The sequence below is a fragment of the Gallaecimonas zhanjiangensis genome, from assembly GCF_057624825.1.
The window spans coordinates 1,586,053-1,643,723 of record NZ_CM172603.1; the positions used below are offsets into that span (position 1 = coordinate 1,586,053).

Sequence of the window (57,671 nt, forward strand, 5' to 3'; positions counted from 1 at the left end):
CCGACGGCCACCGGGGTTGGGTCGTCACCGATAAAGGTGGTTGCCACGTTGGTGGTGTGGGACTGGCCCGGGGTCGGGGCGCGGAAGCCGGAGCTAACGGTGCCGCGCAGCACGAAGCTGTCGGTCAGGTTATAACGGGCGGAGAGTTTGCCGTTGGTGGTGTCACCAAAGTCGGAGAACTTCTCGTAGCGCCCGGCCAAGCCCAGCATCAAGTCCATGCTGACATCCCATTCCATGTCCACGTAGCCGGCGTAGTTGGAGCGGGTCCATTCGCCAGTCTGGGTGGGGTCATAGCCAGGGAAGCCGTTGGAGCCGATACCGAGGTAGGAGTAAGGCCCAATTTCCCAGGAGGCCTGGTCGCCACTCATGATGGCGTAGGTTTCATCCCGGTACTCGGCACCAAAGGCCACATTCAATGAGCCGATGGGGTAGTTGAAGTCGGCGTTTACGTTTTTCTCGGTCTGTTGCAGGGTCCCCGGGTGGAAGCTGGTGGGGGAGTCCGGCCCCAAAGAGGGGTTGATGGTGTTGTGCAGGAAGTACTCGATACGGTTACGGCCAAAGCTGCCGGAGATATCGTAGGTCAGGTCATCAGAAATGGAGGCGAGGGTCCCTTTGACGCCGGCCACTTGGCTGAAGTCATAGATATCGGCGCCGAAACTCGGGGTAAAACCGCCAGGGAACCACTGCAGGAAGTTGAAGGTGGAGCCGTCATCCAAGGGGATGTCGGTGAAGAAATCACGGTCCAGGTTACGGTAGTAAAAACCGCCTTCGGAGTTGGCGTCGGAGTAGTTACCAAACAGATACAGGGTATCGCTCGGGGAGAATTCCAGGCCGAAGTTCCACACCAAGCGCTTGGATTTACTGCGCGGGGTACCCCAGGTCATGGCTGGGTCCGGTACCCCTTCGATACCGGCATCGATATAGCTTTGAGCATCGGGGCGCTGGTCGGCACGCACGGTGCGGTCACGCTGGGTTATTTCGGCGGTGACGTTCAAGAAACCTTTCTCGGTCATCTCCCGGCCGTAGTTGGCGGAGAACTTCCACTCGTCGCCGTCACCTTCTGAGGTAGAGCCATATTGCGCCTGAGTTTCCAGGCCGTTGGTGTCGGAGCGCAGCACGAAGTTCATCACCCCGGCGATGGCATCCGAGCCGTACTGGGCCGAGGCGCCGTCACGCAGCACATCGAGGCGGCCAAGGGCAAGGCTGGGAATATTGGCGGTGTCCGGCGCCTGGGCACCCTGGGACAGTGAACCGCCCCCCAGTTGCACCAGGGCCGAGCGGTGGAAGCGCTTGCCGTTGACCAGCACCAGGGTTTCATCCGGCGGCAGGCCACGCATGTTGGCCGGACGGACAAAAGAGCTGCCGTCGCTGATGGGCTGGGTAGGAATGTTGAAAGAGGGCACCAGTTTGCGCAGCACTTCGCCCAAGTCGGTGTCGCCAGGGCCACGCAAGTCTTTGGCGGAGAAGATATCCACCGGCGCTGCAGAGTCTGCCGCGGTGCGGCCTGCAACCCGTGAACCGGTGATGGCAATGACCTCAGTGTCGTCGCCTTTGGCGGCAGCGTCGTCCTCGTCTGCCATTGCCACTGAAACATTGCTCAAGGCCATTACCACAGCAAGGGAAATTAGATTCCTTTTCTGCTTAAAGGCATTTTTATCTTTAGTCATAATTGTCCGCCCTCATTTAAAAGATGCTCATCTTCAATAGAGCCGGAACTACAGGTATTAACCATCCGGTAACCTTTAAAATCGGTACCACAGGCTTATTTTTCCTATCAAAAGAAATTCACTTCAAAGGCCATCGAAAATTAAGTTTTTGTGAATTCGATCTCAGATAAAGGCTGAACTTTGCTTAATGTTTACCTTTGCGTAAACGTAATCAGTCCTTATAAAACATGATGTTACGCTAGAGTTAAAGCTCTAGTTTTTGTGAGCTATGCCTCAAAACGTTACAGGATGGTGACAAGTTGGTTTCTCTGTTTTTGTTTTTTTGGTTAGGTGGTTGTCGCTCTAAACAATTAAATACGGCCAAGAGAAGTTAGATGTAGAAACTAGTTGTTAACGTGTTGGTGGGCTTATGAAAAAAGAGCTTTCAAGGCGGCAGTTGCTCAATTTTATTGGGCGGGCCGGGGGCAGTGCCGCGTTATTTCACGCAGCCGGTATTTTGGGGTTAACCAGTATTCCGGTGCAGGCAAGTCCGTTAAAACTCAAACCCTTAAATGGAAAGAAACGTTCAGTTGTTATTCTCGGGGCCGGTATCAGCGGCCTGACCAGCGCCTATGAGTTGAGCCGTGCCGGTTATCAAGTCACGGTGCTGGAAGCCTCGCACCGGGCCGGGGGCCGTAACTTCACGGTGCGCCACGGCGACTTTATCGACGAGTTCGGTAACCCGCAGATCTGCAAATTCGACGACCAACCTCATCTCTACATGAACTGCGGCCCGGCCCGCATTCCCGCCCACCACACCGGGCTGATGCACTACTGCCGCGAACTGGGCGTAGAGCTGATGCTGTTTAGCAATGACAACGTCAACTGCTACACCCAGGACGACCAGGCCTTTGGCGGCAAGCCGGTGCGCATTCGCGAGTACCGCGCTGATATCCGCGGCTTTATGTCGGAGCTGCTGGGTAAAACCATGGCCTCAGCCAAACACCTGGACGCCCCCTTTGACGAGGTGGAGCTCGAGAAAATGATGGCCTTCGTCAAGGCCTATGGCGATCTGGGTTCGGACATGAAATACCACGGCTCCGAGCGCGCCGGGTTGGTGTCGGGCGGCTTTGTCTCCGAGCCGGTTATCAAAGATCCGCTGCGCTTTGCCGACCTGATGCAATCGAACTACTGGGCCGGCGCTCTTAACTTTGCCGAAGCGGTAGATCAGGCCCCGGCCATGCTCACCCCGGTTGGCGGCATGGACCATGTGGTTAAAGGCTTTCTCAAGAAGGTCAAAGACAAAATCACCCTCAAGGCCCAGGTGCAAAAGGTGTGGCTGGACGACAACGGCGTCGAGGTCAGCTACCTGCAAGACGGCGCCCACAAAGCCATTCGCGCCGATTACTGTATCAACTGCATACCGACTCACATCATGGCCGGTATCGAGAACAACTTCCCCAGCGATTACGCCGAGGTGCTGGGCAAAATTCAGCGTGGCAAGCTCTTTAAAATCGGTTTCCAGGCCAAGGAGCGGTTCTGGGAGAAGGAGCAAATTTACAACGGCATCAGCTGGACCAATCAGGACATCACCCAAATTTGGTATCCCGAGCACAGCCCGCTGACGCAAAAAGGCGTGTTTCTCGGCGCCTACACCTGGGACCCAGAAGTGGGAGACCGCTTTGCCCGCATGAGCAACGAAGAGCGCATGCAAGAGGCCATCCGCCAGGGCAGCAAGCTGCACAAGGACTACGGCAGCCATATCGAAACCGGCGTCACCATCTGCTGGCAGCGTATGAACCACATGATGGGCTGCAGCTCGGTGTGGCCGGAGGAAATACAGGAGAAATTTGCCCTGATGCAGGCCCCCGCTGGCGGCCGCCACTACATGGTGGGCGACCAGATAAGCCACCACTCCGGCTGGCAGGAAGGCGCCATTCGCTCGGCCTGGCATGCCCTGGCAGACATTGAGACCAAAGAAGCCCGGCGCAGTAAGGAGGCCTCATGAGAAGCTGGTTGCTGGTGATGACCCTGGCCCTGGCCGGTGCGGTCCACGCCAAGGAAGATAACGCCCAATACTGCCTGGTCTGCCATGGCAGCAATGCCCAGGGCAACGCCTCGGTAAAGGCCCCCAACCTGACGGTGCTGCCCGACTGGTACCTCAAAGAGCAGCTTGAAGGCTTTCAAAAAGGCTGGCGGGGCATGACGCCGTCAGACTGGCATGGCCGCGAGATGATGCAGGTGGCCAAGATCATGAAGCCAGCTGAAATCGAACACGCCATTGCCTTTGTGCGCCAGCAGCCGGTGGCCCCGGCCAAGGTGAAATTGCTGAACGCCGACGCCACTCACGGCAAGAGCCTTTATCAAAGCTGCGCCGGTTGCCATGGCGCCAGCGGTGAAGGCATGGCGGCAGTTAAAGCGCCGCCCCTGGCGGGCCAGAGCGACTGGTATATCCTCAAACAGCTTGAGGCCTATAAAAGCGGCGAGCGGGGCGAGGCCAAGGGCGACCAGTACGGCGCCATGATGCGCCAGGCCGCCATGATGCTCGGCTCTGAAAAGGACATGCAGGACGTTTCGGCCTATCTGGCCGGCCTGCCACTGACAACCAAACCATAAGGAAGAGACGATGAAAAAAAGCCTGATGCTGGGGGCACTGGCCATGGTGCTGGGCGCCGGTTCACTGAGCGCCGCCGAAATTAAACGCTACCCGCTACCGGGTGGCAGCACCTTTCCCATCTCTTCGGCTGTGGAGGTTGATGGCACCGTCTATCAAAGCGGTATGGTGCCGGCGCCCAAGGATCCCAAAGCCCCTAAAGGCAGCGCCGCCTATTGGGGCGACACCGAAGTGCAAACCCTGAGTGTGCTGTCCCGTATCGAAGCCTCCCTCAAGGAAAAGGGCCTCGGCATGGGGGATGTGGTGAAGATGACCGCCTTTTTGGTCGGCGACCCGGCCAAGGGGGGCCACATGGACTTCGAAGGCTTTATGAAGGGCTATACCCAGTATTTTGGTACCAAGGAGCAGCCCAACCTGCCGTCGCGTAGCGCCGTGCAGATAGCGGGCCTGGCCGGTGCCGGCATGCTGGTGGAAATTGAAGTTATCGCGGTACGCCCCAAGTAAGGGGCCGCCAATAAAAAAGGGGCCATCTGGCCCCTTTTTTGTCACCAATACCGCTTAGAAACGGTAGTTGGCCTGCAGAGCGAAGATCTGGGCGCTGCCTGACATCTCGCCGCTGAAGCTACCGGTCAGAGACGGACTGCCGTTCTCAACCACTTCGCCTTCGTTGATGGAGGCTTTTTTGGAGTCGAGGTAGCTGTAGGAAACGTCGACATCCAGATCCTTGCTGAAGCTGTAGGTCATACCGACGCTGTACCACATCCGCTTGGAGTCAGGAATACGCAGGGTGCGGTATTCGTCACGCACCGGAGTGTTGTCGTATTTCATACCAGCGCGCAGGGTGATGTCGCTGGAGGCAACGTAGGTCAGACCGGCGCTGTAGTACCAGGCATCTTTCCAGTTCTCGGGCTGATCCAGCAGCATGGCGCCACGGGCACTTTTACCCACCAGTTTGTCAAAGTCGGACCACTCGATGCGGTTAACCGAGGCCTGCAAGGACAGATCGCTGGTCAGTTGCTGGTTCAGGGCCAATTCCCAGATAGCCGGCAGGGTCAGGTCCAGTTTCTCGTCGAACTTGGCCGGCAGGCCAGCCAGGAAGGCGGCGCTTTGGCTGGTCGGGTCCAGGCCCAGCAACAGGTTACCGGCGGTAGGCAGAATGCCGGTGTCGATAGTGCCGTCAAAGGTCAGGTCAACCTTGGAGCGGTAGGCAAAGCCGATGCGGGTTGCCGGGCTGAAGTCGTAGGTAACGCCCAGGTTCCAGCCCCAGCCGTAATCGTCGCCTTTAAGCTCGGTAATGAGCTGGCCGTCAAAGCCAAAGGCATCAGCCAGGGTGCTGCCGTCGAGGCCAGCAGGGACCGAGGAGGTCAGGGTGGCTTCGGCGTAAACGATGTTGATACCAAAACCCACAGACAGGCTGTCGTCTACCTTGTAGGCGATGCTGGGGTTGAGGTTGTAGGTTTTCAGGTCGGTTTTGTCAGCCAGCGGGTTGGTCATGGCTGCGCTGTTGTAATCGGTCATCAGGCCGAAGTTGGAGAAGCCGCCGATACCCCAGGACCATTGGTCGTTAATGGGGGCAACATAGTAGGCTTCCGGCACGAAGGCGTTAGGGGCCACGTCATTGTTGTAAGTGGCCACCGGGGTGCCACCGGTAGTGAAGTAGTTGTTGGTGGTCCCTTCGATGTCGATGTCGGGCATGATGTAGGCGCCCACCACGCTCATCATGGGGCGCTTGAACTTGGTCATCAGGGCCGGGTTGGCGGCCACTACCGAAGCGTCCTCTGCCACAGCGGCTTCGCCGGCGTTGGAGCGGCCCAGGGATTTGGCGGAGTGTTCGGTGATCTGGAAGCCAGCTGCCATGGCACCAGAGCACACGCTGAAGATGGCGGTTGCAACAAGTGATTTTCTGATTAGCTGCATAATATTGTTCTCTCTTTAGGGCATCCTTGATTAAAGTCCGCTCAGCGGACCTGTTGCGATACTATCAAAACTTCTGCGAATACTCCTAAAAATGCACCCCATAAATCCACTTTTTTTCGATGAAAAATAACTGACCCACGGTCAGTTTTGACGTAGCTCGCAAAGTGCCCCTAAATTGCCTTTTTCTTAATCACCTAAGCCTTAGAACCATAAAAAAGCCCGGGCAAGGCCCGGGCGTTAAGCGGAGCATTTTCAGGCGCTTAGATGGTCCAATCCAGGTTTTTCCTGAGCTTTTGTTCCATTTTTTCCAGGGGTTCGCCTTTCTCGCCAATCAGGATTAACTGGTGGTTGCCGATTTGCTCGGTTACCCCGTCAAATTGGCCATCGGCAAAGTAGGCTTTTTCTTTTTCACCGGCCTTGGTTTTACCGTCGATGAAAAAGACGGTGACCCGGCCTTTTTCACCGCTCATTACCGCATGCAGGCTTTGCACACCGTCAAAGTCACAGAAATTAACGTAATAAATGTGGCCTATCTGGTGGGTCAGCTCGCCGCCGTAACTGGCGAGTTTGCTGTTAAAAGAGGCGAGGGTCGCCTTCTCGTCTACCGCATCGGTCATGGTGCTGTATTCATGGTAGACGTGGGCCAGGGCATATTGGCTAAAGCCCAGGTGGCTTCTATCGAGGGTTAAAAAGCTCATCAAGGCTCCGGCGGTAAAAGCAAGGGAGGCGGCTATCCCTAAGTGCCAGCGTGAGCGGCGTCGTTGGCGCTGCTCAAAGTCTTTAAGGCTTTGGCTAAGGATGATACGGCTGGCCAGGTTGCCCGGCGCCGGCACCTTGAGGGCGGCGAGCAGCGCGGCATCCTGCTGGCGTACTTCTTGGGTCAGGCGGGTACGGGCCTTGTCGCCTTTGGCCTCTTCGCAAAGGCTCGGGTCCTGCGGGTCGGCCAGCAGGCGGCGTCTAAATTCCAGGTCGTTCATTCCGAGGCCCTCCTGTTGCTTGTCGCAGTGTCGCCGAGCATTTCCCTGAGCTGGTTTCTGGCCCGAAACAGCCGGGTCATCACGGTGTTGGTGTTGAGCTCCAGCATCTGGCCTATTTCTTCCCCCGAATAACCAAACAGCACTTGCAGTACCAGGGGCTCGCGGTATTCCACCGCCAACTGCCCCATGGCCCGCTGCAACTCCAGTTGGCTGAGCTGGGTTTCGCTGTCCAGGCTGTGCTCGTCGGCGATGTGGGCTTCTTCGTAATCGGTCATGTCAAACTGTTTGCGTTCAAAGCGCCGGGCGTTTTCTCGGCGCAAGATGGTGATAAGCCAGGCCCTGGCGGATTTTTCGTCTTTCAGATCGTCAAGGTATTTCCATGCTCGCAGGAAGGTTTCCTGCACCAGATCGTCGGCAACCCCCGGATCGCTGGTGAGCCAGAGCCCATAGCGATAGAGGTCCGTTGAAAGTGCCCCAACCAGGGCTTCGAAACGTCGTTGTCTGCTGTTCATGGGTCTATTGACCGCCCTCGGCCCAATGCTCTTTCATGGCCATGGTATTTTTCCCATCATAGATGTGAGCATTATCACAATCATAGCCTTGGAGGTTTCATGCAGTGCCACTGGCAAGACAAGCACATCGTGGTCACCGGCGCCGGCGGCGTTATTGGCAGCGCCATCTGCCGTTATCTACTGGAGTGCGGCGCCAGGGTCACGGCCCTGGATAAAGCGCCAAGGGCAGGGGAGCTGAACCTTGCCATAGAGGGGCTGGATTTAACCGATGCCGCCGCCATTAAAGATTTTGGCGCCCGGCTCTCGGCGCCGGTGGATGGCCTGGTTAATAACGCCGCCATCGCCCATCCCCACAACCCGCCGCTGGCCGAGCTTCCTTTAAGCCTTTGGCAAGAGGTATTGGCGGTAAACCTGACCGCACCGATGTTGATGACCCAAGCGCTGTTGCCCCATTTTCGTGACGGCGCCTCGGTGGTCAATATCGCCTCGACCCGCGCCGTGATGTCTGAGCCCAACAGCGAATGTTATGGCGCCTCCAAAGGTGGCCTGGTGGCCCTGACCCACGCCCTTGCCATCAGCCTTGGGCCCAAGGTGCGGGTGAACTGCGTGAGCCCGGGGTGGGTGGCGCCAGACGGCGAGGTGCTTAGCGAGCTTGAGCATCACCAGCTCCCGGCAGGCAGGGTAGGAACGGGCCGGGACATCGCCTCGCTGGTAGCTTGGCTTCTTGGCCCCGAGGCGGGATTTGTCACCGGCCAGCATTGGCTGGCCGATGGCGGCATGAGCCGCAAGATGATTTACAGCTGAAAACGGGCGTACAGCCCCGAGCCCGGTGGCGGCGGCTCAGGCAGCTTGGCATCGCTTAAGGCTTGCCACAGGGCATGGCCGTCCCAGGCCGTGCCTTTGGTCGCAAAGCGCTGTTGCTGCAAGGCGGTGATGGCATCGGTGAGCGGCGGGTGGCGCAGTAGCCTGGCCAGCTCCTCAAGGGAATGGACCTGGTATTTCTCCCGCGCCCAGGCCAGTAGCGCCTGGCCTGCTAGGTTGGCGTCTTTGCCGTGAATGGCTTGGCGAAGGCGCAGCCAACCGGGGGCCTCACTGGCCTCGCTGGCGGCGCCTTTTTTGCCGGGCCGGCCTTGGCGCTGGCGATACCACAGCACCAGGGTCAGCAGCCAGGCCAGCAGGGCCAACACCGCCAAATAAGGCCAGAAGCCGGCGTGGGTTTCGCTGGGCGGCGCTTGCTGCTGCACCACTTCTGAGGGCTGCGGCGCCACGGCGCCAATGGTGAGGGTGCGGGCGGGCAGGGTGGCGACCCGGTATTTACCGGCCAGGGTGTCAAACCAGGTGATGTCCACCTCCGGCAGTTCCAGCTTGCCGGCCCGGGTAGGTACCAGGGCTTCGGCAACGGTCTGCTGGGCGGTAAGCCAGCCGTCTTTGATAAAATCCTTGCGATCTTTTTGGTCCGGGTATTCCTTGAGGCCGTCCGGCACCGGTAAGGTCAGCGGCGGCAGGTTGGAGGCCTGGGTGCCAGTGGCGGTCAGGACCAGGGTACGGGTCAGGGGCTGGCCTACTTTCCAGTTCTTGGGGTCGGCGCTCCAGCGCTCTTCCAGGCTCAAATCCCGTGCCGGCAGCCAAGGTTTGCTGTTGTCGGGAATCGCTTTGACGATAAGGCTCTGGGGCTGGCCTACCTTGCCCACTTCTTTGGTTTGGTAAAAGCCGCGCCTGTCTTGGGTGAAGGTTTCGCCGTTAAATACCGGCGGGCTGATCACGTAATTGCCCACGTCCTTGGGGAAGATGGCGTATTGGCGCGAGTAGGTGTGGTAGCGGCGGCCCTGGCGGGTCTCGTTGCCTTCTTTATCTTCACCCAGGCGCTTGATGTCGGCGTTATCGACGGTGGGGTCGCTCAGTTGCCCCGATTTCAAATCGCTTGCCACCAGCAGTTTGACGCTGTAGGTGACTTGCTCACCGGGGTAGGCCTGGTTGTCGGAAAGCTCGGTTTCCAGCAACACGTCTTGGGCGTCGATACTGCTGCCGGCTTTGACCACTTGCAGCTTGATAGGAGCGGTCATCAAGCCGTCCACCTTCAGCGGCGGAATAGTGTAGTTGCCGGGGTTGGTGGCGATGAGGTTGATTTGCCAGCGGGTTACCCGGCTGACATTGAGGTTGGTTATCTGGGTGGAGCGGCTGACACTGGTGTTGCCGACGATAAAATCCTTGCCAAGCGCCGAGCTGTCCAGCGCGTTGGCGGGCAGATCGTCATTAACCACCACCTCCAGGGTAACCGCCTCGCCGGCCGGTACCGGGTTGCGGCTCAAGGTGGCCTCGACCTGGGTGGCTCCCCAGGCCAGCAGCGGCAGCAGCCAGGCTGCCAGCAATAACGGCAGACGCCTTACCATTGTTGTTGTTCCTTCCCTTTTTTGGCTTGCGCTTCATAGGCGCGCAGCATTTTTTGTTGCAGCAGGTAGCCGGGGTCATTGTTGACCGCGTCCAGCAGTTTATCGGCGCTCATCATCGGGCCCTGGCTCTGGCCATCACCTTTACTGAGCTGGGCCGGCTGTTGGCGGGCCTTGTCGTCGCCTTTTTTATCGGCGCCCTGGGGCGTCATGCCCTGGTCGTCCTTCCCGTCTTTGGGGTGCTGGGGCTTTTGCTGTTGGCCGCTTTTACCCTGGTCTTTTTTCTTGTCCTGGCCGCTTTGGTTATCGGCCTTGGGTTGTTGCTGAGGGTCTTGCCCTTTGTTGCCGTCCTTTTGCTGGCCCGGCTTGTTGTTCTTGTTGCCCTTGTCATCCTGCTGGTTGGGCTTGGAAGACGATTTGCCGTCTTTGTTTTGGTCCTTGTCGTTGTCCTTACCGGACTTTTTGTCGTCCCCTTTGCCGTCTTTTTTCTGTTGATCGAGCAGCTTTTTCACCAGATCTCGATTAAAGCGGGCATCGGGAAAGTCTGGCTGGGTGTCCAGGGCTTCGTCATAGGCGCTGATGGCCTGGTCCAGCTTACCGGCCTTGGCGAGGGCATTGCCCTCGTTAAAGTGAGCGCTGGCGCCGCTTTGTTTGGCCCACAGATCGGCGGCTTGTTGGTATTTGCCGTCGCGGTAGAGGGCGGCGGCCTGCCAGTTAGGGTCGGTAAAGGTCTTGGCGGCCTGGGCGTAGTCTTTGTCCTGATACTGCTGGTAACCCTGCTGGTTATCGTTTTTAAACACCGCCGCCTCGGCCGGTTTAACCATGGGCAGCAGCGCCACCAACGCCAGCACCAACAGGCCCCGGCGAAAGGCCAGCAGCACCAGCGGCACCAACAGCCACAACAGATAACGGCCACCGTCTTTGGGCAGGGTTATCACCTCGTTGGACTTGGTCTGGCCGTCGTCTTTGGGGGTGAGCAGGGCTTTGAGGTCGCCATCGTCGAGGCCCGCCTTGATGCAAAGGCCGGCTATCACCGAACAGGTCTCGCTGAGGTTACTTTTGGCGATCACCACTTGGCCTTTGTCGTCTTTCAACAGCTCGCCGGAGAGGCTGCGGATGGGGGCGCCCTGGTCGGTGCCGAATACCAGCGCCGACACCTTAAAGGGGCCTAAATCGAGCTTGCTGATAAGGCTGCGTTCCTTGTCGTTCAGGCCGTCAGTAAATAAGAGGATATCGCCGCGCCGGTACCCGGCTTGCTTGAGAAGGTCCACCGCCTTTTCAATGCCAAGGTCAGCTCGCGAGCCTTGCACTGGCATGATCTCCGGCGACAGGGCCTGGATAAGGTACTCAAGGGTGGAACTGTCGCGGGTCATGGGGGCGACGGTAAACGCGGCGCCGGCATAGGCCACCAGGCCGGTTTCTCCCTCTTTTAACTGCCGCACCAGGTCGATGGCTTTGAATTTGGCCTGGGTGAGGCGGTCAGGGCTCAAGTCGGTGGCGCGCATGGAGTTGGACATGTCCATCACCAGCACCCGGCCGCCCTTGAGCTGATAAAGGGGGTATTTGTCCTGCTCCCAGCTGGGGCCGGCCATGGCCAGGGTGGCCAGCAGCCAGGCCAGCGCCAGCATCAACAGCGGCCAGCGGCTTTGGGCCCCTTCCTGGCCGGTAAGGAGATGCTTGGCCAGATGGGCGGGCAGCAGTTTTTGCCAACTGGAGCCTGCCGGGCGGCGCTGCCAGCACCACCACAGCAGCACGGCCAGCGGAATAAGGGCCAGCAGCCAATAAGGGCGTAACCAGATCATCGGCTCCTCCAAATGGCGACCGCCACACTCAATAGCAGCAGAAGGCCCAAAGGCCAATAGAAGATGTCCTGGCGGGGGCGAAGCACCTGCTGGTTGTCTTTGAGCGGCTCCAATTTATTAAGCTCACCGTAGATCTGTTGCAGATCCTTGGTGTTCTTGGCCCGAAAGAAGCGGCCACCGGTTTGCTCGGAAAGCCGCTTTAACAGCGCTTCGTCCGGCGGATCGTTATTGGGCACCTTGATGTCGCCAATGGGGGTGCGCTTTATCTGGAAATCGGAGCCAAAACCGATGGTGTAGAAGGTCACCCCTTTGGCCTTGGCGGCGGCGATGGCGTCATTCGGGTCGATGCCACCGGCGGTATTGCGCCCGTCGGTCAGCAATATGGCCACTTTCTTTTTGGCCTTGGAGTCGGCGAGCTGCTTGGTGGCGAGTGCCACGGCCTCGCCAATGGCGGTTTGGTTGCCCACCAGCCCCAGGCTCGCCTCTGACATCAGCTTGGCGATGGTGTCCAAGTCATAGGAGAGCGGCGCCTGCACATAGGCGTGGTCGGCAAAGAGGATAAGCCCCAGCCGGTCCCCTTTGCGCTCCTTGATAAAATCGTAAAGCACCCCTTTGGCGGCGGTCAGGCGGTCTGCCGGGCGGCCGCCAAACTCCATGTCGGGCTCTTGCATGGAGCCGGATAAGTCCAGCACTAGCATCATTTCCCGGCGGCTGTCGGGCAGGGAGACCGGGTCGCCAATCCACACTGGCCTTGCCAGGGCCAGCAGCAGGCAAAGCCAGCCAAGCCATTTGAACCACCAGGGCAATTGGCGGCGGGCCTGGCCGGGCTGGTCGCTGTCGGCGGCGCTACTGATGGCAAGGGGCACCTTGAGGCGGGTCAGGCTTGCCACCGGCTGGGCCGGCAAAAAACGCCAGATAAGGGGCAGCGGCAGCAGCAACAAGGCCCAGAGGCTTTCAAACTCAAGCATCTTTGCCCTCCTGGGCCGCTATCCAACTGCCGGCAAAGGCTTTGAGGTCACGAAAAAGCTCAAAACGAATGGGAAAGCTCTTGGCGTAGGGGCCGGCTTCTAACAGCTCGATAAGGTGGCGCTCGGGCTCAGCGGGGCTGTGCTGGCGTAAAAAGCCGGTCCAGGCCTTGCCGGACAGGGCGCTGACCTGGCCAGGGTCGTGGTAATAGCAGGCGGCTTCTTTTAATAGCTGATTGAGGGCGGCCAGGAAGTCGTCGCCGTTACCCAACTCTTTGAGGCGGGCTTGTAAGCGCTCGTTTACCTGCTCGCGGCCGCGGCGAAAATAAAAAATGGCGGCAATGATGGCCAGCAGCACCAGGGCGATAAGCAGCCACCAACCCCAGGCCAGCGGCCAGGCCGACGGGGCTTGGGGGGCGTGAATGTCTTTGAGTTTGTCTAGCATGGCTTCACCCGGTCGAGCTGGAACTCCAGGGACTGCTGGGCACCGACGGCGCAAAAACGGATATCCATGGCTTTGAGGGTCTGGCGAATGTGCTGAATTTGGCTTAAGCGGGTGCGCTGGTATTGGCTGCGAAAACGCCCCGAGCCGATGGGCAGCAGGCCTTTACCCTCGGGGCCTTGGACCGGCAAGGTCAGGGGCAGGCGAGAGGAGGGCAGGGTCAGCTCCAAAGGGTCTGTCACCATAAACACGCTGACATCGGCATGTTTTTTCAGGCGGGCCATCAGCCAGCGGCTTTCGTCGTCCCAGCCTTGCAGATCTGTTATCAACCAGATCTGGCTGCCGGGGGAGGCGAGCTTGAGGCTGCGGCGCAGTAAATCGTTCATCAGCTCCGGCTTGGCCTGGTGCACGTCAGGGGCCTGGCCTTGCATTTCAATCAGGCCATGAGCCAGGGCCAACACCCCTTGCTGGCGCCCCTTGGGCTTGAGCTCCTTGTGGGTGTCGCCGTTGCCGATAAGGGCGCCGATGCGGTCGCCGCGCTCGGCCACATGCCAGGCCAGCAAGGACGCCAGGTGCGCCGCCTGCACCGCCTTTAACAGCAGCTTGGAGCCAAACTGCATGGAAGGGCCAAGGTCGATGATCATCTGCACCGGCCTTTCGCGCTCTTCACGAAACAGCTTGGTGTGGGGCTTGCCGGTACGGGCGGTGACGCGCCAGTCGATGGTGCGAATATCGTCCCCTACCTGGTACTGGCGCACCTCGTCAAAGTCCATACCGCGGCCTTTGGCCCGGGCCAGATGTTGGCCGGCCTGATGGGCCCGAGACGGCGCCTTGGGGGTCAATTGCAGTTGCCCTGCCAAGCGCCGATAAGGCACCAGTTCTTCAAGGCGCAGGCTTATGCCGTCTGCGCCGCTCGGTAGCACGGCACTCATGGGCAGGGAACGCGGGAAAGAATGCGATCCAGCACCTGCTCCATGGTGATGCCGCTGGCCTCGGCCTGATAGGAGAGCAGCAAGCGGTGGCGCAGCACGTTGGGCAGCAGCGCCTGGACATCGTCCGGGGTGACAAAGTCACGGCCGGCAAGCCAGGCCCTTGCCCGTGCGCAGCGCTCAAGGGCGGCGGTGGCGCGAGGGCTGGCGCCGTAGGCAAGCCAACCGGCCAGCTCTTCGTCAACCCGAGCCGGCTCGCGGGTGGCCATGATGAGGGCCACCATGTATTGCTCCACGGCGTCGGCCAGGTGCAGGTTAAAAATCTCCCGGCGCGCCGAGAAGATGTCTTCCTGGGTCAAGGGCTCGACCGGCACCGGTTTGTCTTCAATGGCTTCCTGGCGGTTAAGGCGCAGGATGGCCATTTCGGTCTGGGCGTCAGGGTAATCGACCCGCACGTGCATCAAAAAGCGGTCCAGCTGCGCTTCTGGCAGCGGGTAGGTGCCTTCTTGCTCCAGGGGGTTTTGGGTGGCCATAACCAAAAACAGCTTGGGCAGCGGGTAGGTGGTTTTACCAACGGTGATTTGCCGCTCGGCCATGGCTTCGAGCAGCGCCGATTGCACCTTGGCCGGGGCCCGGTTGATTTCGTCTGCCAGCAGCAGGTTGTGAAAGAGCGGCCCTTTTTGAAAGGTGAATTCGCCGGTCTCGGGGCGGTAGATATCGGTGCCGGTCAAATCCGCTGGTAACAAGTCCGGGGTGAACTGGACCCGGTGAAAATCGGCTTCGAGGCCTTGGGCCACGGCCTTGATGGCACGGGTTTTGGCCAGTCCTGGTGGGCCTTCCACCAACAGGTGTCCGTCGGCAAGCAGGGCGATCAGCAGGTTCTGGGTCAGCTGGCTCTGTCCTACCACCTGTTTGTCCAGGTGAGTGCGTAGTCGAGTAAATGCAGCGCGTGTCATTGATTTTCTGATTAATCTTGAGTGTTGACCTGTTTTAACGGAAAACGCCAAGCAGGTCTACTGGCTACCCTGTGAGAGAGGTTTTCCTTTTGGAAAAGGAGTGGTTACAATCGACCACTACACAGGTCAGACCTCTGAGATCAGAGACACTAATAGAGAGGAAGGGATGACGGCGAAAACCCTGAATTTAAAGACGGCCAGTGGCGAGCGTATCGCCGTTGTTGCTGGTCTGCGCACGCCTTTTGCCCGCCAGGCTACCTACTATCACGGGGTACCGGCGCTGGACATGGGCAAGATGGTGGTGAGCGAGCTGCTGACCCGCAGCGAGCTGGACCCCAAGCTGGTTGAGCAACTGGTGTTTGGCCAAGTGGTGCAAATGCCCGAGGCGCCCAACATTGCCCGGGAGATCGTGCTGGGTACCGGCATGAGCGTGCACACCGACGCCTACAGTGTCTCTCGCGCCTGTGCCACGTCGTTCCAGTCCACCGTGAACGTGGTGGAATCGATCATGGCCGGCAGTATTGATATCGGTATTGCCGGGGGCGCCGATTCTTCCTCTGTCTTGCCGGTTGGGGTGTCCAAGGCCCTGGCCCGCGCGCTGGTGGATTTGACCAAAGCCAAAACCCTGGGCCAGCGCTTTGCCATCTTCCGCCGCCTGGGCCTAAAAGACTTGCTGCCGGTACCGCCGGCGGTGGCCGAGTACAGCACCGGTTTGTCCATGGGCGATACCGCCGAGCAGATGGCCAAGAGCCATGGCATCAGCCGCCTTGCCCAAGATGAGCTGGCACACCGCTCCCACACCCTGGCCGCCAAGGCCTGGGCCGAGGGGCTGGTGCGTGACGAGGTGATGGTGGCCCACGCCGAGCCTTACAAAGGCTTCCTCGACAAAGACAACAACGTTCGGGAAAACTCCGAGCTGGCCGGCTACGCCAAGCTCAAACCCGCCTTTGATCGCAAGCATGGCTCTGTTACCGCCGCTAACGCCACGCCGCTCACCGACGGCGCCTCGGCCATCATCCTGATGCGTGAAGGCCGCGCCAAAGAGCTGGGCTACGAGCCCCTGGGCTACATTCGCTCCTACGCCTTTGCCGCCATCGATGTCTGGGAAGACATGCTGATGGGCCCGTCCTATGCCACCCCCATGGCCCTGGACCGCGCCGGCATTACCCTTGGCGACTTGGCGCTTATCGACATGCACGAAGCTTTTGCCGCCCAGACCCTCGCCAACGTCAAAATGTTTGCCTCTGACAAGTTTGCCCAGGAAAAACTGGGCCGCAGCAAGGCAACCGGCGAAATCGACATGGACAAGTTCAACGTGCTGGGCGGCTCCATTGCCTACGGTCACCCCTTTGCCGCGACCGGTACCCGCATGATCACCCAGACCCTTCGCGAGCTTAAACGCCGCGGCGGCGGCCTGGGCCTGACCACAGCCTGCGCCGCCGGTGGCCTGGGCGCAGCCATGGTTCTGGAGGCTGAATAATGACTGCAACAACCTTTACCCTGGAGCGCCGCGAAGACGGCATCGCCATCATCCGTATGGATGTACCCGGCGAGACCATGAACACCCTCAAGGCCGCCTTTGCCGAGGAAATTCGCGCCATTCTTGACGATGTGCGCCACGACAGCGCCATCAAGGGCCTAGTGCTGACCTCCGGCAAAGAAGGCTCCTTTATCGCCGGCGCCGACATCACCATGCTTGACCAGTGCCAGACCAGCCAGGACGCCGAAGCCCTGGCCAAGGCCGGCCATGCCATTTGCGCCGAGATTGAAGGCCTGAAAATGCCAGTGATCGCCGCTATCCACGGCCCTTGCCTGGGCGGCGGTTTGGAGCTGGCCATGGCTTGCCATGGCCGGGTGGCCACCGACTGGGACAAAACCGCCCTTGGCCTGCCGGAAGTGCAGCTGGGCCTGCTGCCGGGCTCCGGTGGCACCCAGCGCCTGCCGCGCCTGGTGGGCATTCAAAAAGCCCTGGACATGATGCTGACCGGCAAGCAGCTGCGCGCCAAGCAAGCCCTCAAGGCTGGCCTGGTGGACGACGTAGTACCCAAGTCGGTGCTGCTGGAAGTGGCCATTGAGCTTGCCAAAAAGGGCAAGCCGGCGCACGACCCGAAAAAGTCCATCAAGGACAAACTGCTGGAAGACAACGGCGTTGGCCGCAATATTGTCTTCGATCAGGCTCACAAGGCGGTGGTGAAAAAAACCGGTGGCCATTACCCGGCGCCGCTTAAGATCCTCGAGTGCGTGCGTATCGGCATGACCGACGGCATGGCCGCGGGCCTGGCGGTTGAAGCCAAAAACTTTGGTGAGCTGGTAAAAACCCCCGAGAGCAAAGAGCTTCGGGGCTTGTTCTTCGCCACCACCCAGATGAAAAAGGAAACCGGCGCCGAGGGCGTTAAGCCACAGAAGGTAACTAAGGCGGCGGTTCTTGGCGGCGGCCTGATGGGCGGCGGCATTGCCAATGTCACCGTGACCAAGGCTGGTATTCCTACCCGTATCAAGGACATTTCCGAGCAAGGTATCAGCCACGCCTACAAGTACAGCTATGACCTGCTGATGAAGAAGGTCAAGCGTCGCCACCTTCGTAAGAGCGAAGCCCAAAAGCAGATGATGATGCTAAGCGGCGACACCCAGTACCGTGGTTTTCACGATGTGGATCTGGTGGTGGAGGCGGTGTTTGAAGATCTCGAACTCAAACACCAGATGGTCAAAGACGTGGAAAAATATTGCCGCCCTGAAACCATTTTTGCCTCCAACACTTCCTCCCTGCCCATCGGCCAAATCGCCGCAGCGGCAGCGCGCCCGGAAAACGTGATTGGCCTGCATTATTTCTCGCCGGTGGACAAAATGCCGCTCGCCGAGATCATCGCTCACGACAAAACCTCGCCCCAAACCATCGCCACCACCGTGGCTTTTGCCCGTCGCCAGGGCAAGACCCCTATCGTGGTTAAAGACGGCGCCGGCTTTTATGTCAACCGGATCCTCGGTTTGTACATGAACGAAGCGGCGTTCCTGGTGATGGAAGGGGAGCCTGTTGAAAAGCTGGACAAAGCCCTGACCGGTTTCGGGATGCCCGTAGGCCCCATTACCTTGCTGGACGAAGTGGGTATCGACGTGGGTGCCAAAATAGCCCCCATCCTTGAAAAAGAGCTGGGTAGCCGCTTCCAGGCCCCTCAAGCCTTTGACAAGCTGCTAGCCGATGGCCGCAAAGGCAAGAAATCCCAGAAGGGTTTTTACCTCTATAAGGATCTGCCCAAATCCTGGAATCCGCTGAAAAAGCTGCCGAAAAAACCGGTGGATGAGTCGGTATATGGCGTTTTGGGGGTTAGCCCCTCAGGTAGGCTCGACAGCACCACCCTGGTGGAGCGTACCCTGATGCAGATGCTCAACGAAGCGGCGCGCTGCCTTGACGAAGGCATCATTCAAAGCGCCCGTGACGGCGACATCGGCGCCATCTTCGGTATCGGCTTCCCGCCTTTCCTGGGCGGCCCGTTCCGCTATATGGACAAGCTGGGTGCAAAAGCGGTGGTAGCCAAGCTCAAAGCCTTTGAAGGCCAGTATGGCGAGCGCTTTGCGCCTAGCCCGCTGCTGGTAAAGATGGCCGAAGAAGGGACCCGTTTTTATCAGGATTAATGGTTCTCCTGCCAACTGTTAACGAAGAGGGGCTTGCCCCTCTTTTTTGGTCATAAAAACGCCATCATGGTATGCTAGCCCCTCGCTTTGAGAGGTGGTTGTCGATGTTGTTGTTCATTCCTTTCGTATCGCTTTTTTGTGCCTTCTTCTTCTATGTTGATGCCCTCAAAGGGGGCCTGACACCGCGCCAATGGGCGTTGGGTGGGCTGGTCTTTGGCCCGGTGCTGTGGCCACTTTTACAGGTAAAAAAGCAGCTATGGATGCATCAAGTCTGCGGCTATGGCGGTGTGGCCTTTAGGGCATGACATAAAAGAAAAGGCGCTCAATGAGCGCCTTTTTTCATGCCCACCATTTATTGGCGGGAGTCACGGTGAGACGTAAAGTCTCAAGTCCCTTTGGGAGCTTTACCTGCCGTTTTTGATGATGGCCAAAAAGCCTTTTCAGCAGGGTAGACATGATGTTTACATTTCTACTTGGTCATCGATCAGCACGGTAACCGGGGCTGCGGTTACGGTAGCGTCGACAGAAGCAGTGCTGGGAGCAAAGAAGTTCAGAACAGTGGCAAGCAAAGTAGCAGTAAACATAAGACATTCCTCATTAAGATTGGGACTAAAGGTTTTGCCTTTTATCTAAAGCAGGTTGTGTGCCAACTTTTTAGTTTCATTTGTTCGTATCTTCTGGCCCCAACATTCCCTCGTTTTTTGTGACCAGCTCTTCAAATTCTCTGGCGGGTACCGGCCTGCCAAATAAGAAGCCCTGGCAAGTCGGGCAATTGAGATCTTTCAAAATGGCCAGTTGTTCCTCTGTTTCCACTCCTTCTGCCACCACATGCAGTTCCAGGCTGTCGGCAAGAGAAATAATGGCGCCGGTCAGATTCTTGGCACCTTGGTCAGATGTCAAATCTTTGACAAAAGCGCGGTCGATTTTGACGCTAGTGACCGGGAATTGACGAAGGTTTGACAGTGATGAATAACCTGTTCCGAAATCATCCATGGCCAGGGTGATATTGCGCGAGCGAAGCCTTTCCATGACGGCGATGGCACGGATGGGGTCTTCCATCATGGTGCTTTCAGTAATTTCCATTTCCAGTACATGGGCCGGTAATTGCGTTTCTGCCAACACCTTGTCGATTTGCGCGACCAAATCGCTGTGGCGAAATTGCCTTGCTGACAAGTTAATGGCGATACGCCCGGGGAAAATACCCTGCTCATGCCAGACCTTCACCTGCCTACAACTGGCTTCCAGCACCCAGTTGCCTACATCGAGAATAAGGCCGCTTTCTTCGGCGATGGGGATAAATTCAGCAGGAGAAATAAATCCGCCTTTGCCATCAGGCAAACGCAGCAGCGCTTCTGCGCCAGTGCAGCGACCGGTTGAGGTTTCGACCTTGGGCTGATAGTAAACGCTAAAGAGATCTTCTCTTAAGGCTTTGCGGATCCGGTTTTCGATGGCTAAGCGAGCGCTGGCTTGCTCGTTCATGGATGAGGAGAAGAACTGGCAGGTTTCGCTGCCCTCATGTTTGGCATGATACATGGCTGCATCAGCATTTCGCAGCAGGTGCTCAGGACTTAAACCGTCGTCGGGATAAAGGACCGCTCCAATAGCGCAAGACATGGTGAGCTCTTCACCCAGCAGATTGAAGGGCGTGAGTAACTGCTGGTGTAGCTCGGTGGAGAGCCGGGTAAGGTCGTCTAACTTATGGAAGTTATCAATGATGACCGCAAACTCATCACCACCCAGGCGATATAGGGTGTGATTGCTTTGCATAGCTTTTTGCAACCGCTCTGCGACTTCAATGAGCAGCAGGTCACCGAGCTGGTGGCCAAGCGAGTCATTAATCTGCTTGAAGTTATTCAAATCCAGCAGCAGCAAGGCAAAGTGCTGGCCCTTTCTCACCTGGCGGTCCAGGGTGCTCATAAAGAAACTGCGGTTAGGCAGGCCAGTTAGGGTATCGGTGTTAGTCAGTCTCTCCAGTTCTTTTTCTTTCTCTTTTCGCTCCGATATATCGGAGAACACGGCAACGAAGTTGTAGGAATCCTTCTCCTCATCAAACACTTTATCGATGGTGATCTCGATAGGATAAATAACCCCATTTTTGCGCTTGGCTTCGATCTCATCATGCCAGCGACCTGCCCGGTCTAGGGTCTGCTTAACCTGTTCGATAAAACTGTCGTTGTAGAGCGAGAAGTTCCAAGGCTGGCCCACCGCTTCCTCACGGCTTTGCCCGGTAATGGCGGTAAAGGAGTCGTTGATCTCCAGGATCACGAAATCCTGGTCGACAATGCATACCGCATCGGAAATATTCTTAAAAGAGGTTGCCAGCAGTTTGAGCATCTCTTCAGTTTTCTTTAAGTGAGAGATGTTTTTTAAGGTGCCGGTCATACGGCTCGGTAGACCATTGTCATCGTGTTCAACCACTCGCCCTCTGTCCAGGACCCAAACCCAGTTCATGGCTTTGTCGTGGACCCGATAGGCCACTTCAAACTCCTCTTTTTCACCAGTAAGGCATGCCTGCAGAGTAGTTTTTACCCTCTCTAGATCTTTGGGGTAAATATTGCTCTGGTTATCTTTACTTCTAAAGCCGTCTTCGGGGAGTAAGAAGTCATTCCAGATATTGGAGCGGTAGATATTTCCGCTTTTTATATCCCAGTCCCAGAGTTCATCACCACTCCCCCAGAGTGCCAGCTTAAGCCGTTCTTCGCTTTCAATTAGCTTGGCGTGTTGCTGGCGGCGATTATTGATGATCGACATCACATGAATGATAACCCCAAGAATAAGCAAGGAGTAGAGGAAAAATGCCATGTTACTACGCCACCAGGGCGGTAGTATGGTGATTGAGTATTGTGGTGACGTTGCCACAACTCTGGATTTATCCAAAGCTCGGAAGCTGATTTCATACAGCCCTGAATCCAACTTGCTTAGAGTGATAGAACTCGAGCCATCAAAGTTGTACCAACTGTCACCATAGCTGGATAATTTGTATTGAAGTTTTGCTCTGTCTGGAAAGGGATAATTTAACAGAGATACTGCGATATTGAGCGGATACTGGTAGCTTTCTAGCGTAATGTCTTTGGATTCGGCGAGTTTCTCCTGTAGTGCTGGTTTTGGTTCGTTATATATTTTAATACCGGATGTTAGGATACTGCCATTATAGCTTTCATCAGATAATTTTCTGACGTCGATAGTTGAAATTCCGCCAACACCACCAAATAATGCCAGCCCAGAGTGTGTCGTTGTTACTGAACCAGCAACATATTCGCTTAGTATCTGATAGCGTGAGTCAAAAATGTCGAGTAACGTCAGTTTGGCATCGATGTATTTATAAATTCGAATGCCTTTAGATGTTGATGAAATAATGTAAGTACTATTTTTCGTTTTTATTTTTGAGAAAGAGTAGGCATCTTCTCCTCTTTCAAGGCCAAGATCTAACTGTATGGTTCCATTTTCGTCGACACCTTGCCCTTTTTTGTTAAAAAATACTGGTGTATCGTTAACTGTCAATGTTGACTTCGTCCACTGATCTGAGACTTTTTGGAATAATGATTTATTTATTTCAAACTTGCATAAACCAGCATCACCGCCAACGAAAATATCATTGCCGCGTATTTTTAATAGGTTTGGGTAGCCAAAGTTACATCTGTTTAGATTTTTTATAAGTATTAGGTGGTTGTCGTTTATCTTGTACAGATCCTTATTTTCATCAAGTATGTACCAAGATTGATCGTGGTCAGCCTCAAGTACTTTATCTTTATGAATTATTGTCTTTACCCTTTTCTCCTCATCTATGATGTTTATACTATTTTCATTTGAAATCAGGAGTGTTTGGGCAGAAGAAAAAATACTAGAGGCTTTAAAGTTTTCCAACAGGATAACCGTTTTATCCCTACGGTTATATTTGTATAAGTTATGTATATTGTCAGAAAAGTAAATATCTTTATCCAATACGCCTATGTCTGCAACGTAAGTGAGCTGTTTAGACGGAGGTAACTTGATATTGCTCAACGCTAGGGGCGAGTGTTGATACTCTTTGAGGCCATCAGTATGGGTGCCAGCAATCAACAAGCTGTCATTTAGGGCGAGGGACCAGGTCTTGCCAGTGGAGATCTGCTGCTCGGTATTGTTCTTGATGATATATATGCCATTATCTCTGGCTAGAATAATCTCATCTTGTTGATTGATAAAGTCATTAACACTTCCTGTTGTCACAGCGGGAGATGCACTGAGATTGCCATCTGTTTTATAAAACCCTGAGCTTGATGCAATGTAAATATTGTCGTCAAGTTCCTTGATTTTATTTATTTTCATGCCGAAATAAGGAAGTTTTAATTCGGTGGAAAATTTTACATTTAGCGAGACTAGTCCTTCCGAAAACGTACCAAGTAAAAGACTATCATGGAGTTGGACAATAGATTTAACCTTTCCAATGTTTGCTATTTTCTTTTTTTGTTGTGTAAGGTAGTCATATTTCCATAGACTGTCTTGTGTTGAAATCAATAGCTCGTTTTCGTTGTATACGGAGACAGACCAAATAATTTGTCCGGCAAATGCAGGAACTTCAGTAACGGTATTTTTATGTGGTTCCTTGAACAATAACCCCCTTTGAGTACCAACCCAAAGCCGACCATCGTTATCAAACTGGACGCATCTGACAAAGTGGGAAGCTGATTCGTCCGAGTCTTCGTCCCCGAACTCGAATTTTTTCAGTTTTAAGCCATCAAACCGATACAGGCCGCCGGCGGTGGCTAACCAGTAAAAGCCATCCTGATCTTTTTTTATGTCAAACACCGACAGTTGCGACAGGCCATCGGCCTTGGTAATGGTTTTGTAGAGGTAGTAGTCGGAGTCGGTGGGAAGGGCGTCAGAGGCACTGGCCTGGCATGAGAGAAGGCATAGGACGAGGAAGCATGCGCTGAAGAGTCCTGAGGCAATGCGAGACATTCGGGGTTCCGGCAAACTTTTTATTAGGTTTATGAGACCTTTATATCGTAGTACATCAAAGAGTTAAATCTAATCTTGAAGGCAAAAGGCGCAATTGCACACTTTGCTACTCAAGGTGCGACAAGCCGCCCTTCGTGCGCGGCAGGCAGCTTGTCACAAGGCAACTTCAAGCAGACTTATAGAGCCGAGATTGGCTTTTGAATTCGCTGACATCACAGATGAACTGGCCTTCTTCAAGGGGCTCAAGGTTGCGGTGCTGCTGGCCAACGGACGCCAGCAGCAGGCGGTCGGCCGCCTTGGCCCTGAGCCTTTTCATCATCATTTTGATGAACTCGGTCTTGCTGAAGTTTTTCACGGTTTCTGCCAGGCGCTGACGCCAGTCAAAGGTCAGGTCACCTTGGCCTATGGCATGCCACAACCGGCTGGAACGGTCGGCCAAGGTGGCATCCGGCTGGTAGAGCTGGTGCAAGAGGGCGGACTGGGTGGCTTGCCATTGGCTTTGGCTCAGGCCCAGCAGCAGCAAGGAAAAGTCGCTGATGAAGTCGTCGATGGCGTCCAGCAATTGTACGGGGCCTGCCACCGGGCTTTGCACGTAAAACAGCAGGCCAGGCAGGCGCTGCATCGGGAAGAAGCTGACCCCCAGCATATAGCCGAGCTGCTGTTTGTTTCTGAGTTCATCAAAATAGGTGGCGCTCATCACCTGCTGGGCCAGCATGAAAAACACATGCTCCCTGGCCGAGGCGCTGCGACCCTGGTAGAACACCAGCAGCGCCGAGTCGGGGTGTTCAACGGCGTAGGTGCGCTGCAGTGGCCCGCGCTGATAAAGGCTCAGCACCTTGCGCACCGGCTCCTGGCCGCTGGCCCTGACAAAGACTTCTTCAAGCCAAGGCGTTACTTCTTCGCGCGGCGCACTGCCGTGGACAAGGCCTTCGACAAAAAGCGATTGGGTGACCTGCTGCTGGTGGTTAACCAGATCCTCAAAACTGAGCTGCTCCATTTCCCGCGCCAGCCTGGCATAACCGGGGTGGCTGGGTTGCAGCAGCCGGGTAAGCTCGGCCAGCAGTTGCTGCACCGGTTTTTGCTGCTTTAAGGAATGGTATTGGCGGATCAGTGCCTTACGGCACATATCCAGGGTATGCTCCGGCGGCGGCTGGTCCAGCAGCCTTTGAGTGATGTGGCTAAATAGCCGGTGCTGGCGCCCAAGGATCCCCCCCAGTTGCAAGGTGATACCGGCCTGCTGGGGATAGAGCTGCCAGCTGAGCCCAGCCAGCTCGGCGTCGTAAAGCTCACCGGTGAGGGATTCAGACACCATGTCCAGCCAAAGCCGGGTCAGGGCAATGTGTTTGGGGCTCGCCATGGCATGGGGGCTTTCCATGGCGAGATAAAGGTGGCCCTTGGGCAACCTGAAGTCAGGGTCCTGCCAGTGCCATAGCCGCAGGTGAGGGCTTTCCCTGACCTTATCGGGCCGCTGCTTAACCTGTTTAAGCGGCGCCGGCTCCGGGGCGTCGCCCAAGAACAGGTTGGGGGTCGGCAGATGCAACTGGGGCAGCAGGGCGGGGCTGTGCCAACGGCTTAGCCATTCCTTGCTGATGGGCCTAGTAAAAAAGGGTGTGTGATACCAGGGGGCTTCGGCTTCCCCTTCCACGTCGGGGGAAACTAGGCCCAGGCGCAGGTTATCTGGCGTTAAAAAATCCAGCCAGTAACGAATGCGCTCCGGGTTGAAGTCGCTCATCACAAAATCGCCGTAGAGCACATCATCGGGCGGGTATTGCAGCAGGTTGACCGCCAGGTGGCTGCAATAATCCATGGGCTCTGTCACTTCCATCAGCCGGAAGGATTGCTCGGCAAGGCGCTGGCGCTCGGCAAAGCGCCATCCTTCCAGCCCTTCTGTTCTGATAAGGGTGAGCATGGCGAACAGGGCTTCGACAATCTCTACCTGGTGCTGCTCCCCAAGAGGGGTGAGCAGGAACTGCACCGTGTATTCACGAAAGCCACTGCCACTGATGCCGCCGCCGGCCGACAGCGCCTCAACCCAGTTTTTATCCTTGAGATAGGCCAGCAGGCTGCCTTCCCCTTCATGGCCCAACAGGTGGCTGATAAAGGTCAGAGGCTTTTGCCGGTATTCGCTTTGCACCGACGGCAGCGGGAAGTTGATGGCCAGGCGGCGCTGATCTTTCAGCGGCTTGGCCGACACCTGAAACGGCAGGTTTTGATAAAGGCGGGTGCCTTCCCAAAAGGCCGGCACTTTATCGCCGCGGCGGATATCTGAGAAATAACTGTGCGCCCAGGACGACAGCTCAGCCACCGACTGCGGGCCGTAGAGCACCAGGGTCATGTTACCGGCGTGGTAGTGGCGCTCATAAAGGGCGCGGGCCTCACCGGCCAGCTCCACCGGGTCGCCGGCCAAGGTCTCGAGGTTGCCTACCGAGAACTTGCTAAAGGGGTGCTCGGGGTTAACCACCGCTTTGTGCACCTGATAGAGGCGGCGGGTGTCGTCTTGCAACTTGAGGCGATACTCGGCCTCAATGGCGTGGCGCTCGTTATCTACTGATTCCGGCTGTAGCAGCGGGCACACGAAGAACCGCGAGAATCGCCACAGCGCCTCGGAAAAATGATTGGGCTGAACGTCAAAAAAGTAGCTGGAATGCTCAGTGCCGGTCCAGGCGTTATGGTTGCCGCCGGCGCGCTGAATAAAACTTTGATACTCACCGTCCCCCGGGTGCGTATCAGTACCCAGGAACAGTAAATGTTCCACAAAGTGGGCCAGGCCTTCGCGGTGAGGCGGGTCAAAAAAGTGCCCCACGCGCACCGCAACCGCAGCGGCGGCTCTGTGGCTCTTGGCGTCCTCAACCACCAGTACAGGCAGGCCGTTGGCCAGGGTGATGTGTCGGTAAGTACGGTGATCAAAAGGACTTTTGCGCACAATGGCCCCTGTTGGGAGGTAGAACCTACATTATGACCATCCTTGGTAAGATTGGAAACGCCAGCGCCTTTCTGTACACTGCGCGACCAATCTATTTTGGAGTTTTACCATGCAGATCCTGGTAATGCGCCACGGCGAAGCCGAGGGGCAAATCACCCACGACGCCGAGCGTCGGCTAACCCCCCATGGCCAGCAACAGGCCAAGGCCCAGGGAGAGTGGTTAAAGAGCCAGGATTGGCAACCCGATGCGTTGTGGGTCAGTACCTACTTGCGTGCCCAGCAGACCGCCGATCAGGCCCTGCGCGCCCTGGGCGCCAGCCCCAAACGCCTGGTGCTGAGCGAGCTTACCCCCGACGGCAACGCTCAGGCGGTGGCCGATTTAGTGGCGGCGTCACCGGAAATCGAGCGGCTGCTTATCGTTTCGCATATGCCGCTGGTCTCTTACCTGGTGGAGAAGTTAGTGCCCGGCGAAGTGCCCATGGCCTTTGCCACGGCGCAGGTCGTGGTGATTGATATTGAAGACGGCAAGGCCAAAGTAAGCCTTCGCCAACTGTCCTCAGTGGACTGAGTCCACCAGTACCAGCAGCGCCCCCTGGCCCCCGTATTCTCTGGGTGCCGAATGCATTGCCAGCACCTTGGGGTGCTGCGCGAGCCAGTTCGGAACCTGCTGTTTCAGCGCGCCGGTGCCGATGCCATGCATGATGCAAAGGCAAAACACCTGATCTTTTATGGCCCGGTCAATTAACGCCACCAATTCGAGCTTGGCGCTTTCGCGGGTCATGCCGTGCAGGTCCAGGGTCATTTCCGGGGCATAGTCGCCCCGGCGCAACTTTTTCAGCTCCCCAGCCGACACCCCATCTCGCACATAATTGGGCCAGTTTTCACCTAAGTGGGGCTGGTAGCTGTCAGAAAAGTAAAAACTCGCCTCCCGGGCGGTCTTTTGATCGGCTAATTGGCGGCGCTTGGGGCGTCGCGGGCGGTCATGGCCTATGGTATCCTGCGCCAGCGGCCGGGTACCGGCCATGGCTTCACGGAAAAGTGCCAGTTCGTCGTTGTCGATGGGGGGCTTTTTCATGGGGCCATAGTGTAGCCCAGCGCGGTGCCGGGCTGAAATGGGAGGTAGCATTGGACAAGATTTTTTTAGATGAAGCCGTTGCCGAGCTTCACAGTATCCAGGACATGATCCGCTGGGCCGTCAGTCGCTTCAGCGCCGCCAACATCTATTACGGCCACGGCACCGACAATCCTTGGGATGAAGCCGTAGCCCTGGTCCTGGCTACCCTCTACTTGCCCATTGATATCGACAACGACACCCGCCATGCCCGTCTCACCGTGTCTGAGCGCCAGCGTATCGTCGAGCGCATCATGGTGCGCATCCAAGAGCGCAAACCGGTGCCTTACATCACCAACCAGGCCTGGTTCTGCCACATGCCCTTTTACGTGGACGAGCGGGTACTGATCCCCCGCTCCCCCATCGGCGAGCTGATTGAGCAGCGCTTCTCCCCCTGGCTGGACGGTCGCGATGTCACCCGTATTCTCGACCTTTGCACCGGCTCCGGCTGCATCGGCATCGCTTGCGCCCATTACTTTCCCGAAGCGGAAGTGGACATCACCGATCTGTCCAAAGACGCCCTGGCGGTAGCCGAGCGCAACATCGAAGAACACGGCATGTTGCACCAGGTCACCCCTATTCACTCGGATCTGTTCCGCGCCATTCCCGAGGGTGAAAAGTACGACCTTATCGTTACCAACCCCCCTTATGTTGACGCCGAAGACATGTCGGACTTGCCCGGTGAATACCACCACGAGCCAGCCGTGGCCCTGGCCGCCGGTACCGATGGCCTGAAATTGGTAAACCGCATTCTCGCCAATGCCGGTAAGCACCTCAAAGAGGGCGGCATTTTGATTTGCGAAGTGGGCAACAGCGAAGTGCACATGAACCACCAGTACCCCGAGTTGCCCATTGTCTGGCTGGAGTTCGAGCGCGGCGGCAGCGGCGTATTCCTTATTACCAAGGAAGATCTGGACCAGCACGCTGACCTGTTCAGCCTCTATAAGGATTAACCATGGCCGGCAACACCTTTGGCACCATCTTTACCGTCACCACCTTTGGCGAAAGCCACGGCCTAGCCCTGGGCGCCATTGTTGACGGCTGCCCCCCTGGGCTTGAGCTGACCGAGGCGGATCTCCAGCACGACCTGGACCGTCGCCGCCCTGGCACCTCCCGTTACACCACACCGCGCCAGGAGCCCGATCAGGTCAAAATCCTCTCTGGCACCTTTGAGGGCAAAACCACCGGTACCCCCATTGGCCTGCTGATTGAAAACACCGATCAGCGCTCTCAGGATTACTCCGAAATAGCCCGCCAGTTCCGCCCTGGCCATGCTGACTACGGCTATCACCACAAATACGGCCTGCGCGATTATCGCGGCGGTGGCCGTTCCAGCGCCCGCGAAACCGCCATGCGGGTGGCCGCTGGCGCTATCGCCAAAAAATGGCTGGCGCAATTTGGCGTGACTATTCGCGGCGCCCTGGTGGCCATGGGCGAGGTGGACTGCCCGGTTACCGACTGGAGCCAGGTGGAGCAAAACCCCTTTTTCTGCGGTAACCCCGACAAACTGGACGACTTGGACGAGCTGCTGCGCGCCATCAAAAAAGAAGGGGATTCGGTCGGTGCCAAGGTAATGGTGGAAGCCAGCGGCGTACCGGTGGGCCTCGGCGAGCCGGTGTTTGACCGCCTCGATGCCGATATCGCCAAGGCGATGATGTGCATCAACGCCGTCAAGGGCGTGGAAATTGGCGACGGTTTCGAAGCGGCCCGCCAACGCGGCTCCGAGCACCGCGACGAAATCACCCCGGAAGAGGGTTTCCTCACCAACCACGCCGGCGGCATTTTGGGCGGTATCAGTACTGGCCAGAGCATCAGCGTCAACATCGCCCTCAAGCCCACCTCCAGCATCAAGGTGCCGGGGCGCAGCATCGATGTCGACGGCAACGCCGTGGAAGTGGTGACCAAAGGCCGCCACGACCCTTGTGTGGGCATTCGCGCCGTCCCCATCGCTGAAGCCATGCTGGCGTTGACCCTGATGGACCACTGGTTGCGCCACCGAGGGCAAACCGGACGCATTTAAGCCGTATGCACCAATACTCTGACCTCATCATGCTCTTTAACGATTGCTTCTTGGCCAGCCACAACACGGTGCTGGTCAGGGGCGACGACGAGCCCATTTACCTGCCGGCAGACAGCGACAGCCCCCATCACCGGGTGGTGTTCGCCCACGGCTACTTCGCTTCTGGACTTCATGAGATCGCCCATTGGTGCCTGGCTGGGGAGCAGCGCCGCCAACAGGTGGATTACGGCTACTGGTACTGCCCGGACGGCCGCGACGACGCCCAGCAAAAGGCCTTCGAATCCGTTGAAGTCAAACCCCAGGCCATCGAATGGGGCCTGTGCGTTGCAGCCGGTTTTCGCTTTAACGTCAGCACCGACAACCTAAGCGGCAGCGCCGAGCCCGACCGGGCTGGCTTTCAGCGCAAGGTCCACGGCCAGGTGCTGCGCTACCTAGAAGATGGCTTTCCCCCTCGCGCCGCCCACTTTATGGCGGCTTTGGCGACGTTCTACGGACAAAAGCCACCGGTGGCGGCAGATTTTCCTTTGCCGGAGGCGCTATGAAGCTTGGCCTTATCATCAATCCGGTGGCAGGGGTTGGCGGCAGCGTTGCCCTTAAGGGCAGCGACGGTGTCGTTGAAGAAGCCCTGGCCCGTGGCGCCATCAAGCAGGCCAATAACCGTACCCGCACCGCCCTGGAACCCTTACTGGCGGTAAAAGATAAGCTGTCTTTTATCACCGCCTCCGGTGAGATGGGCGCCGATCTCCTTCAAGAGATGGGCTTTCGCTTTGAGGTGGCCTACCAGGCGCCAAAGGACACCTCTGCCGAAGACTCCAAAGCTGCCGCCAAGGCGCTACTGGATAAGCACGTTGAGCTGCTGCTGTTTGCCGGCGGCGACGGCACGGCGCGGGATATCTGCGCCGTCGTGGAAGAAACCCTGCCGGTACTGGGAGTCCCCGCCGGCTGTAAAATCCATTCTGGGGTTTACGCTGTTACCCCCAAGGCGGCCGGGGAGCTGATTGCCTCCTTGCACCGCGGCGAGCTGTTGAGCCTGGTGGACGCCGATGTCATGGACATCGACGAGAGCCAGTTTCGCCAGGGGGTGGTGCGCGCCAAACGCTTTGGCGAAATGCGCATTCCCAGCTCCTTGCGTTACGTGCAGGCGGTCAAGCAGGGCGGCAAGGAATCGGATGAGCTGGTGCTGCACGACATCGCCAGCGAGGTTATCAGCCGCATGGAGCCTGGAGCGCGCTTTGTGATGGGCTCGGGCAGCACTGTGGCCTTTATCATGGAAGAGCTGGGCCTTGCTAACAGCCTGCTGGGGGTTGACCTTATTGAGGATGAGCAGCTGTTAGGCAGTGACCTTACCGAAGCGCAGCTCTTTGAGGCCATCATTCCCGGCACCAAGCTGGTGATCACCCTGATTGGCGGCCAGGGCCATCTTTTTGGCCGCGGCAACCAGCAGCTGAGCCCCAGGGTGATTCGCGCCATCGGCCGCGACAACATCCTGGTGGTGGCCACCAAGCGCAAATTACAAGCCTTGGACGGGCGCCCCCTTATCATCGATACCGGCGACGCGGCCTTAGACCGAGAGCTCACCGGTATTTACCCCATCATCACCGGCTACCGGGACAGCGTTATGTACCGGGCCGCCAACCCGACGGACTGATATGGCTTACCAGCAGTTTCTAGATAATATCCAAACCCAACTGGACGATTTGGTCGTGACCGGCAATGACGATGACCTCTTTGCCGGCGGCTACCTGCAAGGCCATGTGATGCTTTCGGCCGGCCAATACGAGCTGGAAGAAGCCGAGCCGCAAATTGATGTGTTAAAGACCCGCGTCCTAGCCAGCCTTAATAAAGCCATCGAAGCCGGTGAGCTAAACCCCCAGGATCAGGCACTGGTAGTGGGCCTTTGGGAGCGGGTCAGCCAGTAAAGGCGCTACTGCGCTTACCAATAAAAAGGCTCGGGTGTGGCGCAGATTTGCACTGCGTTGGCCCGGGCCTTTTTGGTTTTATTGGCGTCCCTCGCTGGGCCCTTGAGTTTAGATAGAAAGGCCCTTCTTAAGCCTGCGAACCCAAAACCGGTTGGGCATGATGGCATCCAGCACCGCCTTAGGCAGCGGCAGCGGCTCGGCTAGCATTTGCGACACCAATACATCGGCGCACAACAGCCCCGAGGTGACGCCCCGGGCGCCAAGGCCGCCCAGTAGCCAGACTCCTTCATATTCGGTAGCCGCCATTTCGCGCTCACTCTTGCCCTCAAAACCGGCCGGGTCGGGCAGGGCGCCCACTACCGGCAGGTGGTCCCGCAGCACCACCCGGGTGCCGGCATTACCGCCCACCACGTCTTCGGGTAGCCAATCGGCGTCCGGGAAGCTGGCCTTCATCTTGGCGAGATTCTCTTGGTGCTCTTCATCCCGCACCGCGATATCCAAATCCTGGCGTACAAAGCTGGCGCCGATACAAAGAGCCCCAACCTCGGGGGGCGTCATATAACCGTTGTGGCACAGCACGGTATTAAGGCTGGCCAACTGGCCGTCGGCTTTGACTTGGCTGATTTGCCCGCGCACGGCGGTAAGCGGCAGCTTCTCGGCCAGGGCGATATTACCGGGGCCGGCGGCAAGAATAAGGTTATCGAAAGTGCCCAGCACGGTGTCCCCGGCCAAGAGCTGCCAACCCTCGGCGCTGTGGCTAAAGCCGGTGACCTCCACATCAAACTGCACCTTGCTGCCGGCCAGCAGCCAGTCCACCAGCGCCGGCGGTTTCAGCCAGCCCGCCTTTTCAAAGTAAAGGCCAGGGTAGGGCAGGGATACCCCGGCGAGAGCGCTGGCCTCTTCTTCGCTCACATAGCGGCAAAGGGCCGGGTAGCCCTCGGCTAGGCGCGGGTAGCGGGCCTTGAGCTTGTCGTCCAGCGCCAGTTGCAGCAGGCCGTCGAGGCCTTGGGGAATGCCGCTTTCAATGGCAATGCGGCGACTGTAGCCAAAGGCGCTGGCAAAAAGCTGGCTGACGGCGTCTTGGTCGATGTTTAACAGCGGGTAGAGGGCCCCTTGGGGGTTACCTGAGGCGCCGACGGCGGCCAGATTGTCTTTACAAAAAAGGGTTGCTTCGATGCCCCGGCGCTTTAACTGCCAGGCACAGGCGGCGCCGGCAAGGCCAGCGCCGACAATGGCTACCTTGCCAAGCTTCTTCGCCGGGCGCCTTTGATAAATGGTGGCCGCAGGCTCGATGTTGGGCGCTACCAAGTTGCCTGCCAGCATCTCCCTTTTGGTGCCAAAGCCCGGCACTTTGTTGGCGGCAAAGCCGGCGGCACTCAGGCCCCGGCGCACAAAGCCGGCGGCTGTAAAGGTGGCGAAGGTGCCGCCGGGTTTGGCAAGCTTGGCCATGGCGTCAAACAGGCTTTGTTGCCACATCTCCGGGTTTTTAGCCGGGGCAAAGCCGTCTAAAAACCAGGCGTCCACCAGGCCCCCTTGGGGGCGCTGCCAACTGGGTAGCAATTCTTTAATGTCCCCCAGCCACAAGTCCAGAGTGACCTTGCCAAACAGCAGGCGATGGCAGCCTTCTACGGCGTCGGGGTACTGCTCGATAAGCTGCACCGAGAGCGCGGCAAGTTCGGGCCAGGCATTAAGGGCGGCGGTTAAATCGCTGCGGCTTAGGGGAAATTTCTCGGTGGAGATAAAGTGCAGCCGCGCCTTGGGGCCTGCGTGTTCATTAAAAGCCTGCCAGGCGGCCAGGAAATTAAGGCCGGTGCCAAAGCCGGTTTCGGCGATAACAAAGGCCCCTTGGTGATCGCTAAAACGCTGGGGCAGGCCGTTATTGCGCAGGAACACGAAGCGACTTTCTTCAAGGCCCGATGCGTTGGAAAAGTAAACGTCATCAAAGTCTTGGGCTACCGGAGTACCCTGTTCATTGAAATGTATGGCGGCCTGTCGCATTGTTGTCATTCCCAGAGCTTAGGGTGGCGTATTCTACCCTCGGCATGGATGTTGGGCCATGGGGAAAGCCGACCACTTCCCCAGGTTCCTTTGCGTACCATAGGGTTAATGCAATTAATTAAGTGAGGCATGATGAAGCGCGTCGTGATCACCGGTCTGGGCGTTGTGTCCAGCATCGGCAACAACGCAGAGGAAGTGCTGGCGTCCCTGAAAGCCGGTAAGAGCGGTATCTCCCATTCCCAACAGTTCGTTGAACAGGGGCTGCGGTCCCAGGTTTGGGGTGATGTGAAGCTGGATATCAGCGAGCACATCGACCGTAAAGCCATCCGCTTTATGGGTGAAGCCGCCGGTTATGCCTACATTGCCATGGAGCAAGCCATCGCGGACGCGGGCCTTTCTGAAGAGCAGGTGTCCAATATCCGTACCGGCATCGTTGCCGGCTCCGGTGGCGCCTCCAGCAAGAACCAGAGCCTGGCCATCGACACCCTGCGCGAGAAAGGCGTCAAGCGTGTTGGCCCCTACATGGTGCCGCGCACCATGTCGTCCACCGTCTCTGCCTGCTTGGCCACTCCCTTTAAAATAAAGGGCGTGAACTACTCCATCAGCTCTGCCTGCTCCACCTCTGCCCACTGTATCGGCCACGCTGCCGAGCTTATCCAACTGGGTAAACAGGACGTGGTGTTTGCCGGTGGCGGTGAAGAAGTGGATTGGACCCTGGCCATGATGTTCGACGCCATGGGCGCCTTGTCTACCAAGTACAACGACACCCCAGACAAAGCCTCCCGAACCTATGACGCCGACCGCGACGGTTTCGTGATTTCCGGTGGCGGCGGCATGGTGGTGGTGGAAGAACTGGAACACGCCCTGGCCCGCGGCGCCAAGATTTACGCCGAAATCGTTGGCTACGGTGCCACCTCCGACGGCTACGACATGGTCGCCCCCAGCGGTGAAGGCGCCCTGCGCTGCATGCAGATGGCCATGCAGGGTGTGGACGGTGCTATCGACTACATCAACACCCACGGCACCTCCACCCCGGTGGGTGACGTTAAAGAGCTGGAAGCCATTCGCACCCTCTTTGGTGACAAGGTACCGGCCATCTCCGCCACCAAGGCCATGACCGGCCACGCCCTGGGCGCCGCTGGTGTGCACGAGGCCATTTACTCGCTGCTGATGATGGAACACGGCTTTATCGCCCCGTCCGTCAACATCGAGAACCTCGACGAGAAAGCCGACGGCATGCCGGTTATCCGCGCTGCCACCGACGCCAAACTGGATGTGGTGATGTCCAACAGCTTCGGCTTTGGCGGCACCAACGCCTCTCTGGTCATGAAACGCTTCCAGGGCTAAGGCTCCCTAAAAGGCCGGTTTGGGGTAGACTCACCTCAAACCGGTTTTTTTGTGCCTCGATTATGCTCACTATCCTTGCTGACGGCCTGATGCCGTTGGTTGACGAACTCTTCTCAGAGTTCGGTACCATCCTGCGTTTTGACGGGCGAATGCCCAGCCCCGAGCAGCTTGCCAAGGCCGATGTGCTGCTGGTGCGCTCTGTCACCAAAGTCGATGCTGCCTTGCTGGCCCAAGCGCCCAAGCTGCGCTTTATTGGCTCCGCCACCATAGGCACCGACCATCTCGATATTAAAACCATTGAAGAAAAAGGCCTTTTTTGGACGGCGGCCCCCGGCTGCAACGCCGACGCCGTGGCCGACTACGTGCTGTCGGCGGTGCTGAACTGGCAGACGATGACCGGCCGGGACCTGCCGGCCTTGACCGTCGGTATTGTCGGCGTCGGAAATATTGGCTCTCGGCTGTCTAGACGGCTAAATGCGCTGGGTGTTAAGGTGCTGTGCTGCGACCCGCCAAAGGCCGAGCCAGGCTTTATCTCCCTGACTGAGATGTTGCCGCAGGTGGACGTGCTTACCCTGCATGTACCGGGAGGGAGCGCCACCCACAAGATGCTGGGTGCCGATACCCTTGCGGCCATGAAGGACGGGGCGCTGCTCATCAACAGTTGCCGTGGCAGCGTGGTGGATAACGCCGCTTTGGTGAGCTGGCTTGAAGCGGGCCGTGGTGAAGCGGTGCTGGACGTATATGAAACCGAGCCCGATTTTGATACAAGGCTGCTAGGCCTTGCTCGCTGGCTGACCCCGCATATCGCCGGGCACAGTATCGAAGGCAAGCGCCGCGGCACCTGGATGCTCTACGAGGCCCTTTGCCGCCATCAGGGTCTTTCGCCCAGCGGCCACTTTGGCAACTGGCTGCCGGCCCCGGCGGTAACACATGTGACCGGCACCTTGGCCGAGGTGCGGCGCCTGGGCAACCTGGTGTATGACATCCGCGACGATGACGCCTGGTTTCGACAAGGCCTGTTGGCCGGTAAAACCTTTGATGTGCTGCGCCGCAGCTACCCGAAACGCCGGGAGTGGGGCAGCCTTGACACCACATTTGTAGAAGACGGCGCCAAGGTGTGGGCCTTGGCGTCCCATTGACGAGGTAATGATGACAATCAACGTGGCAATCCTGGGCGCCTCGGGCGCCGTCGGTGACACCCTGCTGGAACTGCTGGAAGAGCGCGACTTCCCGGTCGGCGAACTTTTCCTGCTGGCCTCCAGCCGCTCTGCTGGCCAGACTCGTCAATTCAAGGGCAAGAGCCTTGTCATCGAAGACGTTGAGAACTTCGACTGGTCCCAGGTGGAGTTGGCGTTTTTCTCTGCCGGCGGCAGCGTATCGAAACGTTGGGCGCCCATTGCCGCCGATGCCGGTGTGTTGGTGGTGGATAACACTTCCGAATTCCGCTATCAGCCGGAGATCCCGCTGGTGGTGCCGGAAGTGAACCCCGAAGCCATTGCCGATTATCGCAACCGCAACATCATTGCCAACCCCAACTGCTCCACCATCCAGATGCTGGTGGCGTTGAAGCCTATCCACGACCGTTACCAGATCACCCGCATTAACGTCTCCACTTACCAAGCCACCTCCGGCGCTGGCCACAGCGCCATGGAAGAGCTGGCCAAGCAGACCGCCGACGTGCTGAGCGGCCGCCCGGTCGAGCCCAGCAAGTTTCCCAAGCAAATCGCCTTTAACTGTCTGCCGCAGATTGATGTCTTCCAAGACAACGGTTTCACCAAGGAAGAGATGAAGATGCACTGGGAAACCCAGAAAATCCTGGGTGACGACAACGTCGCGGTAAACGCCACCTGCGTGCGGGTGCCCGCGTTTTACGGCCACGCCGAAGCGGTGCACCTGGAAACCGCCCAGCCGGTGGATGTTGACGAAGTTAAAGAGTTGCTGGTGCAGGCCCCTGGGGTCGAATTGGTGCCGGACGCCGATTATCCCACCCAAGTCACCCATGCTGCCGGCCAGGACACGGTCTTTGTCAGCCGGGTGCGAGCCGACTTTACTCACCCTAACGGATTGAATCTGTGGGTGGTGGCCGATAACGTCCGCAAAGGGGCAGCCACCAACAGTGTGCAGATAGCCGAATACTGGCTCGCCAACTATCGATAGGCAAAACCGCCCCACGGGGCGGTTTTTTGTTATTGGCGGACTGTTACAGCCTTGTTTATGATAGCTTCGTTCTGACAATTACAATTAAGGGCTCACAAGGAGTCCCGGGGATCGGCATGAAACTATCAAGGACTGCTGCCTTGGTCTTGGCTGCTGGACTTAGCACCCAAGCGCTTGCACTGGAATTGGGGGAGCTGAAGGTCAGCTCCGCCTTGAATCAACCATTTTCCGCCAGGCTCGAACTGGTTGGCCCGGAAGCGGTAGACCCGGCCAACGTCAGTATTGACCTGTCAGCTCGCCAGGCTTTTGAGCCCAAAGGCCAGCGGGTACAACTGCGGGTGACCAATGTGGTCTCCGAAAAGGGCCGGCGCTATCTGGTGCTGAGCTCCAATGACGCCATCTCGGCGCCTTTTGTGTCGTTGCAGGTCCAAGTGGGCGGCTTACCGCAAGGTAGCGTCAGCAATGATTACGATCTGCTGCTGGACGACAAGCCGGGCAACAGCATGCCGGTATTGCCACAAGACGACACGGCGATCGCCAGCAGCCCGCAAGGCGCGGTGCAAAGCACGCCGTCTGTCACCGTCAATGCTCCGGCCACGGCCAGCCAGCTGACTGGCAGCAACACCCCAGCCAGCAGCACCAAGGGCGCTGGCGGCAAGATTTACGGGCCTATTTCACCCACCGATACCCTGTGGAGCATTGCCAACCGGCTGCGCCCCGGCACCGGTGTGTCGGTTTATCAGGTGATGATCGCCATCCAGCGTAAAAACCCCGAAGCCTTCTTGGATGGTGACATCAACCGTCTGGTCAAAGGTTCCGTGCTGCGTGTGCCGACCCTTACCGAAGTCGAGGCGGTCGATGCTGGCGAAGCCCGTAGCCGCTTTGTCAAAGGCACCCATGACGAGCCAGCGCCAACTACTACCACGGCCAAAGCGCCGGTAGCCAAGGCGCCTGTCAAAACCGCCGCTGCTGCCGACACGGCGCCGGCTGTGGTCAAGGCGGCCAGCAAAGGGCCCAAGGTGGACGAGTCCTTGGTGCAAACCAAGCTCAACGAGCAGGCCCAGCGTCACGCCGACGAAATGGAGCAACTGCGTAAAGAGCTCTCTTCCAGCACCGACAACCTTGAGCAGGTTCTGGCTGAAAACCAGCAACTCAAGACCCGCGTCAACCAAATGATGGAAGAGCTCAAGAGCCTGCAACAACAGCTGGCCGACGAGGCCAAGTTGCAAGACGAGCTGCGCCAGGTTATTGCCAAACAAAACAGCCAGCTCAACCAACCCAAGCCGGTAGAGAAGAGCGCTCTTGAGCAGCTGCTGGGCTCGCCTCTTGGCCTGGGCCTTATCGGCGCCGTTATCGCGCTGCTGGTTGCGGTGTTGATCCTGGTGCTGCGCCGCCGTGGCAAGGCAGAACCTGCGGTTGCCAGTGAAGAGCGTAATTTCTCTGAGCGCCAGCGGCCCCAGCCTGAGCCTGAAGAAGCCGAAATTGCCGCCGCTGCCGCCCTTGCCGGCGCCGCTGTGGGCGCCGCTTCGGCGCAAGAGAACGAAATTGAAGACGACCCGCTTGCCGATGCTTCTCTTGATGACATGCTTCAGTCTCTGCCGGAAGAAGAGCCCACCTTTGAAGACGGCGACACTCTCGCAAGTGGCGATGCCTTCGAAGAAGAAGACGACTTTGCCATCCGCCTGGATGAAGAAGGCGACCTGGACGACTGGCTGGCCAAAGAAGAAGAAACCACTCAGCAGCACCTGGATGAAGCCGAGGCGATGCTGGTGGATGAAGCCGGCGATGACGACCTCGACAGCGCCCTTGCCGAAGCCGAATCCCTGTTAAGCGGGGACGACCTCACCCTCGGCGGCGATGAAACGCCGGTAATGACTGAGGAGCTGGATGAGCAAAACGACAGCGATGTTGAAAGCGCCCTTGACGAGGCCGAAGAGCTGTTGGCCGGCGATGACGCCATGGATGACGTGGAAGCATTGGCCTTTGACGATGCCGAGCAAGCGTCTGATTTTGACGCTGAGCCGGAGCAAGAAGCCGCGCCTGCTAACAGCCTAGATGACCAGTTGACCTCTGATGCCGTTGATGCTCCCCTGATTGCCGAAGCCGAAGCCGAAGCCGAAGCCGAAGCCGAAGCCGAAGCCGAAGCCGAAGCCGAAGCCGAAGCCGAAGCCGAAGCCGTGAGCGAAGCAGAAGCAGAGCCCGAGCTCACCGCCACCGCCGCGGATAATGAGCCGGAATTTGAGACCGAAGACGACGAGCTTATCGGTAGTCTCGAAGACGAGCCGCACGCGCCGGAAGAAGAAGCCCTGCACCTTGGCGAAGCCAGCCTGCCGCTCACCGACACCTTGGAAGACAGCGAAGAGGCTAAGGCCGAAGAGGCGCTGGAAGATGAGCTGGACTTTGGCGACCTTGAGCTTGGCGATGACGATGTCAGCTTGAGCGAAGATGGCCTCAGCGCCGCCGATGCCGACGCCAACACCGCAGAGCTGGAAGGGGATTTCGATTTCTCCGATTTCGAGGCCGATGATGAAGGCGACGGCGACTTGCTGCTGGCTGAATCTGCCACCGGTGAAGACGATGTGTTGCCGGGCGAGCTGCCGCTGGCTGAGGGTCTGGCCGAAGGTGACGACGAAGACAGCCTCGTCCTCGATGAAGCCGAACTTGACGGCAAAGACGTCACCTTGAGTGACGCGGCCCTGCTGGCAGGCGAAGAAGCCGCGCTTGATGGCCTGGATGACGACGACTTCGATTTTTCAAAAATGGACATGGCAGACGAGGACGAACTGGTCCTTGGCGACGATGACCTGGAAGGCGACGACCTCGATCTGAGCTTTGAAGGGTTGGACGACGTGTCAGACGAGCTGCCTTCCCTTGAAGCCGATGACAAATGGTCTGCCGAGAACTCCCTGAGCTGGGAAGCGCCCAAGGTGGATGCCCCTGAAGCTAAACCGGTCGAAAGCGCCTTGCAAGGCGACGGCCTGGAATGGCAAGGCAGTGACGTTAAAACCGATGGCAAGGACGAGTTCATCGACATCGACGAGCTGATGAAAGACAGCGAAGGGGACTTGTCAGAAGAAGACCCTTACAACGAGTGGTCTTTGGATCTCGACATGCAGGGCTACGAAGGCCTGGTGGGTAAAGGTGACGACGCAGAAGACGGCCTGATGGCCTCTAAGCTCGACCTGGCCCGCGCCTACATGGAGATTGACGACCAGGCCTCGGCCCGGGAACTGCTGGACGAAGTGCAGTCCAAAGGCTCCGAGGACGAGAAAGCCGAAGCCGTTAAACTGCTGGGGCGCCTTAGCTGAGCGCAGCTGACCTAGAAAAAGCGGTGGCCGATGCCACCGCTTTTTGTTTATGGCTATAATGCCCGGCCTGATTTAAGCACGAGAACAACTATGCGCATCGCCCTTGGCATCGAGTACGACGGTAGCCGTTACTACGGCTGGCAACGCCAGCAGGAAGTGGACAGCGTGCAAGCGCAGCTGGAAGCGGCCATCAGTAAGGTTGCCAATGAGCCGGTAGAGATCTTCTGCGCCGGCCGTACCGATGCCGGTGTCCATGGCACTGGGCAGGTGGTGCATTTTGACACCAATGCCGTGCGAGGGGAGGGCGCCTGGACCCTGGGGCTCAACTCCAACCTGCCGGACGATATCGCCGTGCGCTGGGCGATGCCGGTCAAGGATGATTTTCATGCCCGCTTCTCGGCCACCGCCCGGCGTTATCGCTACATCATCGTCAACCAGCCCTACCGGCCAGGCCTTTTGCGCCATGGGGTGACCCACTACCACCGGCCGCTGGATGAAAAGGCCATGCACCGCGCCGCCCAGGCGCTGCTGGGAGAGCAGGATTTCACCAGCTTTCGCGCCATTCAGTGCCAGTCCAACACCCCTTTTCGTAACGTGATGAAGGTCTCTGTGGGCCGCTTTAACCATTACGTGGTGGTGGATATCCAGGCCAACGCCTTCTTGCACCATATGGTGCGCAATATCGTCGGCACCTTGCTAAAAGTCGGTGACGGGGAGTTGCCTGAGTCGGCCATTGCCGAGCTGCTGGCGCTCAAAGATCGCAACCTGGCACCGGCCACGGCGCCGTCCAACGGCTTGTACTTGGTAGAAGTGAGCTACCCGGCGCAATTTGGCCTGCCAGCGCCTCAGCCGGGTCCGCTGTTCCTGCCCGACCCCCTCAGCTGACCAGTTTTTGCTAAAACCTGCGGCTTATCTATGATTTAATGCCGTGAGTTATAAGGTTTCCGTGGCTCTTACAGGTGTCTTATGAGCTGGATTGAAAAGATCCTCAATAAAACCAAAAATGTTTCCCAAGATCGCAAAAACATCCCGGAAGGGGTGTGGACCAAATGCGATTCGTGCGACCAAATTCTTTACCGCGCCGAGCTCGAGCGTAACCTCGAAGTGTGCCCCAAATGCGACCATCACATGCGCATCAAGGCCCGCGCTCGCCTGGACAGCTTCCTCGACCAAGACGGCCGTGAAGAGCTGGCGGGCGATCTTGAGCCGCAGGACGTATTGAAGTTTCGCGACTCCAAAAAGTACAAAGACCGCATCGTTGAAGCCCAGAAGAAAACCGGCGAGAAAGACGCCCTTATCGTTATGAAAGGGCAGCTCAAAGGCCTACCGGTGGTTGCGGCGAGCTTTGAATTTGACTTTATGGGCGGCTCCATGGGTTCTGTGGTGGGTGCACGTTTCGTGCGCGCCGTGGAAACCTGTATCAAGGAAAACCGCGCCATGGTGTGCTTCTCGGCTTCCGGTGGCGCCCGTATGCAAGAAGCGCTGATGTCGCTGATGCAAATGGCCAAAACCTCCGCTGCCCTGGCGCGCCTGACCGATAAGGGCCTGCCCTTTATCTCGGTACTGACCGACCCCACCATGGGCGGTGTGTCGGCGTCTTTTGCCATGCTGGGTGATATCCACGTGGCCGAGCCCAAAGCCCTTATCGGTTTTGCCGGCCCCCGGGTGATTAAACAGACGGTGCGCGAAGACTTGCCTGAAGGCTTCCAACGTTCTGAATTCCTGGTGGAAAAGGGTGCTATCGACATGATCGTCGACCGCCGTCAGATGCGTGATACAATCGCCCGTCTGCTGGCCAAGTTGATGGGGCAGCCCAGCACCGAGTCGGCTGCCTGAGGGCATTGAAAGAATGACCATCTTTTCTGGCCAGTCCCTTGCGGACTGGCTTTTTCATTTAGAGAACCTGCACCAGAGCGCCATTGATATGGGGCTGGAACGGGTACGCAGCGTCGCTGACGACGCAAAACTGCTGCCACTGCCCGCTAAAACCTTGCTGGTGGGCGGCACCAACGGCAAAGGCACCACCTGTGCCATGCTCGAAGCCATGTTGATGGCGGCAGGTTACTCGGTGGCGGTGTACAGCTCGCCGCACCTTATCGATTACCGCGAAAGGCTCAGGGTCAATGGCAAGATGCTCAGCGAAGCCGAGCATTGCCAGGCCTTTGCCGCCATTGAGCAGGCGCGCGGCCAAACCAGCCTGACCTATTTTGAGTTCTCCACCTTGGCTGCTCTGTGGCTGTGCCACCAGCACCCCCTTGATGTGGTGATTTTGGAAGTGGGCCTCGGCGGGCGCCTGGACGCGACCAACATCGTCGATGCCGATGTGGCGGTGGTAACCAGTATCGATTTGGACCACCAAGCCTTTTTGGGCAACACCCGCGAGTCGGTGGCCCGTGAAAAGGTGGGTATTGCCCGCCACGGCAAGCCGCTGGTGTGCGGCGAGCCGCAGCCGACCGCGGTCTTTTTGGAAGAAGTGCTGCGTATCGGCGCGCGCCTAAAATGGGTGGGCCGCGATTTTCATTATGAGGACCAAGGCCTTAGCTGGACCTTTAACGGCCAGGACTATGCCAGGCCCTCGCTGCCGCTACCCAATGCGGCAACGGCGCTGCAAACCCTGGCGCTGCTGGGCCTTGAGGTACCGGTTGATGCTATCAACCAAGGATTGTCCCAGGCGCGGTTGCCAGGGCGAATGCAGGTGCTTGGCCGCTCGCCGCTGGTGCTGGCCGATGTGGCCCACAATCCTCATGCCGCCCGTTATCTCAACGCCGAGCTTGAGCGCCGCTACCCCGGTAAGGTTATTCATGGGGTGTGCGCCATGCTCTCGGATAAAGACATTGCCGGCACCTTGGCCGAAATGAATGCGATAAGCTGCTGGTATCCGGCCGAGTTGCCCGGGGTTGGCCGCGCTGCCCCTGCGGCAACCCTTGGCAAGCTGCTGGGTAAGGACAAGACCTTTGCCGATGTAAAAACGGCCCTGCAAGCTGCCATTAAGGTGGCCGGGCCCGACAGCGTGGTCATTGTGTTTGGTTCCTTTTACACTGTGGCTCAGGTTTTGCCCGTGGGGGAGTGAAGTGGCAAGTTCGATTACCAACCGCATTGTTGGCACCGTGGTGCTTTTGGCTCTGGCCGCCCTTATCGTGCCGGAGCTGTTAAAAGAGCCCCAGGCGCCCACGCCTGAAAAGTTCGAGGTGATACCGCTGCGCCCGGAGCTGGGCGAAGCGCCAAAGCCTGCCACCTATCCGGCCGATGCACTGGCAACTACCCAAGAGGTGCCCAAGGCAGCACCGTTGCCTGACGATAACCCCAAAGCCGCCGAGCCTACCGAAGCCGAAAAACCTCAGACCGCAGCTGCCAAGAAAGCGATTGACTCAAGCGCACAAAAAACGGCAACGGCGGCGCCAGCGCCGGCTCAGCCAAAAGTGCAAGGGGTCGCTTATGTGGTGCAACTGGGGGCTTTTGGTAATCACCAATCGGCCCTGGATCTCGTTGAAAAGCTCAGAAACAGTGGCTTTAAGGCGTTTTTGGTCCAAGAGAACGGTTTGTCCAAAGTGCTGGTAGGGCCGGAAGCCGATCGCAGCCGTCTGGAAGGGCAGCTGGCCAAGCTCAATGCCGCCAGTGGCCTTAAGGGGCGCATATTCCAATATGACCCGCTTCAGTAAATTGACCACAGGCCCTTGGTCTGGGTTAGAATACGCCGCCTTTCAAATCTAAACGTTTGCGTGACTGGATGAATTGGGTCGACATCGCGATTTTGGTCATCATTGGCCTTTCTGTATTGATAAGCCTGGTTAGGGGCTTTGTGCGGGAGGCCATGTCGCTGGTGGTATGGGTAGCGGCTTTTTTCGTCGCCAGCGCTTTTTACAGCAAACTGGCCGTGCTTTTCACCAGCCTGGACGACCCCCTTATTCGAAACGCAGTGGCCATCGTGCTGCTGTTTGTGGTGACCCTGTTCTTGGGGAGCCTCTTGACCTACATTATTGGACAACTGGTAGATAAAACCGGCCTGACCGGTTTTGATCGGCTGCTGGGCATGATCTTCGGAGCCTTGCGCGGGGTGCTGGTTGTTGCCGCCTTACTGTTTGCCGTAGACAGCTTCACCACGTTATCCGACTCCACCTGGTGGAAGTCATCCAAACTCATTCCCGAGTTTGGGGTGGTGGTGCAGTGGTTTTTTGAATACCTGCAAGCAAGCTCCAGCTTTTTGCCCAAAGGCTAACGCCTTAACCGAGAGGAACGAAACATGTGTGGTATCGTCGGTATCGTTGGTAAGTCCCCGGTCAACCAATCCATCTACGATGGCCTGACCGTACTCCAACACCGCGGACAGGATGCTGCTGGTATTGTGACCATTTCAAACAATACCTTCCGTCTGCGCAAAGCCAACGGACTGGTTAAGGATGTCTTTGAGCGCCGCCATATGGAGCGTTTGTCCGGTAATATTGGCCTTGGACATGTGCGCTATCCCACCGCTGGCTCGTCTTCCAGTGCTGAAGCCCAGCCTTTTTATGTCAACTCTCCCTTTGGTATTGCTGCTGCCCACAACGGCAACCTGACCAACGCCAAAGAGTTGCAGGAAAGCCTCTTTAAAGAAGCGCGCCGCCATATCAACACCACCTCCGATTCCGAGGTGCTGCTGAACGTATTTGCCCACGCCCTGACCTCCTGCACCGCCATTTCCCTGCAGCCTGAAGACATCTTCAAGGCTGTTAGCGAAACTCACCGCCGCTGCCGCGGCGCCTATGCGGTGATGTCCCTTATCATCGGCCACGGCCTGGTGGCCTTTCGAGATCCTTACGGTATTCGCCCGCTGGTACTGGGCCGCCGTGAAGGTGCCGAAGGGGTTGAGTACATGGTGGCGTCCGAGTCTGTGGCGCTGGACGTCGTAGGTTTTGAGTTCATGCGTGACGTGGCTCCCGGCGAAGCGGTGTACATCACCGAAGACGGCGAGCTGTTCACCCAGCAATGCGCCGACAACCCGGTTCACTGCCCCTGTATTTTCGAGTACGTCTATTTTGCTCGCCCTGACTCCACCATCGACGGCATCTCCGTTTATGCCGCGCGGGTGCACATGGGCCGCAAGCTGGGCGAGAAAATCAAGAAAGACTGGAGCGACCTGGATATCGACGTGGTGATCCCCATCCCGGAGACCTCCAACGACATCGCCCTGGAAATCGCCAGCGTGCTCAACCTGCCGTACCGCCAGGGCTTTGTGAAGAACCGCTATATCGGCCGTACCTTCATCATGCCCGGCCAAACCATCCGTCGTAAGTCGGTGCGCCGTAAGCTGAACGCCATCAACGCCGAATTTAAAGGCAAGAACGTGCTGTTGGTGGACGACTCCATCGTGCGTGGCACCACCTCCGAGCAGATCATCCAAATGGCCCGCGACGCCGGTGCCAACAAGGTGTATTTCGCGTCGGCGGCGCCGGAAGTGCGTTTCCCCAACGTCTACGGTATCGACATGCCTTCTGCCAACGAGCTGATCGCCCACGGCCGGGAAGTGGATAACATTTGCGACCAAATCGGTGCCGATGGCCTTATCTTCCAGTCTATTCCCGACTTGATTGATGCGGTGCGCCAGGAAAACCCGGCCGTGCAGCAGTTCGAAACCTCGGTGTTTGATGGTGCCTACGTTACCGGTGACGTCGACCAGGCCTATCTGGACGCGCTGGACAAAGCACGCTCAGAAAAAGCCAAAATCAAGCAGGCCAATGTCGAGGACCCCAACCTCGAGCTTCATAACGAAGACGCCTAAGAAAAAGCGGCCTGCGGGCCGCTTTTTTTATCCGTATATCGATGCAAATCCCAGCCCCCAAATGAGCCCCATAACCCCAAGTAAGGTAACCAGTAATACCAACCCCAATGTTACCAAGGCATTGGCGAAGATAACCCCTCGCTCGTGCGGAATACGCATCATGATAGGCACGCCCAGATACATCAGGTAAATGGCGTACACCGCGCCAGCCAAACCCGCCAAGATAACAAACCAGGGCGCAGGGTAGAGCAATGCCAGCCCCACCATGAACAGCGGGGTGACGGTAAAAACGACCAGTTCCAGCGTTTGCAGGAATGACGCTTGGGCGCGTAGGTTGCTCGCCATCCATTTGGCCACCCAGGCTTGCAAAAACACCGTACCTATCAACAAAAGATAAATGCTGCTGGTCATCACAAGGGCGTGGCCCTTTAGCAGCCTCACCGGCCCTCCATCCCAACGCTGCCAACCGATCTCACTAACCGAGTAATAAGCACAGGTAGCGGGTATCAATGCCATCAGCAGCAAGTGCAACAGGCTACGCGCGGGGCCTGCCTGCTGTTGGTCAAGCAGGTGCCACTGTTCCTTGGGGTGGGCGTAAAAGCCCCAAATATGGCGTAAGAACATGCAGACTAAACCCTATGGGTTGGGTGGCCGGAGGAGTTGCCCTATTGGCGCAAACTGGGCGACATGACGTTAGACTTGATTGTAACAAAAATGTTTATTTTTGGTGATTTTAATGCGCCTTTGGGTTCTTGTTTTTCTGGTGCTCGCTGGATGCCAGAGCACAATGCAAGAGCGGCCCAGGGAAGTGCCACATGTGCTTTGGCAAGATGACGCCTTTAGTGTCAAGCCTGAGCTTGTTTCCCCTCAAGTGCTGTTTCAAGTGCCTCAGGCCTTGACGACGTTGCTGGATGATTCACGGCAAGACATCGACAGGGCAAAGCGGCTTCAGACATTGCTGACGTTGCTTTTTAAAGATCTCGATGCGCCTATCCGCTATCACGCCGATATGAACTTCACCCCCTCACAAACCTTGGAACACCGGTTAGGTAATTGTTTGTCGTTGGCAATTTTTACGGCCGTGGCGGCGCGCTACTGGCAATTGCCGGCCCAAGTGCAAAGTGTGGCTATTGCGCCCAGATGGATGCGAAATGGTGACCTGGTGACCCTGTCAAAACACGTTAATGTCAGGGTCAAAACCCAGGACTTGGGGGATAACAATGTCATTGGCGAGAACGGTTACCGGGTGGTGGATTTTCAGCAAGGCTATGAGCGTTACCGGTTACGGGCGAAGCCCATCAGTGACCAGCAAGCAACAGCACTTTTTTATCATAATCAATCCGTTAACTGGCTTGTCGAGGAGCGTTATTCAGAAGCTTATTGGGCCGCCAAGGCGTCGCTGATGACAAACCCTGAAAACGAAACCCTGAATCTTTTAGGGGTAATTTACCGCCGCAGCGGCCTGCCGGAAGCCGCTGAGGCGGTATACCGCTATGTACTGCGTTTTGATGGCAACGACGCATCTGTCTGGCAGAACCTCTCAGTACTGCTCAATGCCCAAGGGCGCACATTGGAGGCCGCCAGTGCCAAAGCGAACGCAGTGCGGTTGATGCCTGACAACCCCTTCGATTTTATTGACCAAGCCGAACAGTTGCTGGCCGAAGGCCATGTGGCCAAAGCGAAAGCCCTGTATGAAAAAGCCTTGGAAATAGACGACATCAACGAGGAAGCGTTGTGGGGAATGGCAAAGTGCTACTACTTGTCAGGGCAGTCACACCTGGCCGGGCGCTTTGCTGAAAAGGCCTTATTGTTGGCCAGTACGCCAGAGATCCATGACCGCATTTTGCGGTGGAAGGAGACCTACCTATAAACCACTAAGCCTAGTTGCGGCTTTTACGTGTTGCCAATCGGCGTGTTGCTTTTGATAACAACATCAAAACATCGATAAAACCTTTGCCGGTGAATGCCTCTTTTTCGTCTCCCGGTAGCTAGCTTTGCCCCTTAGCTAGAAACCGCGTCTCGATGGAGTGAGCATCATGGTAAAAGTCCGTTCAATTTGTGCTGTCATTACCCTGTTTCTTTCCCTCCTGCCTGCTGCCAGTTACGGCGAATCCCTTCATGTCAGCATCTTGCCCACCTATATCGGTGCCGATACTGACCGAGGTACCGACAACAGTGGCTTTGGGGTAAGGGCGATTTATGGCTGGTCCAGTGATGAGCACTGGGTGTGGGAAGCGCAGGCTTTCTACAACGTGCTGGAAACAGACCAAGACGATTTCACCGATTTCTACCAGACCGGCCTTGGCCTGGATGTCCGCTACAACTTCAGCTCCGACTACGGCGCAACCCCCTACGTGCTGGCTGGCCTTGGGCTGACCCGCAATGACGTGGTGCCCGACAGCAACGATAAAACCGCGGTTTTTGGCAACGCCGGCTTTGGCCTGGTGTTCAAGGAATTTGGCGGCACCCGCATAAAGGTCAGGACCGAATTCCGCCTCCTGTACGACACCTTCCAAGACAACTACCTCGACTGGCAATTGGGCCTGGGATTTGAGTTCCCGCTGCGCTAAGGAGAGCCGTCATGCGATATCAAGCCAAGGAGCTGTGGGTCCTCAAAAGCCTTATTTTCGCCCTTTGCCTGGGTCTGTTGACCGCCTGCAGTGCTGGCGGTGATGGCAGCGGCGGCTCGGACGGCGGCGGTAACCCCGCGCCAACCCTGGACGCCGATGGTGATGGTGTACCCGACAACCTCGATAACTGCACCAATGTCGCCAACCCCGACCAACAGGACACCGACGGTGATGGCCTGGGCGATGCCTGTGACAGTAGCTCTCCTTCGCCCGGCATCGATGCCGATGGTGACGGCGTCCCTGACAACCTCGACAACTGCACCAATGTCGCCAACCCCGACCAGCTCGACAGCGATGGCGATGGCCTGGGGGATGCCTGCGATAACGACATCGACGGCGACGACATTGCCAACAGCGTCGACAACTGCCCGGCGGTCGCCAACCCTGACCAACTGGACAGCGACGGCGACGGTATTGGCGATGCCTGTGATACCGGCACCGACACCGATGCTGACGGCGTGGCCGATGCCGCCGATAACTGCCCGGCCGTCGCCAACCCGGATCAACTAGACACCGATGGTGATGGCCAGGGCAACGCCTGTGATACCGACGATGACGGCGACAACGTTGTCGACACCAGCGACAACTGCCCGCTTGTTGCCAACGCCAGCCAATTGGATACCGACGGTGATGGCCTAGGGGATGCCTGCGACAACGATGACGACGGCGACGGCATCACCGACGATCTTGATAACTGCGCCATGGTGGCCAACCCCACCCAGGCCGATAGCGACGGCGACGGTATTGGCGATGCCTGTGACAACGACGGCGACTCTGACGGCGACGGCGTGGGCGATGCCCTCGACAACTGCCCCTCGGCCACCAATGCCAATCAACTGGATACCGACGGTGATGGAGTAGGTGACGCCTGTGACGCCGACGACGACGGTGACGGTGTTGTCGATGCTGCCGACAACTGCCCGCTGGTGGCCAACGCCTCCCAGCTTGACACCGACGGCGACGGCCTCGGTGATGTCTGTGACAGTGATGACGACGGCGATGGCGTCTTGGACGGTACCGATAACTGCCCGCTGGCAGCCAACGCCGACCAATTGGATAGCGATGGCGACGGCATAGGCGACAGCTGCGATAACAACACCGACACCGATGGTGATGGTTTGGATGACGGCATCGATAACTGCCCGGCCATTACCAACAGCGACCAAGCCGACCTTGACAGCGATGGCGTCGGTGACGCTTGCGACACCGACATGGACGCCGACGGTATCGCCAATGGCTCCGATAACTGCCCCATCAACAGCAATGCCGACCAACTGGACACCGACGGTGACGGCAGCGGTGATGTCTGTGACGCTGACGACGATAACGACACCGTGCTCGATGCCAGTGATAACTGCCCCCTGGTGGCCAATACCAACCAGTTGGACACCGATGGCGACGGTGTCGGCGATGCCTGTGACAGCGACGATGACAACGACGGCGTGGCGGATGCCAGCGACAACTGCCCGCTGGTTGCCAACGCCGCCCAGACCGACACCGACGGTGACGGCGCCGGCAATGCCTGTGACAGCGACGACGACGGCGACGGCGTCGATGACAGCACGGACAACTGCCCACTGGTTGCCAACGCCGCCCAAACCGACACCGACGGTGACGGTATAGGCGATGCCTGTGACAGCAACACCGACAGTGATGGTGACGGCCTGCCTGATGCCAGTGATAACTGCCCGGCGGTAGCCAACGCCAACCAGGCGGACCTCGATGGCGATGGCATTGGTGATGCCTGCGATACCGACCTGGATGGCGACGGTATCGCCAACGCCACCGACAACTGCCCGCTGATAGCCAACGCGTCGCAGCTCAACAGCGACGGTGACGCCCTGGGCGATGCATGCGACGAAGATGACGACGGCGACGGCGTTCAGGATGATGCCGACAACTGCCCGCTTATCGCCAATGCCAGCCAACTGGATACCGATGGCGATGGCATTGGTGATGCCTGCGACGGTGACGACGACGGTGATGGGGTGCTGGATGTTGCCGACAACTGCCCAATGACCATCAACCCCAGCCAGCTCGATAGCGACAGTGATGGCATCGGCAACGCTTGTGACAGCGATGACGACAACGACGGTTTTATCGACGCGGCCGATAACTGCCCGCTTATCGCCAATGCCAGCCAACTGGATACCGATGGCGATGGCCTGGGTGACGCCTGCGACAGCGATGACGACGGCGACGGCATCAGTGACGGCAGCGATAACTGCCCGCTGGTGGCCAACCCCGGCCAGGCCGATGTCGACGGCGACAGTATTGGTGATGCCTGCGATCCCTTTACCGACAGCGACGGTGACGGGGTTGACGACGCCGCTGACAACTGCCCACTTGTCGCCAATCCTGGGCAGGATGATGCTGATAGTGATGGTGTCGGTGATGCCTGCGATTTCAATAGCGACTTCGACGGTGACGGCCTGGACGACGGTGTAGACAACTGTCCAGCCGACTTTAACCCGGCGCAAATTGATAACGACGGTGACGGCACCGGCGATGTCTGCGACAGCGACGATGATAACGACGGTATCGCCGATGGCGCTGATAACTGCCCGCTGGTGGCCAACAATGGTCAGCTCGACACCGACGGTGACGGCCTGGGTGATGCTTGCGATCCCTTAACCGACTCCGATAACGACGGCATTGCCGACGATCTGGATAACTGCCCGGCGGTAGCCAACAGCGGCCAATCGGATCTCGACAGTGACGGCCTGGGAGACGCCTGCGACGGCGACGACGACGGTGACGGTATTGTCGACATCGCCGATAACTGCCCGCTGACGGCCAACCCCGCTCAGATCGATACCGATGGCGACGGCGCCGGGGATCTGTGTGACACCGATGACGATGGCGACGGTCTCCTTGATGGCAGCGACAACTGCCCGCTGGTGGCCAACCCCAGCCAGCTCGACACCGACAGTGACGGCCTGGGGGATGCCTGCGACAGTGACGACGACGGTGACGGCGTGATGGATACCAGCGACAACTGCCCGTTACTGGCCAACCCCGCCCAAGTCGACACCGATGGTGATGGCGTGGGCAACGCCTGTAGTAACGATGATGACGGCGACGGCGTCGACGACAGCTCGGATAACTGCCCGCTGGTCGCCAACCCGTCGCAGCTGGACACCGACGGTGATGGTATAGGCGATGCTTGTGACGCCAACACCGACTCCGACGGCGACGGTATCGATGATGGCTTTGACAACTGCCCGCTGGTGGCCAATGCCAGCCAGGCCGACCTCGACAGTGACGGCATAGGTGACGCCTGTGACAGCGATGCCGATGGTGATGGCGTGGATGACGGCACCGACAACTGCCCGCTTATTGCCAACGCCGATCAGACTGACACCGACGGTGATGGCAGTGGTGATGCCTGCGACAGCGACGATGACGGTGACGGTGTGGCTGATAACCTCGACAACTGTCCGCTCATCTTTAACGGCAACCAACTGGACACCGACAGTGACGGTCTCGGCGATGTGTGTGACAGCGACGATGACGGCGACGGCTTTGCCGACAACCTCGACAACTGCCCACTGTTGGCCAATAGCGATCAGTCCGACACCGATGGCGATGGCATAGGTGACGCCTGTGACAGCGACGACGATGGTGATGGGGTGGCCGATAACATCGACAACTGCCCGCTTGTGGCCAACATCAACCAAACCGATACTGACGGTGATGGCCAGGGGGATGCCTGCGACAGCGACGACGACAACGATGGCGTGGCCGATGGGGTGGATAACTGCCCGTTCATCGCCAACCCCTCACAGGTTGACAGCGACGGTGACGGCCTGGGTGATGCCTGCGATTCCCTAAACGACATCGACGGTGACGGTATCGATGATGCTACCGACAACTGCCCGGCCATCATCAATGCCGACCAGGCCGATTTGGACGGTGACGGTATCGGTGATGCCTGCGACACCGACGACGACGGTGACGGTGTGGCCGATGTCTCTGACAACTGCCCGACGGTTGCCAATGCTGACCAGGCCGATGTGGATCTGGACGGCATCGGGGATGCCTGTGACGCCGCCAATGATATCGAGTGTGGGGCCGGCAAGCTGTTTGAGCCCATGGTGGGCACAGGCATCGTTGGCAGCGGTGGCGTGAGGCTTGGCGCCCTGGGGGTTTGCGTTGGGTGCGGTGTTACCAGCCTTGCCAACTTTACCGACACCAATATCGATAATGCCGCCCGCATGAACACCTTGGTAGGGGTATCGGCCTCGGTTTATGCCAGCGCCGAAGACACCGTCAACACCTACACCGGTGCCAAGCGGGTCGGGGTGATGTTGAGCTCGCCCAATGGCCTGCTTAGCCTGTCGCTGCTCACCAACCTGAGTGTGACCACCTACCTTAACGGTGTGGCTCAGGAAACCAGCGACAGTGGCGGTTTGCTGGGCTTGCAACTGCTGGGGCTCCTTAACGACAACACCCGCCAGTTGGTTGTGATTAACACCACCCAGAATTTCGATGAGGTCGAAATCGAGCAGGCGGCCGTGGTTGGAGCCTTGTCGGCTCTGGATCTCTACGCTGTCTGCGTGGCGCCACCAGCCCTGTAATAGAGTTGGTTAGTCAAAGCCCCTCTCTGAGGGGCTTTGTTTTTTTACTTCAAGGAGGAAGTGATGAAAACCGTGATCCTGCTGCTGTTATGCGCGCTGGTATTCCCGGCCCAAGGGCACCGCTATATTCGCTATGACAAGGCGCTCGCCGCCGATTGCCGGCATATCGCCAAGGAAGTGGCGGCCTTGGAGAAAAAGCAAAAGTCCAAGGCCTACAGCAAGCTCAAAAGGCAACTGGCTGAGCAAATGGCCAAGTGGGAATACGCCTGGCACAAGGAAAAATGCCCCCGATATGGGCCGGCCAGCTTGTCCCGACGCTAAGGCTTGATTAGGATCCGCGCTCAGTAAAAAGGAGCGCCCATGGCCATCAGCCTCACAGACTACCAATCTTTGCTCGGCCCCATAGAGGCCTTTTTGGGCTGCCCGACGCCCAAGACCTGGCTGGACGTGGCAACGCAGCCCGAGTCTTTACCGCTGCTGCTGGTGGACCATTGCAACTGTGAGCTAAAAGCGGCTCAAACCGCCATTTGGCTTATCCGCCGTTACGCGGTGGACAATGCCAGTGGCAAGGCGCTCTTGGATTGGGTCAAACCCTATGAAGATTTTGTCTACCGCAAGGCCCCCGGGGATTTTGGCGGGGCTAAAAACGCCCTCATTGGCGAGCTTGCCAGTAAAGAGGGCTTTGCCCATGGCGCCGATATCCTCGACAAAATGGTGCGCCTGATTAAAGAAGAGCTGCATCACTTTGAACAGGTATTGGCGCTGATGGACGCCAGAGGCGTGCCCTATCAAACGGTGACGGCAGCCCGTTACGCCAAGGGCCTTATAGGTGCGGTGCGGGACAACGAACCTTGGACCCTGGTGGATAAGCTCATCATTGGCGCCTTTATCGAGGCGCGCTCTTGTGAGCGTTTTGCCAAGTTGGCGCCCTTGCTTGATGAAGACATCGGCCGTTTTTACGTGTCGTTGCTGCGCTCAGAAGCGCGCCACTACCAAGATTACCTGACCCTCGCCCAGCAGGTGGCCGGCACCGATATTAGCGACCGGGTCGCGTATTTTCGGGCACTGGAAGCCGAGCTTATTCAGAGCCCCGACAGCCAGTTTCGTTTTCACAGCGGCGCACCGGCGCCAGCATAAAAACGCGCCTCAATTACAAGGGCTGACATTCGGCGGGCATCCTAGGGTGACTGCGCTGTAAGGCATTATTTCTAAGTAAAAAACCACCTTCTTAGAAGGTGGCTTTGAGAGAAGGCCCCCTAGAAGGGGGCTTTCGTCTTTATGAGCCCGCTGATAGTAGTTCTAGCTGTTCTGACTCTTTCTCTTTTTTCTCTTGGTGACGCACATAAGGTTCTACCCCGTTTCTACGGACGGTTTAATAACGGGGTAGAACCCGGCGCCAGTAGACGTGCGATGGTGATTTGTAACGGCTCACGCTAGTTACTCTACTTCGACTGTTGGTAGCAATCGTTGGCTAGTGTCTAGCGTGGGCTCTCTACGGGCATAGCCCCGACTTGACGATCACCACCTCCATAGGAGGTGGTTTAACGCTGAAAATAAAGAAGGAGGCGTGAAGCCTTCTTTTTTTTTGGCTTTGCCAAGTAAAAGGCAGCTGGCCTTTTACTTGGTTGTTCCGTCAGGCGCTTTTTTCAAAAGGGCGGCTTTCCAGCCGGATCTCATCTTCTGTTACCACCAATACCGAGCCTTGCTCGTACCAGTCGCCCAGCACAATACGCTCGCCGCCGGTCTCGTGGTGGCGGTTGGGCCTGTGGGTGTGGCCGTGAATGAGTAGCCCCACCTGATGGGCAGCCATCACCTTATCTACTTCACTTGGGGTCACGTCCATGATGGCGTCGCTTTTCATGGCGTTGGCGGCTTGGCTTTTGGCCCTGGCTTTTCTGGCAATGCGCCGGCGCAGCCATAACGGCAACAGCTGCATGCGCCATTGCCAAAACCAGCTGCGGCTTTTTTTGCGAAAAGCCTGGTAGTCCGCATCCAAGGTGCAGAGGCTGTCGCCATGGAGGATAAGGGCAGGGGTGCCGTACAAATCGATGACGGCAACTTCTGGCAGCAACGCCATGCCGGCGGCACGGGCAAAGCGCTGGCTGATAAGAAAATCGCGGTTGCCGTGGATAAAGTACTGCGCCACGCCGCGCTCGGCGTTCGCTTTAAAGAGGGCGATAACGGCTTGGTTAAACTCGCTGTTATCGTCGTCGCCTATCCAGGCTTCGAACAAATCCCCCAATACGTAGAGTCGCTCGGCCTTGGGGGCATCATCTTGCATAAAGCGCCGAAACGCCGCGAGGATATCGGGGCGTTCCGGGCTTAAGTGCAGATCGGCAATGAACAGGATCACGCCAGTTCGGCACGCTCGATGATCACGTCTTCCAGGGGCACGTCCTGGTGGAAGCCATGGGAGCCGGTGGCCACGTCTTTGATCTTGTCGATAACGTCTTGGCCTTCAACCACTTCGCCAAACACGCAGTAGCCGTAGCCCTGGCTGGTGGCGGATTGGAAGTTCAGGAAGTCGTTGTCTTTGACGTTGATAAAGAACTGGGCCGTGGCGGAGTGCGGGTCCGGGGTACGGGCCATGGCAATGGTGCCTTTCTTGTTGGTCAGGCCATTGTCGGCTTCGTTCTTGATGGGCGCGCGCGCGGACTTTTGCTTCATGCCCGGCTCAAAACCGCCGCCCTGGATCATGAAACCGTCAATCACCCGGTGGAAAACGGTGTTGTCGTAAAAGCCGTCTTTTACGTACTGCTCGAAGTTGGCCACGGTTTCCGGGGCTTTCTCGGCATTGAGTTCGATTTTGATGGCACCATAGTTGGTGTGCAAAATAACCATGAATTCTGTCCTCTTGGCTTGTCGGGGCGCATTCTACCTAATTTGCCGGTGACGCAACCAGCCACTCGCAATACAATGTGGCCATTATTTGCCAAAACCAACGGTTGTCATGCTGAAAGTCTTCAACACCTTAAGCCGCGAGAAAGAAACCTTTCAACCTCTTGTTCCCGGTAAGGTGTCTCTCTATGTCTGTGGGATCACCATTTACGATCTGATGCATATCGGCCATGCCCGCACCTATGTGGCTTTCGATGTCATCAACCGTTACCTGCGTCATAAGGGCTTTGATGTCACTTATGTTCGCAACATCACCGACGTAGACGACAAGATAATCAAGCGTGCCAACGAAAACGGTGAAAGCTGCGAGGCTTTGACCGAGCGCTTCGCCACTCTGATGCGCGAAGACTTTGCCGCCCTCAACACCTTGCCGCCGGACATCGAGCCCAAGGTCACGACCCACATGGACGACATCATCGATATGGTCAACACCCTTATCGAGCGCGGCCATGCCTACGAGGCCGGTAACGGCGATGTGCTGTTTAACGTCAAATCCTTCCCCCTATACGGCCAGCTGTCACGGCAAGATCTTGATGCCCTGCAAGCCGGCGCCCGGGTAGAAGTGGACGAAACCAAACGAGACCCGCTGGACTTTGTGCTTTGGAAGCATGCCAAGCCCAATGAGCCGAAATGGGCCTCCCCCTGGGGCGAAGGGCGCCCGGGCTGGCACATCGAGTGCTCGGCCATGTCGTCTCGCCATTTGGGGCCGGTGTTTGATATCCATGGTGGCGGCTCTGATCTCACCTTCCCGCACCACGAGAACGAAATTGCCCAAAGCTGCTGCGCCAGCGGCAAGGAATTTGCCCATTACTGGCTGCATTCGGGCATGGTGCAGGTCAACAAGGAAAAGATGTCCAAGTCCCTTGGCAACTTCTTTACCGTCCGTGACGTGCTGAAAGTCTATGACGCCGAAACCGTGCGTTATTTCCTGCTGACCAGCCATTATCGCAGCCAGCTCAACTACTCCGAAGACAACCTCAACCAAGCCCACGCCAGCCTTGAGCGCCTCTATACCGCGCTGCGCGACACCCCAGAAGGCACGGTCCAGGCCAGCGCCTGGACCGAGAAGTTCGACGCCGCCATGGACGACGACTTCAACACTCCCGAAGCGCTGGTGGTGCTGTTTGACCTGGCCCGCGAGCTCAACAAGGCCAAGCAGGAAGGGCGTAGTGATGTGGGCGCCCTGGCCGCTAACCTCAAGCACTTGGGTAGCCTGCTTGGCATCATGCAAAAAGCCCCTGAAGAGTTTTTAAAAGGGGACGAGAGCGACTTGGATGTGGCCCATATTGAGAGCCTTATCGCCAAGCGTA

General features: G+C 57.8%; 47 protein-coding genes (2 of these 47 only partly in view). 29 read left to right on the plus strand and 18 right to left on the minus strand.

The window, feature by feature from the left end; translation table 11 throughout:
- On the minus strand, nucleotides 1-1,580 hold the 5' portion of the coding sequence (locus AC22G1_RS07515) for a TonB-dependent receptor plug domain-containing protein (protein WP_487316206.1). 754 nt of this gene lie to the left of the window's left edge; 1,580 of the gene's 2,334 nt are visible here — the first part of the coding sequence; it begins with the start codon at nucleotides 1,578-1,580; the stop codon falls past the left edge of the window.
- A gap of 523 nt (nucleotides 1,581-2,103) precedes the next feature.
- Here AC22G1_RS07515 and AC22G1_RS07520 point away from each other — a divergent pair.
- The 3 genes from AC22G1_RS07520 to AC22G1_RS07530 are packed head-to-tail and all read left to right on the plus strand — an operon-like array spanning nucleotide 2,104 to nucleotide 4,764.
- Complete coding sequence (locus AC22G1_RS07520; protein WP_487316207.1) at nucleotides 2,104-3,654, plus strand: flavin monoamine oxidase family protein; 1,551 nt, start codon at nucleotides 2,104-2,106, stop codon at nucleotides 3,652-3,654.
- A complete protein-coding gene (locus tag AC22G1_RS07525) occupies nucleotides 3,651-4,262 on the plus strand; it encodes a c-type cytochrome (protein WP_487316208.1) in 612 nt (203 codons plus the stop codon). Before AC22G1_RS07520 ends, AC22G1_RS07525 begins: the two co-directional genes overlap by 4 nt.
- A gap of 10 nt (nucleotides 4,263-4,272) precedes the next feature.
- The gene (locus tag AC22G1_RS07530; protein ID WP_417356331.1) at nucleotides 4,273-4,764 is read left to right on the plus strand and encodes a RidA family protein; all 492 of its coding nucleotides are present in this window, start codon (nucleotides 4,273-4,275) and stop codon (nucleotides 4,762-4,764) included.
- Between the two features lie 54 nt (nucleotides 4,765-4,818).
- Here AC22G1_RS07530 and AC22G1_RS07535 read toward each other — a convergent pair whose 3' ends face one another.
- The 3 genes from AC22G1_RS07535 to AC22G1_RS07545 form a co-directional block, all read right to left on the minus strand.
- Nucleotides 4,819-6,117, minus strand: a complete 1,299-nt coding sequence (locus AC22G1_RS07535; protein ID WP_487316209.1) for an OmpP1/FadL family transporter — start codon at nucleotides 6,115-6,117, stop codon at nucleotides 4,819-4,821.
- 320 nt (nucleotides 6,118-6,437) lie between these two features.
- Nucleotides 6,438-7,154, minus strand: a complete 717-nt coding sequence (locus AC22G1_RS07540) for a DUF3379 family protein (protein ID WP_050658700.1) — start codon at nucleotides 7,152-7,154, stop codon at nucleotides 6,438-6,440.
- A complete protein-coding gene (locus AC22G1_RS07545) occupies nucleotides 7,151-7,666 on the minus strand; it encodes a sigma-70 family RNA polymerase sigma factor (RefSeq protein WP_123420771.1) in 516 nt (171 codons plus the stop codon). Before AC22G1_RS07545 ends, AC22G1_RS07540 begins: the two co-directional genes overlap by 4 nt.
- Nucleotides 7,667-7,765: 99 nt before the next feature.
- Between AC22G1_RS07545 and AC22G1_RS07550 the strand changes: the two genes are divergently transcribed.
- Entirely contained in the window at nucleotides 7,766-8,470 is a 705-nt protein-coding gene (locus AC22G1_RS07550; RefSeq protein ID WP_487316210.1) for an SDR family oxidoreductase, read from the plus strand.
- On the opposite strand, the gene AC22G1_RS07555 is transcribed toward AC22G1_RS07550, so the two are convergent.
- Genes AC22G1_RS07555 through AC22G1_RS07580 form a run of 6 tightly spaced genes read right to left on the minus strand, consistent with a single transcriptional unit; the run spans nucleotide 8,461 to nucleotide 15,147 of the window.
- Nucleotides 8,461-10,056, minus strand: a complete 1,596-nt coding sequence (locus AC22G1_RS07555; protein WP_487316211.1) for a BatD family protein — start codon at nucleotides 10,054-10,056, stop codon at nucleotides 8,461-8,463. The two genes, AC22G1_RS07550 and AC22G1_RS07555, sit on opposite strands and share 10 nt — an antisense overlap.
- Nucleotides 10,050-11,855: a vWA domain-containing protein gene (locus AC22G1_RS07560; RefSeq protein ID WP_487316212.1), complete on the minus strand. Its 1,806-nt coding sequence runs from the start codon at nucleotides 11,853-11,855 to the stop codon at nucleotides 10,050-10,052. The genes AC22G1_RS07555 and AC22G1_RS07560 overlap by 7 nt, the downstream gene beginning before the upstream one ends.
- Nucleotides 11,852-12,823, minus strand: a complete 972-nt coding sequence (locus tag AC22G1_RS07565; protein WP_487316213.1) for a VWA domain-containing protein — start codon at nucleotides 12,821-12,823, stop codon at nucleotides 11,852-11,854. The genes AC22G1_RS07560 and AC22G1_RS07565 overlap by 4 nt, the downstream gene beginning before the upstream one ends.
- The gene (locus AC22G1_RS07570) at nucleotides 12,816-13,265 is read right to left on the minus strand and encodes a DUF4381 domain-containing protein (protein ID WP_487316214.1); all 450 of its coding nucleotides are present in this window, start codon (nucleotides 13,263-13,265) and stop codon (nucleotides 12,816-12,818) included. The genes AC22G1_RS07565 and AC22G1_RS07570 overlap by 8 nt, the downstream gene beginning before the upstream one ends.
- Entirely contained in the window at nucleotides 13,259-14,194 is a 936-nt protein-coding gene (locus AC22G1_RS07575; protein WP_050658693.1) for a DUF58 domain-containing protein, read from the minus strand. Before AC22G1_RS07575 ends, AC22G1_RS07570 begins: the two co-directional genes overlap by 7 nt.
- Nucleotides 14,191-15,147, minus strand: a complete 957-nt coding sequence (locus AC22G1_RS07580) for an AAA family ATPase (protein ID WP_487316215.1) — start codon at nucleotides 15,145-15,147, stop codon at nucleotides 14,191-14,193. The genes AC22G1_RS07575 and AC22G1_RS07580 overlap by 4 nt, the downstream gene beginning before the upstream one ends.
- A 166-nt stretch (nucleotides 15,148-15,313) precedes the next feature.
- Between AC22G1_RS07580 and fadI the strand changes: the two genes are divergently transcribed.
- From fadI to AC22G1_RS07595, 3 genes are all read left to right on the plus strand, one after another.
- Nucleotides 15,314-16,627 carry an acetyl-CoA C-acyltransferase FadI gene (fadI, locus tag AC22G1_RS07585; protein WP_050658691.1) on the plus strand — a complete coding sequence of 438 codons (1,314 nt, stop codon included), beginning with the start codon at nucleotides 15,314-15,316 and terminating at the stop codon, nucleotides 16,625-16,627.
- Nucleotides 16,627-18,777 carry a fatty acid oxidation complex subunit alpha FadJ gene (gene fadJ, locus AC22G1_RS07590; RefSeq protein WP_487316216.1) on the plus strand — a complete coding sequence of 717 codons (2,151 nt, stop codon included), beginning with the start codon at nucleotides 16,627-16,629 and terminating at the stop codon, nucleotides 18,775-18,777. Before fadI ends, fadJ begins: the two co-directional genes overlap by 1 nt.
- A 104-nt stretch (nucleotides 18,778-18,881) precedes the next feature.
- Nucleotides 18,882-19,082 (plus strand): hypothetical protein, encoded by a 201-nt coding sequence (locus AC22G1_RS07595; RefSeq protein ID WP_417356312.1) that lies wholly within the window; start codon nucleotides 18,882-18,884, stop codon nucleotides 19,080-19,082.
- Between the two features lie 156 nt (nucleotides 19,083-19,238).
- Here AC22G1_RS07595 and AC22G1_RS07600 read toward each other — a convergent pair whose 3' ends face one another.
- The 3 genes from AC22G1_RS07600 to AC22G1_RS07610 form a co-directional block, all read right to left on the minus strand.
- Nucleotides 19,239-19,361, minus strand: coding sequence for a hypothetical protein (locus AC22G1_RS07600; protein WP_487316217.1), 123 nt, complete (start codon nucleotides 19,359-19,361; stop codon nucleotides 19,239-19,241).
- A gap of 76 nt (nucleotides 19,362-19,437) precedes the next feature.
- On the minus strand, nucleotides 19,438-23,715 hold the full coding sequence (locus tag AC22G1_RS07605; protein ID WP_487316218.1) for an EAL domain-containing protein: 4,278 nt from the start codon (nucleotides 23,713-23,715) through the stop codon (nucleotides 19,438-19,440).
- Nucleotides 23,716-23,881: 166 nt separating this feature from the next.
- Nucleotides 23,882-26,638, minus strand: a complete 2,757-nt coding sequence (locus AC22G1_RS07610; RefSeq protein WP_487316219.1) for an insulinase family protein — start codon at nucleotides 26,636-26,638, stop codon at nucleotides 23,882-23,884.
- A gap of 109 nt (nucleotides 26,639-26,747) precedes the next feature.
- Between AC22G1_RS07610 and sixA the strand changes: the two genes are divergently transcribed.
- Complete coding sequence (sixA, locus tag AC22G1_RS07615) at nucleotides 26,748-27,206, plus strand: phosphohistidine phosphatase SixA (RefSeq protein ID WP_487316220.1); 459 nt, start codon at nucleotides 26,748-26,750, stop codon at nucleotides 27,204-27,206.
- On the opposite strand, the gene smrB is transcribed toward sixA, so the two are convergent.
- The gene (gene smrB, locus AC22G1_RS07620; protein ID WP_487316221.1) at nucleotides 27,195-27,713 is read right to left on the minus strand and encodes an endonuclease SmrB; all 519 of its coding nucleotides are present in this window, start codon (nucleotides 27,711-27,713) and stop codon (nucleotides 27,195-27,197) included. The two genes, sixA and smrB, sit on opposite strands and share 12 nt — an antisense overlap.
- Before the next feature lie 50 nt (nucleotides 27,714-27,763).
- On the opposite strand from smrB, the gene prmB reads away from it, so the two are divergent.
- Genes prmB through AC22G1_RS07645 form a run of 5 tightly spaced genes read left to right on the plus strand, consistent with a single transcriptional unit; the run spans nucleotide 27,764 to nucleotide 31,688 of the window.
- Nucleotides 27,764-28,702 carry a 50S ribosomal protein L3 N(5)-glutamine methyltransferase gene (prmB, locus tag AC22G1_RS07625; protein WP_487316222.1) on the plus strand — a complete coding sequence of 313 codons (939 nt, stop codon included), beginning with the start codon at nucleotides 27,764-27,766 and terminating at the stop codon, nucleotides 28,700-28,702.
- Between the two features lie 2 nt (nucleotides 28,703-28,704).
- On the plus strand, nucleotides 28,705-29,769 hold the full coding sequence (gene aroC / locus AC22G1_RS07630; RefSeq protein WP_487316223.1) for a chorismate synthase: 1,065 nt from the start codon (nucleotides 28,705-28,707) through the stop codon (nucleotides 29,767-29,769).
- 5 nt (nucleotides 29,770-29,774) lie between these two features.
- A complete protein-coding gene (locus tag AC22G1_RS07635; RefSeq protein ID WP_487316224.1) occupies nucleotides 29,775-30,311 on the plus strand; it encodes an elongation factor P hydroxylase in 537 nt (178 codons plus the stop codon).
- On the plus strand, nucleotides 30,308-31,417 hold the full coding sequence (locus AC22G1_RS07640; protein WP_487316225.1) for an ATP-NAD kinase family protein: 1,110 nt from the start codon (nucleotides 30,308-30,310) through the stop codon (nucleotides 31,415-31,417). Before AC22G1_RS07635 ends, AC22G1_RS07640 begins: the two co-directional genes overlap by 4 nt.
- Nucleotide 31,418: 1 nt before the next feature.
- Entirely contained in the window at nucleotides 31,419-31,688 is a 270-nt protein-coding gene (locus tag AC22G1_RS07645) for a YfcL family protein (protein ID WP_487316226.1), read from the plus strand.
- A 108-nt stretch (nucleotides 31,689-31,796) separates the two neighbouring features.
- Here the strand turns inward: AC22G1_RS07645 and mnmC are convergent, their stop codons facing one another.
- Complete coding sequence (mnmC, locus tag AC22G1_RS07650; RefSeq protein ID WP_487316227.1) at nucleotides 31,797-33,686, minus strand: bifunctional tRNA (5-methylaminomethyl-2-thiouridine)(34)-methyltransferase MnmC2/FAD-dependent 5-carboxymethylaminomethyl-2-thiouridine(34) oxidoreductase MnmC1; 1,890 nt, start codon at nucleotides 33,684-33,686, stop codon at nucleotides 31,797-31,799.
- A gap of 132 nt (nucleotides 33,687-33,818) precedes the next feature.
- Between mnmC and fabB the strand changes: the two genes are divergently transcribed.
- The 10 genes from fabB (at nucleotide 33,819) to purF (ending at nucleotide 46,253) form a co-directional block, all read left to right on the plus strand.
- The gene (gene fabB / locus AC22G1_RS07655; protein ID WP_487316703.1) at nucleotides 33,819-35,033 is read left to right on the plus strand and encodes a beta-ketoacyl-ACP synthase I; all 1,215 of its coding nucleotides are present in this window, start codon (nucleotides 33,819-33,821) and stop codon (nucleotides 35,031-35,033) included.
- A gap of 62 nt (nucleotides 35,034-35,095) precedes the next feature.
- Nucleotides 35,096-36,172, plus strand: coding sequence for a 4-phosphoerythronate dehydrogenase (locus tag AC22G1_RS07660; protein ID WP_487316228.1), 1,077 nt, complete (start codon nucleotides 35,096-35,098; stop codon nucleotides 36,170-36,172).
- Between the two features lie 7 nt (nucleotides 36,173-36,179).
- Nucleotides 36,180-37,190, plus strand: a complete 1,011-nt coding sequence (locus tag AC22G1_RS07665; RefSeq protein ID WP_487316229.1) for an aspartate-semialdehyde dehydrogenase — start codon at nucleotides 36,180-36,182, stop codon at nucleotides 37,188-37,190.
- Nucleotides 37,191-37,306: 116 nt separating this feature from the next.
- Entirely contained in the window at nucleotides 37,307-40,498 is a 3,192-nt protein-coding gene (locus AC22G1_RS07670) for a FimV/HubP family polar landmark protein (protein ID WP_487316230.1), read from the plus strand.
- A gap of 90 nt (nucleotides 40,499-40,588) precedes the next feature.
- Complete coding sequence (truA, locus tag AC22G1_RS07675) at nucleotides 40,589-41,383, plus strand: tRNA pseudouridine(38-40) synthase TruA (protein ID WP_487316231.1); 795 nt, start codon at nucleotides 40,589-40,591, stop codon at nucleotides 41,381-41,383.
- 81 nt (nucleotides 41,384-41,464) lie between these two features.
- Complete coding sequence (gene accD / locus AC22G1_RS07680; protein ID WP_050658673.1) at nucleotides 41,465-42,334, plus strand: acetyl-CoA carboxylase, carboxyltransferase subunit beta; 870 nt, start codon at nucleotides 41,465-41,467, stop codon at nucleotides 42,332-42,334.
- 13 nt (nucleotides 42,335-42,347) lie between these two features.
- Nucleotides 42,348-43,568 carry a bifunctional tetrahydrofolate synthase/dihydrofolate synthase gene (folC, locus tag AC22G1_RS07685; RefSeq protein WP_487316232.1) on the plus strand — a complete coding sequence of 407 codons (1,221 nt, stop codon included), beginning with the start codon at nucleotides 42,348-42,350 and terminating at the stop codon, nucleotides 43,566-43,568.
- Between the two features lies 1 nt (nucleotide 43,569).
- Nucleotides 43,570-44,157, plus strand: coding sequence for an SPOR domain-containing protein (locus tag AC22G1_RS07690; RefSeq protein WP_487316233.1), 588 nt, complete (start codon nucleotides 43,570-43,572; stop codon nucleotides 44,155-44,157).
- A 68-nt stretch (nucleotides 44,158-44,225) separates the two neighbouring features.
- Nucleotides 44,226-44,714, plus strand: a complete 489-nt coding sequence (locus tag AC22G1_RS07695; protein WP_487316234.1) for a CvpA family protein — start codon at nucleotides 44,226-44,228, stop codon at nucleotides 44,712-44,714.
- Between the two features lie 24 nt (nucleotides 44,715-44,738).
- Nucleotides 44,739-46,253, plus strand: coding sequence for an amidophosphoribosyltransferase (gene purF / locus AC22G1_RS07700; RefSeq protein WP_487316235.1), 1,515 nt, complete (start codon nucleotides 44,739-44,741; stop codon nucleotides 46,251-46,253).
- Nucleotides 46,254-46,280: 27 nt separating this feature from the next.
- On the opposite strand, the gene AC22G1_RS07705 is transcribed toward purF, so the two are convergent.
- A complete protein-coding gene (locus AC22G1_RS07705) occupies nucleotides 46,281-46,877 on the minus strand; it encodes a Yip1 family protein (protein WP_487316236.1) in 597 nt (198 codons plus the stop codon).
- Between the two features lie 112 nt (nucleotides 46,878-46,989).
- Between AC22G1_RS07705 and AC22G1_RS07710 the strand changes: the two genes are divergently transcribed.
- The 5 genes from AC22G1_RS07710 to miaE all read left to right on the plus strand — a co-directional run bounded on the left by AC22G1_RS07710 (nucleotide 46,990) and on the right by miaE (nucleotide 54,600).
- Nucleotides 46,990-48,123: a tetratricopeptide repeat protein gene (locus AC22G1_RS07710; protein ID WP_487316237.1), complete on the plus strand. Its 1,134-nt coding sequence runs from the start codon at nucleotides 46,990-46,992 to the stop codon at nucleotides 48,121-48,123.
- A gap of 166 nt (nucleotides 48,124-48,289) precedes the next feature.
- Complete coding sequence (locus AC22G1_RS07715; protein ID WP_487316238.1) at nucleotides 48,290-48,823, plus strand: outer membrane beta-barrel protein; 534 nt, start codon at nucleotides 48,290-48,292, stop codon at nucleotides 48,821-48,823.
- 11 nt (nucleotides 48,824-48,834) lie between these two features.
- The gene (locus tag AC22G1_RS07720) at nucleotides 48,835-53,463 is read left to right on the plus strand and encodes a thrombospondin type 3 repeat-containing protein (protein ID WP_487316239.1); all 4,629 of its coding nucleotides are present in this window, start codon (nucleotides 48,835-48,837) and stop codon (nucleotides 53,461-53,463) included.
- A 63-nt stretch (nucleotides 53,464-53,526) separates the two neighbouring features.
- On the plus strand, nucleotides 53,527-53,784 hold the full coding sequence (locus AC22G1_RS07725; RefSeq protein WP_487316240.1) for a hypothetical protein: 258 nt from the start codon (nucleotides 53,527-53,529) through the stop codon (nucleotides 53,782-53,784).
- Between the two features lie 39 nt (nucleotides 53,785-53,823).
- Entirely contained in the window at nucleotides 53,824-54,600 is a 777-nt protein-coding gene (gene miaE, locus AC22G1_RS07730; protein WP_487316241.1) for a tRNA isopentenyl-2-thiomethyl-A-37 hydroxylase MiaE, read from the plus strand.
- Between the two features lie 496 nt (nucleotides 54,601-55,096).
- Here miaE and AC22G1_RS07735 read toward each other — a convergent pair whose 3' ends face one another.
- Together AC22G1_RS07735 and AC22G1_RS07740 are read right to left on the minus strand one after the other, a co-directional pair.
- Nucleotides 55,097-55,816, minus strand: a complete 720-nt coding sequence (locus AC22G1_RS07735) for a UDP-2,3-diacylglucosamine diphosphatase (protein WP_487316242.1) — start codon at nucleotides 55,814-55,816, stop codon at nucleotides 55,097-55,099.
- The gene (locus tag AC22G1_RS07740) at nucleotides 55,813-56,304 is read right to left on the minus strand and encodes a peptidylprolyl isomerase (protein WP_487316243.1); all 492 of its coding nucleotides are present in this window, start codon (nucleotides 56,302-56,304) and stop codon (nucleotides 55,813-55,815) included. Before AC22G1_RS07740 ends, AC22G1_RS07735 begins: the two co-directional genes overlap by 4 nt.
- 109 nt (nucleotides 56,305-56,413) lie before the next feature.
- On the opposite strand from AC22G1_RS07740, the gene cysS reads away from it, so the two are divergent.
- Nucleotides 56,414-57,671, plus strand: partial view of a cysteine--tRNA ligase gene (cysS, locus tag AC22G1_RS07745; protein ID WP_487316244.1) — the 5' portion only. It continues 116 nt past the right edge of the window; only the first 1,258 of its 1,374 coding nucleotides appear in the window; the start codon lies at nucleotides 56,414-56,416; the stop codon falls past the right edge of the window.

What these genes read in the sequence shown, in the direction of transcription:
- AC22G1_RS07525 (WP_487316208.1), top strand. Translation starts at nt 3,651, where the DNA reads ATGAGAAGCTGGTTGCTGGTGATGACCCTGGCCCTGGCCGGTGCGGTC.
- AC22G1_RS07530 (WP_417356331.1), top strand. Translation starts at nt 4,273, where the DNA reads ATGAAAAAAAGCCTGATGCTGGGGGCACTGGCCATGGTGCTGGGCGCC.
- AC22G1_RS07535 (WP_487316209.1), bottom strand. Translation starts at nt 6,117, where the DNA reads ATGGCAGCTGGCTTCCAGATCACCGAACACTCCGCCAAATCCCTGGGC.
- AC22G1_RS07540 (WP_050658700.1), bottom strand. Translation starts at nt 7,154, where the DNA reads ATGAACGACCTGGAATTTAGACGCCGCCTGCTGGCCGACCCGCAGGAC.
- AC22G1_RS07545 (WP_123420771.1), bottom strand. Translation starts at nt 7,666, where the DNA reads ATGAACAGCAGACAACGACGTTTCGAAGCCCTGGTTGGGGCACTTTCA.
- AC22G1_RS07550 (WP_487316210.1), top strand. Translation starts at nt 7,766, where the DNA reads ATGCAGTGCCACTGGCAAGACAAGCACATCGTGGTCACCGGCGCCGGC.
- AC22G1_RS07555 (WP_487316211.1), bottom strand. Translation starts at nt 10,056, where the DNA reads ATGGTAAGGCGTCTGCCGTTATTGCTGGCAGCCTGGCTGCTGCCGCTG.
- AC22G1_RS07560 (WP_487316212.1), bottom strand. Translation starts at nt 11,855, where the DNA reads ATGATCTGGTTACGCCCTTATTGGCTGCTGGCCCTTATTCCGCTGGCC.
- AC22G1_RS07565 (WP_487316213.1), bottom strand. Translation starts at nt 12,823, where the DNA reads ATGCTTGAGTTTGAAAGCCTCTGGGCCTTGTTGCTGCTGCCGCTGCCC.
- AC22G1_RS07570 (WP_487316214.1), bottom strand. Translation starts at nt 13,265, where the DNA reads ATGCTAGACAAACTCAAAGACATTCACGCCCCCCAAGCCCCGTCGGCC.
- AC22G1_RS07575 (WP_050658693.1), bottom strand. Translation starts at nt 14,194, where the DNA reads ATGAGTGCCGTGCTACCGAGCGGCGCAGACGGCATAAGCCTGCGCCTT.
- AC22G1_RS07580 (WP_487316215.1), bottom strand. Translation starts at nt 15,147, where the DNA reads ATGACACGCGCTGCATTTACTCGACTACGCACTCACCTGGACAAACAG.
- fadI (WP_050658691.1), top strand. Translation starts at nt 15,314, where the DNA reads ATGACGGCGAAAACCCTGAATTTAAAGACGGCCAGTGGCGAGCGTATC.
- fadJ (WP_487316216.1), top strand. Translation starts at nt 16,627, where the DNA reads ATGACTGCAACAACCTTTACCCTGGAGCGCCGCGAAGACGGCATCGCC.
- AC22G1_RS07595 (WP_417356312.1), top strand. Translation starts at nt 18,882, where the DNA reads ATGTTGTTGTTCATTCCTTTCGTATCGCTTTTTTGTGCCTTCTTCTTC.
- AC22G1_RS07600 (WP_487316217.1), bottom strand. Translation starts at nt 19,361, where the DNA reads ATGTTTACTGCTACTTTGCTTGCCACTGTTCTGAACTTCTTTGCTCCC.
- AC22G1_RS07605 (WP_487316218.1), bottom strand. Translation starts at nt 23,715, where the DNA reads ATGTCTCGCATTGCCTCAGGACTCTTCAGCGCATGCTTCCTCGTCCTA.
- sixA (WP_487316220.1), top strand. Translation starts at nt 26,748, where the DNA reads ATGCAGATCCTGGTAATGCGCCACGGCGAAGCCGAGGGGCAAATCACC.
- smrB (WP_487316221.1), bottom strand. Translation starts at nt 27,713, where the DNA reads ATGAAAAAGCCCCCCATCGACAACGACGAACTGGCACTTTTCCGTGAA.
- aroC (WP_487316223.1), top strand. Translation starts at nt 28,705, where the DNA reads ATGGCCGGCAACACCTTTGGCACCATCTTTACCGTCACCACCTTTGGC.
- AC22G1_RS07635 (WP_487316224.1), top strand. Translation starts at nt 29,775, where the DNA reads ATGCACCAATACTCTGACCTCATCATGCTCTTTAACGATTGCTTCTTG.
- AC22G1_RS07640 (WP_487316225.1), top strand. Translation starts at nt 30,308, where the DNA reads ATGAAGCTTGGCCTTATCATCAATCCGGTGGCAGGGGTTGGCGGCAGC.
- AC22G1_RS07645 (WP_487316226.1), top strand. Translation starts at nt 31,419, where the DNA reads ATGGCTTACCAGCAGTTTCTAGATAATATCCAAACCCAACTGGACGAT.
- mnmC (WP_487316227.1), bottom strand. Translation starts at nt 33,686, where the DNA reads ATGCGACAGGCCGCCATACATTTCAATGAACAGGGTACTCCGGTAGCC.
- fabB (WP_487316703.1), top strand. Translation starts at nt 33,819, where the DNA reads ATGAAGCGCGTCGTGATCACCGGTCTGGGCGTTGTGTCCAGCATCGGC.
- AC22G1_RS07660 (WP_487316228.1), top strand. Translation starts at nt 35,096, where the DNA reads ATGCTCACTATCCTTGCTGACGGCCTGATGCCGTTGGTTGACGAACTC.
- AC22G1_RS07665 (WP_487316229.1), top strand. Translation starts at nt 36,180, where the DNA reads ATGATGACAATCAACGTGGCAATCCTGGGCGCCTCGGGCGCCGTCGGT.
- AC22G1_RS07670 (WP_487316230.1), top strand. Translation starts at nt 37,307, where the DNA reads ATGAAACTATCAAGGACTGCTGCCTTGGTCTTGGCTGCTGGACTTAGC.
- truA (WP_487316231.1), top strand. Translation starts at nt 40,589, where the DNA reads ATGCGCATCGCCCTTGGCATCGAGTACGACGGTAGCCGTTACTACGGC.
- accD (WP_050658673.1), top strand. Translation starts at nt 41,465, where the DNA reads ATGAGCTGGATTGAAAAGATCCTCAATAAAACCAAAAATGTTTCCCAA.
- folC (WP_487316232.1), top strand. Translation starts at nt 42,348, where the DNA reads ATGACCATCTTTTCTGGCCAGTCCCTTGCGGACTGGCTTTTTCATTTA.
- AC22G1_RS07695 (WP_487316234.1), top strand. Translation starts at nt 44,226, where the DNA reads ATGAATTGGGTCGACATCGCGATTTTGGTCATCATTGGCCTTTCTGTA.
- purF (WP_487316235.1), top strand. Translation starts at nt 44,739, where the DNA reads ATGTGTGGTATCGTCGGTATCGTTGGTAAGTCCCCGGTCAACCAATCC.
- AC22G1_RS07705 (WP_487316236.1), bottom strand. Translation starts at nt 46,877, where the DNA reads ATGTTCTTACGCCATATTTGGGGCTTTTACGCCCACCCCAAGGAACAG.
- AC22G1_RS07710 (WP_487316237.1), top strand. Translation starts at nt 46,990, where the DNA reads ATGCGCCTTTGGGTTCTTGTTTTTCTGGTGCTCGCTGGATGCCAGAGC.
- AC22G1_RS07715 (WP_487316238.1), top strand. Translation starts at nt 48,290, where the DNA reads ATGGTAAAAGTCCGTTCAATTTGTGCTGTCATTACCCTGTTTCTTTCC.
- AC22G1_RS07720 (WP_487316239.1), top strand. Translation starts at nt 48,835, where the DNA reads ATGCGATATCAAGCCAAGGAGCTGTGGGTCCTCAAAAGCCTTATTTTC.
- AC22G1_RS07725 (WP_487316240.1), top strand. Translation starts at nt 53,527, where the DNA reads ATGAAAACCGTGATCCTGCTGCTGTTATGCGCGCTGGTATTCCCGGCC.
- miaE (WP_487316241.1), top strand. Translation starts at nt 53,824, where the DNA reads ATGGCCATCAGCCTCACAGACTACCAATCTTTGCTCGGCCCCATAGAG.
- AC22G1_RS07740 (WP_487316243.1), bottom strand. Translation starts at nt 56,304, where the DNA reads ATGGTTATTTTGCACACCAACTATGGTGCCATCAAAATCGAACTCAAT.